Below are 56,074 nucleotides of genomic sequence, written 5' to 3'. Positions count from 1 at the left end.
AGCGGCCGATCGAACACGGCGCCGATGTCTCCGTCTATTCGCTGACCAAATATGTCGGCGGCCATTCCGACCTCATCGCGGGCGCCGCCATGGGCAGCAAGGCGGTGACGAAGCCGATCAAGGCGCTGCGCGGCGCGATCGGCACGCAGCTCGACCCGCATTCCTGCTGGATGCTCGGCCGCTCGCTGGAGACGCTGTCCATCCGCATGGAGCGGGCCAACGACAATGCGCGCCTGGTCGCCGAATTCCTGCGCGACCACGCCAAGGTCGAGAAGGTGCATTATCTGCCGTTCGTGGGCGAGGATACGCCGGCGGGGCGTACCTACAAGGCGCAATGCAGCGGCGCCGGCTCGACCTTCTCTTTCGACATCAAGGGCGGGGAGAAGGCTGCTTTCGCGTTTCTCAACGGGCTGCAGATCTTCAAGCTGGCGGTAAGCCTCGGCGGAACGGAATCCTTGGCCAGTCACCCGGCGGCCATGACCCATTCGGGCATTCCCTTCAACGTGCGCCAGCGCATCGGCGTGCTGGAGACCACGGTCAGGCTGTCGATCGGCGTCGAGCACCCGGACGATCTGATCGCCGATCTGACGCAGGCGCTGGCTGCGGTCTGACGGATCACCTTCCTTCGAATCTGGGAAGGGCGAGCGATCGAATGCTTTGATCAGCCATCACAAAAGCGTGTGGTGGGATACATTTCGGTGCTCAGCCGTTGCATTTCCGCATGCGCGCGCCGGGAGGCGCGACGGATGCGACATCCCAATCGGAGGTGCTTCATGCGCAACCTATCCTTCTTCCCGGCGCTTTCGGCGCTGGCCATTTCGACCGCGTTCCTGTTCGCATCGCCGGCTCTGGCCGCCACGGAAAAGTTCAAGGCGACGCTCGACGGCGGCCAGCAAAACCCGCCAGTCACCACGAAGGGCAAGGGCACGGCCACTCTCACGTTCGACACGGCCAAGAAGAAGCTCAGCTGGAACGTCAAATATTCAGGCCTCAGCGGACCAGCAACGGGCGCGCACATTCACGGCCCGGCGGCGATGGGTGCAAACGCCGACCCGGTCATCCCATTCAAAAAGCTCAAGAGCCCGATCAGGGGATCTGAAACGCTGACGGATGCCCAGGCGGCTGACCTGGAGGCAGGCAAGTATTACGTCAACATCCATACATCAGCCAACCAGGACGGTGAGATCCGCGGCCAGATCGAAAAGGCGAAGTAGGTACAGGCTGTTCCGAAAGAGGGGCGGGCGACCGCCCCTTTTTTGTCACGCCTTGTCGCGGATCTGGCTCATCGTCCGCGTCGGCGTGATCGCCTCCGGGTCGAGCCTGATTTCGACGATCGCCGGCTTGCCGCTGGCGCGGGCACGCTCGAAGGCCGGGGCGAAATCGGTGGTCTTCTCGACCGTTTCGCCATGACCGCCATAGGCACGGGCAAGGGCCGCGAAGTCGGGATTCCTGAGATCCGTGGCCACCACGCGGCCGGGATATTCCCGCTCTTGATGCATGCGGATGGTGCCGTAGATGCCGTTGTTGACGACGACGACGACGATCGGCAGGTTATATTGCACGGCGGTGGCGAATTCCTGCCCGTTCATCAGGAAGCAGCCGTCGCCGGCAAAGGCAACCACGGTGCGGTCCGGAAACAGTTCCTTGGCGGCGACAGCCGCAGGGGTGCCATAGCCCATCGAGCCTGAGGTCGGTGCGCCTTGAGTGGCGAAGCGGCGGAAGCGGTGGAAGCGATGCACCCAGGTGGCGTAATTGCCGGCACCGTTGGTCAGGATGGCGTCGTCGGGCAGCATCTTTTCCAGGTAGTTCATGATCGGCCCCATCTGGACCGGGCCGGGGCCGCTTTCCGGCGGCGTCGACCAGTCGAGATAGGCGGCAGGCAGCGTTGGCGTCTCGGCTGCCCAGAAGGGTGCGGAAGCCGGCTTGCGGTTGGCGAAGGCTTCGACGAAGGCGGCAGGCGAGGCGTTGATCGCCAGTGTCGGCCGGTAGACGCGGCCGAGTTCGCCGGCGTCGGCATGGACATGGACCAGCGCCTGATCGGGGTAGGGGCTTTTCAGCAGCGTGTAGTCGGATGACGGCATTTCGCCCATGCGGCCGCCGATGAGCAGCACGAGATCGGCTTGCTTGATCGCTGTCGCCAGCTTTGGATTGATGCCGATGCCGACATCGCCGGCATAGTTCGGATGCAGATGGTCGAACAGCATCTGGCGGCGGAAGGAGCAGCCGACCGGCAGCGACCACGCCTCGGCGATCGTGCGCATCCGCGCCACCGCCTCGGCATCCCAACGCGTGCCGCCAAGAATGACGAACGGCCGCTTGGCCTTGGCCAGCAGCTTTTCCAGCGCATCGAGCTCGGCTTCGCCCGGCCGGGTTTCGACCGGTGTGTGCGGCAAGGCGACGGGCGCTTCGACGACACTGGTCAGCATGTCTTCCGGCAGCGAGATGACGACTGGGCCGGGACGGCCCGATGTTGCCACCGCGAAGGCGCGGGTGACGAATTCCGGGATGCGCGAGGCATCGTCGATCTCGACCACCCATTTGGCGATGTCACCGAAGAACCTCTTGTAGTCCACTTCCTGAAAAGCCTCGCGTTCCTTGGCGTGGCTGGCGACCTGGCCGATGAACAGGATGACGGGAACCGAATCCTGCATGGCGATGTGGATGCCGGCCGAGGCGTTGGTGGCGCCGGGGCCGCGGGTGACGAAGCAGATGCCGGGCTTGCCGGTCAGGCGGCCGTGGCAATCGGCCATCATGGCGGCACCGCCTTCCTGGCGGCAGACGATGGTGCGGATCGCTGAATCGTGCAGCGCGTCGAGCACCGCCAGATAGGATTCACCGGGCACGCAATAGATGCGGTCGGTGCCGTTGGCTTCGAGCGCGTCGACGATCAGTTGTCCGCCGGTCTTCATTGTCCAGACTTCTCCAATTCGGCAAGGATTTCTTGCGTGTGTTCGCCCAGGCGCGGCGAGGGGCGCTCATAGACGAGCGGCGTGCCTGACATCACCATCGGCGCACGCACCGAAGGCAGAAGATTGCCATGGCCGTCGTCGAGGTCGAGCCGCATGCCGCGCGCGATCGTCTGCGGGTCGGCGAACATCTGGCCGATCGTATTGATCGGGCTCGCCGGCACGCCTGCCGCTTCCAGCTTTGCCAGCAGCGGATCGCGGTCAAAAATCTTCAGCGCCTCGATCATGTGCTCGCGCAGCTTTACCCGGTTGGCGACCCGGGCCGGATTGGTCGCAAAGTCTGGATCGACAGGCAAATCGTCCAGTCCGACGGCAGCGCAGAATTTCGCGAACTGGCCGTCATTGCCGACCGCCAGGATGATGTGGCCATCTCGGACTGGCACCACTTCGTAAGGGGCGATGTTCATATGCGCATTGCCCATCTGCACCGGCGATTTGCCGGAGACGAGATAGTTGAGGTTCTGGTTGCCGAGTGCCGAGATCTGGGTGTCGAACAGCGCCATGTCGATGTGCTGGCCTTCGCCAGTTCGTTCGGCATGGCGCAGTGCGGCCTGGATGGCGATGACCGAATAGAGGCCGGTGAAGATGTCCGAGATGGCAACGCCGGCCTTTTGCGGCTCACGGCCTACCTCGCCGGTGATCGACATCATGCCGGCCATGGCCTGGATGATGAAGTCGTAGCCGGCGCGGGGTGCATACGGGCCATCCTGACCGAAGCCGGTGATCGAGCAATAGACGAGGCGGGGGTTGATCTTGCGCAGGCTGTCATAGTCGAGCCCGTACTTCTTCAGGCCGCCGAGCTTGAAGTTCTCGATCAGCACATCCGACGTCGCGACCAGCCGGCGCACGGTCTCGGCGCCTTCGGGTGTCGAGAAATCGATGGCGATGGAGCGCTTGCCGCGATTGCAGGAATGGTAATAGGCGGCCGACAGGTTCTCGCCGTCCTTGCCCATGACGAAGGGGGGACCCCATTTGCGGGTGTCGTCGCCGCCATCGGGGCTCTCGACCTTGATGACATCGGCGCCGAGATCGGCAAGCAATTGCCCGGCCCATGGCCCGGCAAGGATGCGCGCGAGCTCGACGACGCAGACGCCTTTCAGCGGGGGCTCAGCCATAGATCACCATGGTTGCTGCAATCACCTTGATTGCTGCGAAAGCAGAGCCTCTATCAAGCCCTGCAACGGCTGTCACGGCTCTTGCGATGGGCCAATCCGTCACGCTTTCAGGATACCATCGGCCCAGGCGGCGAAATCGTCCATGATGATGTCGCGATTCACCTCGTTCAGGCTTTCGTGGCGGGTGTCGGCGTAAACCTTTGAAACGAGATTCGAAAAGCCCATCGAACGCATGCGTTTCGCGAGTTGGGTAATCCCTTTGCCGTAGTCGGAAGCGGGATCCTTTTCGCCGCCAACGATGCTGACGGGGAGGTCGCGCCGGATGCCGGCAAAACCGGCATCCTTGCCACCGTTGAGCGCCATGCCGACGACGTCGCGCCACATCGACACCGAGGCATCCCAACCGCACAGCGGGTCGGCGATGTATTTTGCCACCTCAGCCTCGTCGCGCGACAGCCAGTCGAACAATGTGCGGTGATTGGGCACCGCCTTGCCCCAGGCCTGGAAGGTGAGTTTCGGCAGCAGCCGCGACGGCACGTCGGAGCCGAGCCGCATCCGCTCCCAGGCAAGAATGCCGAGCGCTACCTGGCCGAGCAGGCCAGCTGAGAAATTGCCGTTCCAGATCGCGGCGGCATGAACTCGCGGCGAATGGCGCAGCAGGTAGTTCAGCGCCATGGACGCACCCATCGAATGACCAAACAGGATGACCGGCCGGTTCGGGCATTCGCTGGCGATGACATCGTGAATGGCATCGACGTCGGCGATCGCCTTGGCCGGACCGTCCTTGCCGGCGAACCTGCCGAGCGGCGCGTCGGGGGCCTTGGTCGCACCGTGGCCGCGATGATCATGGACATAGACGTGGAAGCCGCGCGCAGAGAGAAAATCGGCGAAGCGGGCATAGCGCGCGGCGTGCTCGGCCAGGCCGTGATTGATCTGGACGACGGCACGTGCCCGGCCATCGGCCTGCTTGACGTAAAGATTGAGATCGGCACCGGTCGGCGAGGCAACCACGCGCTGCTGGCTGAATGACATGCCGCCTGGTCTCCGCCTTTGCTCTATTGTTGTTGGCTTTGTTTGCGCCGGTGCCGGTTTTGCGTCAATCCGCCGTGCCTGCTTTTCCGCGATGATGTTTCTTGCGTTTGGCCAGTAAAATATCGCAATTCTGACATGGAGACAGCTTCAGTCTGTCGTCCACTTCTTCAGCCGGGGATTTTCCATGCGCATTGGTGTCGTTTTCGGATTGGCCGTATTGGCGGCGTCGCTAGCTGGTGCGGCGCGTGCCGACGTCAAGATGAGCGGCAGCTTCGTTGCCGACGCCGCCTGTCCGGCGACGCAAGCCATCAAGAACGGCAAGAACCCCGGCAATGTCTCGACCGACGCCGGGCAGAGCTACCAGCTGCTGGCCGGTAACAAGGATGCGCCGACGCATTACCTCATCCTGGTGCCGGGCGCCGATCCGGAGCGCCGTTGGGTGAAGGTCAGCTGCGGCCATATCTCCGGCAGCAGCGCCGCGACTGTGCCGGCAGCACCTGGCGGGCAAGCCAAGCCGGCGGCGTCGGGAAAACCCGAATACGTCTTCGCGCTGAGCTGGCAGCCGGCCTTCTGCGAGACCAAGTCGAGCAAGACCGAATGCAAAGCGCAGAGTTCCGGTGATTTCGACGCGACGCATTTCACCTTGCACGGGCTGTGGCCGCAGCCGAACGGCAATTTCTATTGCCAGGCGACAGCGAGCGACAAGGCCAACGACAATCCGGCTCACTGGAAGGACCTGCCGCCGGTCAATTTGGACGCCAGCACCCGCACGGAACTCGATCAGGTGATGCCGGGGACAGCTTCGAAGCTCGAACGGCATGAATGGATCAAGCACGGCACCTGCTACGGCAAGAGCCAGCAGGACTACTTTTCCGATGCGCTCAACCTGATGCGCGCGGTGAACAGCTCGCCGGTGCGCGATCTCTTTGCCAAGAACATCGGCGGCAAGCTGACGGCGGACCAGATCCGTGGCGCTTTCGATACTGCCTTCGGGGCGGGAGCAGGGGACCGGGTGCGCGTTTCCTGCGTCATCGATCCGTCGAGCGGCAGGCGGCTGATCGGCGAACTGACGCTCGGTCTCGCCGGCCCGATCGAACCCAACAGCTCGCTCAAGGACCTGTTGCTGGCGTCTGTGCCGACCAACAAGGCCGGCTGCCCGACAGGCACCGTCGATGCGATCGGGTTCCAGTAAGGACGGGGCGGGTCGAGCCCGGCGAGACCATGCCGAACGGCAAGGCGACGTAAAAGACGCTGGCGAGATAGGTCTCAAGAGCGCAGGACCGACGGAAAACGTTCCGGTTCGGCGGACACTTCCGCGTGTGACCGGCCAGATATGGCAAAAGCGATTGCCGTTCGCCGCCGCATCGCCTACATAGCGGCCAACCTCCACCCAATTCGACAAATCCAGTCAGTTTTCTGGGCCAGTCAGTTTTTTCAGGGAAAGCGCGCGTGGCACGCCAGTTCATCTATCACATGGCCGGCCTCAACAAGGCCTATGGCACCAAGAAGGTGCTCGAGAATGTCCATCTCTCCTTCTATCCCGACGCCAAGATCGGCATTCTCGGCCCCAACGGGTCGGGCAAGTCGACGATCCTCAAGATCATGGCCGGGCTCGACAAGGAGTGGAACGGCGAAGCCTGGCTGGCTGAAGGCGCCACCGTCGGCTACCTGGCGCAGGAGCCGGCGCTCGATCCGGACAAGACCGTGTTCGAAAACATCATGGAAGGCGTAGCCGCCAAGACCGCCATCATCGAGCGCTACAACGAATTGATGATGAACTATTCCGACGAGACGGCCGACGAGTCGGCCAAGCTCCAGGACGAGATGGACCGGCTCAACCTGTGGGATCTCGAACAGCAGGTCGAGATGGCAATGGAAGCGCTGGGCTGCCCGCCCAAGGATTCGGAAGTCACCAAGCTTTCGGGTGGCGAGCGCCGCCGCGTAGCACTTTGCCAGCTCTTGCTGCGCCAGCCCGACCTTTTGCTGCTCGACGAACCGACCAACCATCTCGACGCCGAAACCACGGCGTGGCTGGAAAAGCATCTGCGGGCCTATCCGGGCGCCGTGATGATCATCACTCACGATCGCTACTTCCTCGACAATGTCACCGGCTGGATCCTCGAACTCGACCGTGGCCGTGGCATTCCCTATGAGGGCAACTACACCAAATATCTCGAAGCCAAAGCCAAGCGCCTCAAGCAGGAAGGCCGCGAGGACGACGCCCGCCAGCGCGCCATCGGCCGCGAGCGCGAGTGGATCCAGTCGAGTCCCAAGGCCCGCCAGACCAAATCCAAGGCGCGCATCCAGGCGTTCCAGGATCTTCTGGATGCAGCCGACAAGCGGCGTCCGAGCGATACGCAGATCGTCATTCCGCATGGCGAGCGGCTCGGCAATGTGGTGATCGAGGCGGAAGGCCTGTCGAAGGGCTTTGGCGACACGCTGCTAATCGACGGCCTGGAATTCAAGCTGCCGCCCGGCGGCATCGTCGGCGTCATCGGCCCGAACGGCGCCGGCAAGACGACGCTGTTTCGCATGATCACCGGTCAGGAAAAGCCGGATGCGGGCTCCGTGCGCGTCGGCGAAACGGTGAAGCTCGGCTATGTCGACCAGAGCCGTGATGCGCTCGATCCATCGAAGACGGTGTGGGAAGAGATTTCCGGTGGCGCCGAAGTGGTCAAGCTCGGCAAGTTCGAGGCCAACACACGTGCTTATTGCGCCTCGTTCAATTTCCGCGGCGGCGACCAGCAGCAGAAGGTCGGCAATCTCTCCGGCGGCCAGCGCAACCGCGTGCATCTGGCCAAGATGCTGAAGACTGGCGGCAACGTGCTGCTGCTCGACGAACCGACCAACGATCTCGATACGGAAACGTTGGCGGCGCTTGAAGACGCGCTGGAAAATTTCGGCGGCTGCGCCGTCATCATCTCGCACGATCGCATGTTCCTCGATCGCTTGGCGACGCACATCCTGGCCTTCGAGGGCGACAGCCATGTCGAATGGTTCGAGGGCAATTTCGAGGATTACGAGCAGGACAAGATCCGCCGCCTCGGCCCCGATGCCGTCAATCCGCACCGGATGACCTACAAGAGGCTGACGCGGTAGAGGGGTTTTCCGGGCGGCGAATTCTCAAGAAGACATGAGGAGTTCACATGGCTGATTGGTCCGCCGCCCAATATTTGAAATTCGAGGACGAGCGCACGCGACCCGCTCGGGATCTGGTGGCGCAGGTGCCGGTGGACTTCCCGCGCCGGGTCGTCGACATCGGCTGCGGGCCGGGCAACTCGACCGAACTGCTGGTCGGGCGCTGGCCGAATGCTGAGGTGAGCGGCTTCGACACCTCAGCCGATATGATCGAGAAGGCGAGGGCACGCCTGCCCGACGTCGCCTTTGACCTGGCCGATGCATCGAAGTGGCAGCCGGGTGAGCCGGTCGACGTGATCTTCGCCAATGCGGTGTTCCAGTGGCTGCCCGAGCATCCCACAGTGTTCCAGCGGCTGATGGGTTTCCTGGCCCCAGGCGGCGCGCTCGCCGTTCAGATGCCCGACAATATGGGCGAAGACTCCCACCGCCTGATGCGGGAGACCGCCGCCGAAATGCCGTTTGCCGAAAAGATGAAGGGCGCGGCGCGCGCGCCGTTGCCGCCGGTGTCGTCCTATTATGACCTCCTGTCGCCGCTCAGCGATCGGCTGGACATCTGGCACACCATCTACAACCACCCGCTTGCCGATGCTCAGGCGATCGTCGAATGGGTGAAATCGACAGGACTGAAACCGTTCCTCGATCCGCTGGACGCCGACGAGCGGACGATGTTCCTCGACAGCTACACGGCCAAGATCGCCAAGGCCTATCCGAAGACGGCGAGCGGCAAGGTGCTTTTGCGCTTTCCGCGCATTTTCATCGTCGCCAAACGGGCCTGATTATCCACGTTGCACGACGCTCACTGCCGCCGCTTGACCGGGTTTCGTCGCCATGCGCATTTCATCACCTTGGGATCACAATGCCGTGTGGCAGGGATGGGCCCGTGTGGCAGGGGTGGCTCGGTGGCAGGGGGTGAATGATGACACTGAACAAGATGCTTTTCGGCGGCGGCGTGTGCGCGGCGGCACTTCTGGCGTTCTCGATCTCGGCGGAGGCCAAGCGAGCGCGCTGTTTCACCAGCGACGACGGCTATTTTCCGTGCAGCTATCGCGCGATCGATGATACCGGCAGTTTCCGCATCTCGGCGCCGGGCTATCCGACCTATGTCCTGGAGATCGACGGGCCAGGCTTTGCCTATGGCTATGTCAATCTCGGCCGCCGCAATGTGCCGCTGCCGGGGCAGTTCGTGCGCAGCCGCGACGACGGCGCCTGCTGGAACAACCCGCAGACCAACACCAAGCTCTGCGCTTGGTGAAACCAGGTTTAAGTCGGCCTAAACCTTTGGTTTAAGTCGGCCTAAACCTTTGGTTTAAGTCGGCGTAAACCGCCTCGGTGAGAAAACTGTTGCGCCGGAGCATTCCGGCGCCCACATGAAGCCCGCAACGCCTGCGGATGGGACGGACTGGATATATGCATCGCGTCATCATCAGCGGCATCGGCGTAGAAATCCCTGAAGCCAAGATCACCAATGAAGAGCTGGTTGCCAGCTTCAATGCCTGGGTCGACACGGAGAATGCGCGCCGCCTGGGCACCGACGAGCCGCCGCTGTCGAAATCGGACAGCGACTTCATCGTCCACGCCTCAGGCGTGCGCACCCGTCATGTGATCGAGCGCGAAGGCATTCTCGATCCGACCCGCATGGCGCCGCGCATTCCGGCACGGCCCGATGATACGCTGTCGCTCGAAGCCGAGTTCGGCATCGCCTCGGCCAAAAAAGCTCTCGACCATGCCGGGTTGAAGCCATCCGATATCGACTTGGTGATCTGTTCGGCCTCGCATCACCAGCGGCCCTATCCGGCCATCGCCATCGAAATGCAGGAGGCGCTGGGAACCAAGGGCGCCGGCTTCGATATGGGGCTTGGCTGCTCCTCGGCCGCCGCCGCCCTGCACATTGCCGTCAACCTGGTTCGGTCGGGCGCGCACAAGCGCATTCTGGTGACGACGCCGGAGATCATTACCGGTCATCTCAATTTCCGCGACCGGCAGACGCATTTCATCTTCGGCGACGCTTCGGTGTCGATGGTGGTCGAGGGGCTGGCGCAGGGCGACAAGCGGCCGGGACGTTTCGAGGTGCTCGACACGCGTATCTGGACGCAGATGTCGAACAACATCCGCACCAATCTGGGCTACCACACCCGCACCGCCCAGGATGATCCCTACATGATCAATCTGGAAGGCAATCTGATCAAGCAGGTCGGCAACAAGGTGTTCAAGGAAGTCACCGTCGCCGGGCAGAAATTCATTGTCGAATTCCTCGCCGAGCACGGGCTGACGCCGCAGGCGATCCGGCGCTTCTGGCTGCATCAGGCCAATGCGCGCATGAATGCGATGATCCTGAAACTGTCATTCGGGCACGAGGTCGATCATGACCGCGCGCCGATGGTGCTGGAACGGCTGGGCAACACGGCGGGCGCCGGCGCCATCGTTGCACTTTCGGAGAACCACGCCGACATGAAACCCGGCGATTTCGGCCTGATCTGCGCCTTTGGCGCGGGCTATTCGATAGGCGGCGCGCTTCTCAGGATGCTGTAGAGAGCTATTCGTGTCAGACCGGTGCGAACGGCACCAGCATCGGTACCCGCCTGATGTAGTCGTCATAGGCGCTGCCCAGTTCCTCGCGCAGGAAGCGTTCTTCGAGTTTTGCCTTCATGACCATGCCGATGGTCAGCAGCATGGCGCCGGCAACACCCCAGACAGTGCCTTTCGCCGCCATGGTGGCAAGGATTGCCAAAAGCAGTCCTGTGTAGATCGGATGGCGGACAAGGCCGTACGGGCCGGTGTCGACGACACGGTGCCCGGCCTTGGCGGTGACAGTGCCCGACCACAAGCGGCCGAGATGCAGGCGCGCCCACCAGCAGAAGGCGAAGCCGATGGCGATCAGTGCGACGCAAATCCAGGCCTCGGCAACGTTGGGGAACCACAGGCGAAGCCCGCCGACATAGTTGTGCGCCGGAATGAAGAGCAGGATCGTACCGATCATCAGGACCGCGCGGTAGGGCGCCTCGGCCCGGAAGCCGGCGCGCTTCTCGGCTTTGTCGGCCCAGAAGGCGGCAGCGGCCCATGATACCACTCAGATCAGCCAAAGAAGTGTGATTGCCGTCCCGGGACGCATGAAACCCTCCGCGGACTTGGTTCGGAGGCATCATGTGGCCGGCACAGCGCGGCAGCAATGCGGCGCTGTGTGGGAGTGGTTCGATTCAGGTAAGAAGATCGTGACCTGCAGGGGATCTCATTCGTTGCGACAACTGAACATCCACTGCACGCCGAAGAGGTCGACCAGCATGCCGAAGCTGGTTCCCCAATATTGCCGCGCCAGAGGCACGGTGATCCGGCCACCGGTGGCCATACGGACGAAAAGCTCCCGCATCGCAAGCAGGTCGACGAATTCCAGACAAAGGGCGGAGCCCTTCATCGGCTCCGCATCGTCATTGTCCGAAGCGTGGAACAAGACGCCCGGACCTTCGAAGCGTGCATGCAGGATCTTTCCGCGCATGGCTTCGGTTCGCACCGGCATGTCGTTGTCGCCCCAGCGCAGCAGGATCGTCCCCCGGCCAAGGCCGCACTGTTCGTAGAAGGCCAATGCCGGCTCGCAATTGGTGGTGAAGAACAGCGAAGGGGACAGCCGCATCGATTTGCGCCTGTTCATCACAACGGTCAGATTAGTGCGCGACGGCAGTGGCGGCAGCGATAAGCGCCTCGCCGGAATATTGCCTGCTACCGATACCCCAGCCGCCGTCGGGTGCGTTGACGATGTTGATCCAGGTGTTTTCGGGCCGGTGCTCCGGCACGCAGAGATCAGCGACAATCGCGGCGGCAGCGATGATAAAGTCCTTGCGGGCTTCGACCGAGCCGAGGCCGATGTTCGGCAGTTTCAACTCGACCATGACGACAGGTCGATTGGCGCCGCCGGCATAGATGCGATGAAGCGGCAGGATATGGACCGTGCCGCCGACGATCGCGGTGAAGAACGAATTGCCGGTGGCACCCGAGGCTTCGATGAGGGCGGCGCTGAGACGCGGCAGGATCTCGCGCTCTCCCGCGGGGGTCAGTACGCCTTCCGGCGCGGTCACGGTGATTGGCATTTGGCTCTCCTCTTTGCTGGTTTTCCATGGGCCTTCCGGCTGACATGTCTTCCCGCTTGCCATGTTTCGTATCGATTGGTACGTTACATGAGGAAGATGAGTCAACAGGTTTCGTATCGATCACTATGGATAATGTGGAGAAGTCCCGTGGCGGACGGCCGCGCGCTTTCGATCCCGACCGGGCGCTGGATGCGGCGATGCATCTGTTCTGGGAGCATGGCTATGAGGCGACGTCGCTGGCCATGCTGCGCGAAGCTATGGGGCTGACGCCGCCGCAGATCTACAACGCGTTCACCGACAAGGAGACCTTGTTCCGCAAAGCGCTGACGCGCTACCACGAAACCGAGATTGGGTTTGCGCTGGAAGCGCTGAGTGCGCCGATATCGACGCGGGAGGCGATACGGCGGTTGCTGCTCGGCGCGGCGCAGGCGTATTCCAGACCCGGCAAGCCCGGTGGCTGCCTGTTCGTCAGAGGCGCGCTGGCAGCCTCGCCGCAGGCGCAGTCCATTGCTGATGAGCTCAAGACCTATCGCAAGGCGAGTGAAGCGGCGATCGCAGAACGCCTGGCCAGGGGCAAGGCAGTGGGCGACCTCCCGGCGGGCTTGTCGGTCGAAGGGTTCGCCAAATACCTGGCTGGCGTCATGAACGGCATGTCGATCCAGGCGCGGGACGGGGCTTCGGTCGAAGAGTTGTGCGTTTTGGCCCAAACCGCTCTTGCGGCCTTGCCGGCCGAAGGGCAAAACCAGGCGGCATCATCCAAGGAATGAAGCCATGCTGGATCTATTCCCCGCAGCTGAAAAGCCGATTGAAATCGTCCCCGCGCGTAAGCTGGTCGCAAAGGCGGCAGCGCTTTACGTGGCGCCATCGGATCATTTCCAGACCCACCTAGTGGACGAACTGCGGCTGGGTTTCGACGGTATATCAGGCGATTTCCATGCCGGGCCGACACGGCGTTCGGGCGGGCGCGAACCCTGGTATCCGCGCGGCACCGAAATGCGCAACGAACGGCAGATATCGATCGTGGCGGCGGATGAACTCGCCATCGTCGCCCAACGGATGGATCTCACCGAAATCAAGCCGGAGTGGATCGGCGCCAATCTGGTGATCGAAGGCGTGCCGAACCTCTCCATGCTGCCGTCCGGCACGCTGCTGTTCTTCAAGGGCGGCGTGACCATCAAGGTCGACGCGCAGAACGGCCCTTGCCGCATCGCCGGCCGATCCATCGCCGAAAATGCCGGAATGGCCGACGTCGAAGCCGGCGCGTTGTTGTTCCCGAAGATGGCGAAGCGGCTGCGTGGCGTCGTCGCCTGGGTTGAGAAGCCGGGAACGGTCAAGGCCGGCGAAGAGATTTCGGTGCGTGTGCCGGAACAGTGGATTTATTCGGCATAGCTATGCGGCAACCCAAAGGGCAGGGCTACGCCGCCGGGCGGCGTAGCCAAAGCCCACTAGGCGTTAGCTTTGCGGTTCTTTTTGGCGCCTTGCGCCATGATGGAAACGTCATCCCACTTTTCCCAGGTAGCGATGCGGTTGGCGTATTCCTGTTTGATCATCGGCAGGCCGCCGTCGCCGAAGAACACCCTGAGCGGCGGCTCGGCGGCGTCGACAATGGCCAGCATGGCCGGCCCGGTGGCCTCGGGATCGCCGGCGACCGAATTGGCGCGGCGTTCTGCCATCTTGGCGCGGGCGGGCGCATAGGCCTCGATCGGTTGGGAGACCTTTGCCGACGGGCCGGCCCAGTCGGTGGAGAAACCGCCGGGTTCGACCAGCGTCACAAGGATGCCGAATTCCGCGACCTCGATGCTCAGCGACTGGCTGAAGGCTTCCAGCGCCCATTTCGAAGCGTGGTAGAGGCCGAGCGAGGCAAAGGCATTGACGCCGCCGATCGACGAGATCTGGATGATGTGGCCGGACCGCTGCGCCCGCATGATCGGCAGCGCGGCCTGGGTGACCCAGAGGGCGCCGAAGACATTGGCTTCGATCTGGTCGCGGGCTTCCTGTTCGCTGACCTCCTCAATGGCCCCAAAATGGCCGTAGCCGGCATTGTTGATGACGATGTCGAGCCGGCCAAAGCGCTTGTGCGCCTCGGCGACAGCGGCATCGACGGCTTTCTTGTCGGTGACGTCGAGCTTTATCGCGGCAATCCTGTCGCCGTACGTCCCGACGAGATCGGCGAGCGTGCCGGCATCGCGGGCGGTCGCCGCGACGCGGTCGCCACGGGCGAGCGCCGCCTCGGCCCAGACGCGGCCAAAACCTTTCGACGATCCGGTGATGAACCAAACCTTATTTGTCATGATGTGGAGTCCTTGCCCCTGCGGGCGTGATTTCGGGTGAAAACGGAGGCTTCTCCGTTTTATGGCATATACGATCTATCCCGCACTTTTCCAGAGGTGAGGGGAAATCTTTTTGAAGAAGCCGCCCGGTTGATCAGGGATAATGCACCTGAGACGACCATGCCGGGTCGTCGTGCTTCTCCCAATAGAGTGCCATCAGCCGGCTGGTGATCGCGCCGACCTTGCCGTCGGCGATCCCCGCGCCATCGACCTCCGTTACCGGCATGATGCCACCTGCGGTCGAGGTGATGAAAACCTCGTCTGCCTCGCGCAATGCGGCTACGCTGAGATCGATCGCTGTGGCGGCGAGGCCTTCCTCGGCGCAGAGATCGAAGACGGTGCGCCTTGTAATACCGGGCAGCACGCCGATGGAAGGCGTCGATAGGCGCCCATCCTTGACGCAGAAGACGTTGAAGCCCGGGCCTTCGGCGACGTTGCCGTTGAAGTCGAGGATCAGCGCGGTCTCGGCGCCGCGGTCATAGGCGTCGTAGAGACCGCGCACCAGATCGAGCCAATGGTAGTTCTTGATCGCCGGGTCGATCGAGGCCGGCGGAATGCGCACCTTGTCGCTGATGGCGACACGCAGGCCGCGCTGCAGCTGCTCCGCATTGGCGACCGAGCCGAACGGCACCGCGAACGCCATGAAGCGGTTGACCGCCTGGCGCGGATCACGGCTGAAGGTCGGCGAGGCGCCGCGCGTGCACAGCATTTCGACATAGGCGGCGCGATGGCCGGACAGCGCCACGCAATTGTGCAGGATTTCGGTCACCCCGTCGCGGTCGAAGGGGATGGTCATGCGCAGCTTTTCCAGCCCGCCGAAGAAGCGGTCCAGATGCAAATCGAGGCGGAAGAAGCGACCGTTCCAGACATGCACGGTGTCGTAGGTGGCGTCGGAATGCAGAAAGCCCCAGTCCAGCACCGAGACCTTGGCTTGCGACATCGGCAGATATTGGCCGTCGAGGAAAGCGACGCCCTCGGGGTAGGAGTGCGGGTCGACATGGCGATCGCCAACCACGGGCAGTTGCTTCTCGTCCTGTGTTGCCGTCGTCTGGCTCATCGGGGCCTCCTGTCGCGCAAGGCGAGATCGGCAGGCTAGCGGTGCTGGGCAGAAGGCATAGAGCCACCCGCTCGGCGCCGTTCGGCCTCCACGATGGTCTGAACGATACATTGGATTGCAATTGCCCTACCATTCTGGTTCTGAACGGGAGGGGAAGATGGGCAAGCTTGGGGCCGTGATAGCAGCGATGATGATGTTCGCCGCCGCGGGCGAAGCCAGCGCGCGATGTGTGAAAGAAGGCGAGGAACTCTGCCAGAGCGGCCAGAGCTATCGCTGCGAGAAAACCGGCAGCGAATTGACGCCGATCTTCCAGAACGTGCCTTGCGCGGTGCCGTCGCTGAGCGGCACCTGGGTCGGCAGCGGCCACCAGAGCCCTGCCGGCGATGCCGGTGCCGACTGGTCGATCGCCATGACGATCGACGATGGCGGTGCGTCGATCGACTATCCGTCGCTCGGCTGCGGCGGCTCCCTGTCCCAGACGTCCAGGGACGACATATCGGCGGAATACCACGAGAGCATCACCTACGGTCAGGACAAGTGCATCGACGGCGGCAACATCACCATCAGGTTTTTCAAGGGAAATCTGTCCTGGATCTGGGTCGGCCAGGCCGACGGCCAGCCCTATAATGCTGTCGCCGTGCTCGCGCGGAAATAAGAGACTGTTTGGAAATTCTACTCTGTCGGCCATCTGATGGCGTTTTCTGCGCTTCCGTACCGCCTCATTCATCCTCGTCATCGGCGTCGAGCAGGCGTGTCGCGCGCCAGCGGGTGAGCACGATATTGGTGTGCTCGATGACGAAGAAACGCGCCGAGTCGCGATCGTAACCTTCGGCCAGCAGTTTTTCGTAATCGGTGTGCATGTGGCGGATATGGGCAATGGTCGCCAGCCATACGGCGATGCCCGGCGGTAAGGTCTTCATGTGGACCGCGCCGGCATCAGTGCGGATCTTCTCCATGTCGGCATAGGGCGCCAGCGGCAGAAGTGCGGTCAGTGCCTTGGCGATGGCGCGGCGGCGGCCGGTGGGCGCTGTCATGGCCGGCTCCGATTGGGCTCGTCGCGCCCTTCGATGGTCGCTTCTGGTATGGCGTCGGTCGAGGCGAAATAGGGTTTCAGGTCGATGACCGGCGTACCGTCGAGCACGTCGATGGCGTCGAGATCGATGCGGCCGGTGTTTTGGTCGAGCCCCACCAGCCTGGCCACATGCAGCCCGATTGGGTTAGGGCGGGCCGGGGAGCGCAGCGAAAATACGCCTTTCGCTTCAGCCGCATGGCGCGGTTTCTGCACAATCAGGTCCCGCGGCGCGTGATGCAGCCAGGACAGGATGATGACGTGGCTGGCGCGCTCCAGGCCCTGCAGGCCATCGCGATAGGGCGCGTCGATGGTCAGCACCGCAGGCTGTCCGGTTTCGCGCGCGGCACGCATGTTCTTCGGGCAGGTCTCCCGCGTTATCCAAGGCGAGGCGATGCGGCCGATGAAGACGATGCCGCCATCCGGCGGCATCGATGCTGGATCGTTCTCCAGCCTCTGCTCGCCTTCGCGCTCCTCGAACATCTTACGCGTTCCGGTCATCTCGCTCTCATCTCGCATCTTTTTGTTCGTGCATGTCGTTGTCCCAAAATCGCAACGCACTTTTGGGGAACAGGCACCGAGCGGCCACGCAAGCGCCATTTTCTTGTCCGGAAGCGACATAGCGCTTGCAAGGTTTCGAAAATCGACATAAACATATGTTTATATCTTTTCAAAGAGAATACGCTGATGCATGTCTCGCTCGACACCATGGTGGATACATTGAAGGCGGCGGCCGAATCCAGCCGGCTTCGCATACTGGCACTGTTGTCGCGCGGCGACCTCACCGTTTCCGATCTTACCGAAATTCTCGGCCAGTCGCAGCCGCGCGTTTCACGGCACCTGAAGCTCTTGCTGGAGGCCGGGCTGATCGGCCGCTACCAGGAAGGGTCTTGGGCCTTCTTCCGCCTGTCGGACGCGGATTCCGCGCGGGACTTCGTCATGGGGCTGGTTTCCGGCATTCGCGGTGCCGATCCGCAGGTCGAGCGCGATCTCGAGCGGCTGGCCTCGGTCAAGCGCAAGCGGCAGGATCGCGCGGTCGAGTATTTTTCCGTGAATGCGGCGAGCTGGGACCATATACGTTCGTTGCATGTGCCGGACCGCGCCGTTGAAGCCGCAATGTTGAAGCTAGTCGGCAAACGGCCGTTCCAGTCGATGCTGGATCTCGGCACCGGCACCGGTCGGCTGCTTGAAATCTTCTCGCCGCTCTACCGGCGCGGTGTCGGCATCGACATGTCGCGCGAAATGCTGACCGTGGCGCGCGCCAATCTCGACAAGGCCGGCGTTTCGAACGCGCAGGTGCGGCAGGGCGACATCTTCGCGCCGCCGGTCGAGCGCGATGCCTTCGATCTCGTCACCATCCATCAGGTGCTGCACTATCTCGACGATCCCGCCCGCGCCATCCACGAGGCGGCGCGGCTTTTGCGTCCGGCCGGGCGCCTGGTCATCGTCGACTTCGCGCCGCACACGCTGGAATTCCTGCGCGACGAGCATGCGCATATGCGGCTCGGCTTTTCCGACCGGCAAATCGTCGACTGGTTTGCGGAAGCCGGGCTCGATCTCGAAGAAGCCCAAGAGTTCGAGCCGCGCGGCGGCAACGAGGCCAGGCTCACTGTAAAGCTCTGGCTTGGCCGCGACCGGCGCCTGCTGATCGCCGATCCTCCCAACGATGCCCGGCAAGCCAAAATGAACTCGATAGGGGAAATCGCCTGATGAACCAGTTCCGTTTTTCCCGCCGCCCCGACATTGGCGAGAAGGTCAGGGTTTCCTTTGAATTCTTCCCGCCGAAGACCGACGAGATGGAGGCCAAGCTGTGGGACACGGTCACAAGGCTGGAGCCGCTGAAGCCGAAATTCGTCTCGGTAACCTACGGCGCCGGCGGCTCGACACGCGAGCGCACCGCGCGCACTGTAAAGCGCATCCTGACGGAAACCGATATTCCTGCCGCGGCGCATCTGACCTGCGTCGGTGCAACGCGCGACGAGGTCAACGCGGTCATCCAGGATTACAAGTCGATCGGCATCAACCGATTCGTGGCGCTGCGCGGCGACCCGGCCTCCGGCGTCGGCGAACCCTATCGCCCGCATCCCGGTGGCTACGAGAATGGCGCGGAGCTGGTCGCCGGGCTTAAGACGATCGCGGATTTCGACATCTCCGTCGCGGCTTATCCGGAAAAGCATCCGCAAAGCCCCGATTTCGCTACCGACATCGAGATGCTGAAACGCAAGGTCGACAATGGCGCGACGCGCGCCATCACCCAGTTCTTTTTCGACAATGATCTCTACGAGCGCTATGTCGAGCGCGTCCGCCGCGCCGGCATCTACATACCCATCGTGCCGGGCATCCAGCCGGTTCACAGTTTCAAGCAGGTCGCGAACTTTTCCGCGAGGGCGGGCGCGCATGTGCCCGGCTGGCTGGCGGAACGGTTCGAGGGCCTTGACCGGGACCCGCAGACGCATGCGCTGGTGGCGTCGGCGGTGGCGGCCGAACAGGTCATGGACCTGGTCGAGCGTGGGGTCGGCGACTTCCACTTCTACACCATGAACCGCGCCGACCTCGTCTTCGCCGTCTGCCACATGATCGGCATCCGCTCGCATGAGGCGGAGGTCGCCGGATCAGCCGCTGCATGAGGTCGACCCGACAACAAAAGGCCGGGAAAAACCCGGCCTTTTGAATTGGTTGGACCTATTTGGGTGCTGGTCTTCCCCGCTTTGGCGGTTCAGGGAAGGAAGCCCATAATGAGGGCTCCGATAAAGGCGAACGCAGCACAGATCATCAATGCGTTGATAGGCCTCGTAAGTCCCATGACATAGCCTCCTCTTAAAGAGCTATGCCTAGGAGTCTAGGTTCATTTATGCCACAGGCAAGCAGAAAATGTGCTGCATTGCGACGTGATTGTGGAATTCGCGACCCGCTTTTTGCCGTTAGACGTTGAAACTCCTAGGCAAAAGCCGGCTTCAGGCCTGTGAATAAATTATGGCGGTGATGTGTCTCTGTCGTGTCATGGCAGCGCTACCGCGAAAGTCGAATTCGACTTTCGCGGTACGGCGCGTCCAGTTGGACACACGGCTAACGTCTTGCGAACAGTCGCCCGTCGATGGTGACGAGGCCGAGCGCGATCAGCACCACACCGCCGATTTCGAACAGTTCGAGCCGCTCGCCAAGGAACAGGAAACCGAGCAGCATGGCGCTGGCCGGCACGATGAGCGTGACCAGCGAAGCGTTGGTGGCGCCGGCCGAGGCAACGAGATTGAAATAGAGGATGTAGGCGAAGGCGGTGGACAAAAGCGCCAGCGCCAGCACCGCAGCCCAGACCGGCGGCGAGGCCAGGAACAGGCCTGATGGGCCATAGGTGAAGAGCACGATCGGGATCATGATGATGGTCGAGGCGGTCAATTGTCCGGTGGCGATGACCGGCGACGGCACGCCCTTGAAGCGGCGGGCGACCATCAGGGCGATGCCATAGGACAGTGAAGCGCCGATCAGCGCGAATTTGGCCCAGACCGGGCCGCCGAGCCCGGCAAGCAGGCTGGGGCCGATCATGACGGCCGTGCCGGCGATGCCGAGCGCAATGCCGGCGAGCTTGTTCCAGGAGAGCTTCTCGTCCGATGTCAGCGCGTTGGCGAGGATCAGCGTCCAGAACGGCGTCGTCGCGTTGAGCACCGAGGCGACACCGGCGCCAAGCTCCGTCTGGCCGGCAAAGATCAGCGAGAAGGGCACGACGTTGTTCGTGAATGCCAGCAGGAAGAACAGGCCGGCATGTGGTAGCGCGAGGCGGAAGGAAGGGCCACGCAGGCCGAGATAGATATGCAGTGCGACTGCCGCGATGGCGACGCGAAACAGCACCAGCACCAGCGGATGAAGTTCCGCCACCGCGATGCGGGCAAAGAAGAACGAGCCGCCCCAGATCGCACCGAGCAGCAGGAGTTGCCCCCAGTCCTTGAGCACCATCGGCCCGCGTAATGTTGATGTCGTTGCTATCGCCATGTGAAACGTCCCCCAGACGGCCTGAATGCCAACCGGTCAGGCACAACGCATATCGGGTTCCGCCACAAGGGCCACCCGAAACCTGATGATGGCAAACCTTCACGCCAAGACCTAACGCCGTAGCGTCAGCGCCGCGAGACACAGAATTGTTTTCATTAGCCGCTAGCTTGGATTAATTGTGCGCAGGCTAGGTCAAGGATTCGTCGATGCAGCGATTCGAAAATGCCCGCGAGGCGGCACTGGCGCTTCGTCCGGACGATCCGGTCTATTGTTTTCGCCCGCAGGTGCTGATGGCCGACGCCAGGCAGTTCATGGGCATGTTCCCCGGCAAGACCGCCTATGCGGTCAAGACCAATGGCGAGCAGATCGTGCTGCAGACCCTGGTCGAAGCTGGCGTTGCTGCTTTCGACGTTGCTTCGCCGGGCGAGTTCGCCGCCGTGCGCGCGGTCTCTCCCGATGCCGAGATGCTCTACATGCATCCGGTCAAGGCGCAGTCGGACATCAAGCTGGCGCTGGAGAAATACGCCATCCGTGTCATTTCACTCGACCATGAGGACGAGATCACAAAGCTGACACGGGTGGTGCGGGCACTCGACATCGATCCGGGCTCGATCAGCGTGTTCGTGCGGGTGCAGACCAAGGGGCATGCCGCCTACGAGCTGTCGAAGAAGTTCGGTGCAGGTCCGGCCTATGCGGTGGAACTGGCCGAGCGTCTGAACCGCACCGGCTACAAGGTTGGCCTGTGCTTCCATGTCGGCAGTCAGATCGAGGATCCCGACACGTACGAGCGGGCGCTTGCCTCGGCCGACTGGGTGCGCAACCGGCTGACCTTCGACATTGCCGGGCTCGACGTCGGCGGCGGCTTTCCCGCCGAATACGGCCATGATCCCAACCGTAAGCAGATCGAAATGCCGTCGCTCGGCCAGATCATGTCGCGGCTGTCGGGCGATCTGAAGGAGTATCAGTTCGACCAGATGCCGCTGGTGGCGGAGCCCGGCCGGGTGATCGTGGCGCGCTGCCTGTCGCTGATCGTGCGGGTGCTGCTGCGCAAGGGCAAGCGGCTCTACATCAACGACGGCATCTGGGCGTCGCTGTCGGATTCATGGACCGGCAAGATCACCCTGCCAGCCCGTTTCATTCCCGATCCGGCGATCCGCTCGCGCAATGGCGAGGAAAAGAACATCGTGCCGTTCAAGGTCTGCGGCGCAACCTGCGATTCCGTCGACATCCTGTCGCGGCCGTTCTGGCTGCCGGAAACGGTCGACACTGGTGACTGGATCGAGATCGGCCATATCGGCGCCTATTCGCTGTCGCTGAGGACCCGCTTCAACGGCTTTTATCCCGACACCTTCGTCGAGGTGACGACGCCCTTCGACGAGGGCGACGCACCGCAGGGGTTTGCGAGTTTGGAGACGATGGCGGATTAGCGAATAGGGAATAGCTAGTAGCGAATAGGGAAGATTTGCTGAGACAGCAGCAAGGAAGGATTACCTTCTATTCGCTATTCGCTATTCGCTATTCGCTATTCGCTATTCGCTATTCGCCAAGCTTTGCCAACAGCTCCGGCGTCGGCCAGCCATCCACGGGCAACCCAAGCCGCATCTGTTCCTTGCGGATCGCTTCGCGGGTGTTGGTGCCCAAAATGCCGTCGACGGTGCCGACATCGTAGCCCCTGGCTTCAAGCTTGGTCTGCAGCGCCTTCATCTGCTCGCTGTCGAGACCGGTCTCGGGATTGCGCGGGTCGAACTGCTTTGCCCCGCCCAGCCGTGCGGCGAGGTTTGCCGCGGTCAGCGCGTAGGTGAAGGACTGGTTCCATTCGAGATAGACGTCGAAATTGTCATAGGCGAGGAAGGCGGGGCCCTTGCGGCCCATGGGCAGCGCCAGGCCGGCCTTGAGGCCGTTGTCGATGAGCGGCGTGCCGTCGGGGTTGGTGACGCCCCATTGGGCCCATTGCGACAGCGGCAGCTTGTTGGTGCGGCCGGTCTGGTCCCACGGCATGTCTTCGGGCACGCGGACTTCCTGGATCCAGGGCTCGTCGCGTTTCCAGCCGCGCGACAGCACCTTGTTGGCGGTGGTCATGATCACGTCCGGCACGCTGCCGCGCAGGTCGACCTTGCCATCGCCATCGCCATCGACGCCGCGCGCCAGATAGTCGGAAGGCAGGACCTGCGTTTGGCCGATCTCGCCGGCCCAGGCGCCCCTGACATCGGCCGGCACCACGCCGCGATCGATCAGTTCCAGAAGCGGCACCAGCTGTGGCCGGAACAGTTGCGGGCGGCGGCAATCATGGGAAAGCGTCACCAAAGCGCTCAGCGTGTGGAAATCGCCCTGCACGGCGCCGAAATCGGTCTCCAGCGCCCAGAAGGCGGCGATGATCGGCGCCTGGACGCCGAACTGCTGGTCGGCGTGGGCGAAGACATCGGCGTATTTCGTCAGGTTCGCCGCACCTTGCTTCAGCCGATAGGCCGAGATCATGCGGTTGGAGAATTCGATGAAGGTCTGGGTGAAGACGCCCTGGGCGCGGTCACGTGCCAGAACCTTCTCGTCGATTGTGGCGTCCTCCAGCGCGTCGAGACCGACGGGGCCAACGCCAGCCGCCTTGGCTTCCACCGCCACGCCCTGCTTCCAGGCTTCGAAGTCACCGCCGCATTCCTGCGCCATCGCCGGCAAGGCCGTGGCGCACAGGGTGAGCGCAGCCGCGAGGACTTTGGAACGCAGTCGCATCAGCTTCCTTTCGACATTCAGAATTCCGGGGCGTCCTTGCGCGTCCATCTGGGCGCGGAGCTCTGGAGTACCGGCGGTTGCAGACTTTACCGCTGGCTGTGTCGAAAAGCAGGCGGCAGGCCCGGTGTCAACGGGTGTTGTGCGGCAGTCCCTTGTTGCGGGCGGCTTCGCTGCCGTTTCCCGGTGTCAGCGGGTGTTCTGCCGCAGCCACTTATTCCAGGCGGTTTCGCTGCCGTTGAAGACGTTGATGTCGGACTTGCCGGTCATACCCGGAACGATGCCCGTTCCAGTGTACTGCCAGAAGGTGAAAGGGTGGCTGCCATACTTCTCGCGCGGATGGCCGGCGACGGAGCGCAGCCAGTAGGGGTAGCCACGGAAGTTCGACAACTCGTTATCGTCGAAGAAGTCGACCGAGGTATAGATGATCGGCTTCTTGCCGTAGTGCCGTTCGACGATTTCGAGGAAGGTGGTCATCTCCGCGCGCACCGTGGCCGCGTCGGGACGCAGCCTGCAGGTCGGCGATTGCGGGTTCCATTCCATGTCGAGGACCGGTGGCATCGCAGAGCGATCGACAGGGACGTTGCGGATGAACCAGCGCGCCTGCACGGCAGCCGGCGTGCAGAAATAGTAGAAATGATAGGCGGCTCGCGGAATCCCGTTAGCCTTCGTGCGCGCCCAATGCTCGTTGAAATACTCGTCGAAACGGTCGCCGCCCTCGGTCGCCTTGATGAAGGCGAAGGAGATGCCGCCGGCCCTGGCTGCCGGCCAATCGACCGAGGTCTGGTATTTGGAGACATCGGTTCCGTGGACGGCGTAGCTCCACGGCGCGCCGCTTTCCCATTCATGCGGCTTGGAATCGGCAAAGCGCGGCGCATGCACGGCGACCGTCGGGCTGCTCGACGCGGACGGCGACAGCGGCGAGAGATCGTCCATAGTCGAGCAGGCGCCAAGCAGCGTCAGCATGATGAGGCCCGCAAGACGGCGCATCGCAATTCCCGAGCCGGATTCAGCCGGTCGCTGATGGGTTTTGTTGCGGGTGGCCCCTCGACTGGCCTCTTCGAGCGATCGCCCCACAGCATCGCCCAACCTATCCATTTTTTGTGCATGTCGTTGTCCCAAAACCGCTGCGCACTTTTGGGCGACATGCATCTCTGTGATCGCCGATCATGGTTGATAAACCGTTGACGGCGCTCGACAAGCACCATGATTTGCGGAAGCAATGGCGGCAAATCGATGACATAAGGTCGGGCGGGCCCCGGAGTAAAGAAATGCGGATCGTCGTCAAGATCGTCAAATGGCTGCTTGGCCTGTTCGTGCTGGCGATCGCGGCACTTTTTGCATGGCTTTATATCGCGCCGCCCGAATTGATCCGCGTCGGCTCGGGTTACTCGGCCAAGATCGTCTGTTCGAACGTCTTCATCGCCGGTCGTGACGCCAATGAGGTGCTCGCCGTCGACGTGCAGGCGCCTGGGCACCCGTTGCTGCGGTTGATGCGGGTCTCGGTGGACAAGAACCGGGGAACGGTGTCTGCCGGCCTGTTCGGCTTCCTCGGCAAGAGCGTCGCCGTAGCCCGCGACGGGCTGGGCTGCGCTTCGGTTCCCGACGGCGATGTCGGCAAGGCGCGGCACACGGCAATCCATGCCGAGCCGTCGGCGATCAGTCAGGATGCGCTGTGGCCGGAAGGCGAGCGGGTCGAGGCATCACAGCATCCGGTGATTGCCAAGCTGCTTGACGATGCGGCGCTGAACGGCAGCGGCATGCGCGCCGTGGTGGTGGTCAAGAATGGCCGCGTCGTCGCCGAGCGCTATGGCGACGGCTTTTCCGCCAAGACGCCGCTGCTCGGCTGGTCGATGACCAAGACGGTGAACGCAGCCATCGTCGGCACGCTGGTCAAGGACGGCAAGATGGCCTTTACCGACAAGGGACTGTTCGGGCCGTGGAAGGCGGACGGCCGCACTGCCATCAGCCTTGCCGACATGATGGCGATGTCGAGCGGGCTGGAGTTCAACGAGGATTATGGCGACGTCGCCGACGTCACGCGCATGCTCTATCTCGAACCCGACATGGCGGGCTTCGCCGAGGCCAAGCCGCTGGCGGCCGAGGTCGGCAAGATGTTTTCCTATTCGAGCGGCACGGCGGTGATGCTGTCGCGCCTCTGGCAGGACGCGATCGGCGACAAGGCCAAGGCGCTGATGTGGCCGCGCACGGCGCTGTTCGAGCCGCTCGGCATGCACAGCGCGGTGCTGGAGACCGACGAGCAGGGCACTTTCGTCGGCTCGTCCTATCTCTACGCCACGGCGCATGACTGGGCGCGCTTCGGTCAGTTCCTGCTGCAAAGCGGGGTGTGGAACGGCAACCAAATCCTGCCGGCCGGCTTCGTCGACTGGATGCGAGAGCCGGCATCGGCGTCGAAAGTCTACGGCAAGGGCCAGCTGTGGATCGAGGCCCCGGGCGATGAGGAAAACCCCGGCGCCGGCGTTGCCGCCGGACTGCCCAAGGACACCTATTGGATGGAAGGCCATGACGGGCAGACGGTCGCCATCATTCCTTCGGAGCAGTTGGTGGTGGTGCGGCTGGGCCTGACGCCGGCCAAGCTCGGCTACCGGCCGCAGACGATGGTCGGAGCGCTGGTGAAGGCGCTGCATTAGATTAGCGCGCCGCAACTCTTGCTATGCTGCTGTCGCCAAAGGCTTGGCGCGATCAATCCGCGCCCGCTCGTCGGGCGAGTTCATGACCTGCCAGAGGTCGCCGCGGCGCTGGACGTTCAACCAGAAATCCGGGCTGTTGCCGAACACTCGTGCCAGAATAAGCGCGGTCGCCGCCGTCACGTTGCGGCGGTCGTTGCACAATTCGTTGACATGTTTGCGCTGGACCCCCATCGCCTCGGCCAAAGCTGCCTGCGTAAGGCCAAGCGGTTGCATGAATTCTTCTGTGAGAATTTCGCCAACCGTTGCTGGCTTTCGTGCGGTCATCAACATCTTCCTCACAACTGCTCCGCCTCATTGAGGAATTGGAGCACCGTGCCTTCCCAATTGCAATATTCAGGAAGCGATCTTGATTACCGCCCGCCAGGCATAGCCCCGATAAAGCGTGCGGAAACGGAAGCTTGCACCGGTTCGCCGAGATTCCGATTCCAGGACCTCGCGTAGCGAATCACGTGGCGCGACGTGGAATTTTTTCAGCCAGCCGCGCAGCAATGCGCGGAACCAGCGCGGCAGGCCCTCCTGCTGGCCGAAATCGACAATGTGCAGCGAGCCGTTCGGTGACAGCGCGGCAAGTGCCGCCGATACTGTTTTTTCCCAGCCGGGGATCATCGACAGCGAATAGGACACGAAGATGCGGTCGAACCGTTCTATGCCGAAGAGTGCCTTTGCATCGAAGTCGGTGGCGTCGCCCCTTGCCAGCATGACACGGCCCGACAGGTTTTCGCGGGCAATCGCGGCGCCGGCTGTCTCCAGCATTTCGGCCGAAATGTCGAGGCCGAAGAAGTGCGCGTCGGGATAGCGGCGCGCGGCCAGGATGACGTTGCGGCCGGTGCCGCAGCCGAGTTCCAGCACGGTGCCGCCGGCCCGGACGTCGAGCCCTGATATCAGACGGTCGCGGCCGAGCAGGTAGTATTTGCGGGTCAGGTCATAGATGTGGCGCTGCCAGCGGTAGACGCCGTCCATCAGCTCGGCATGGCTGGTCGGCAGCTCGCTCGTGCTCATGCCGCACGCTTCACATAGAGGTGGAAGCCGCCATAGATGGCCGAGCGGTCGCGGGCCGAGAATTCGCGCGACGCCTCGTCCTGATAGGCCCACTGGTCGAGCAGCGAGCTGGAGACCCGGCCCGGCAACAGGCTGGGCTCAGCGGCGGTGCGGAAGATGACGCGGGCGCCGGCCGACGCGGTGCGGGTGATTTCCGCCCACAGTGCGTTGAGCTGGTCATCGGTCATCCAGTCCTGTGCGTCGAGCAGGACGAAGCGGTCGACCGCGCCGGCATCCTTGCCGGCGAGGAATTCGATCAAATTGGCATGGTGGATGGCGACGCGGTCGACATTGCCGCGAATGGTCTCGTAGTTCTGCTTTTCCAGATAGGCGGGCAGGGCGGCCTCGCCGGGGTTCGGATAGCGCCGGGCGAAGGCCTGCCAGGCGAAGTAGTTATTCTGCAACGGAAAATCGCAAGCGAGCTTTTCCAGCCGGGCCTTCAGCACGCTGGCCATGGTGCCGTCGCCCGAGGTGATCAGCGAATCGTACTGCGCCGGCGGAATGCCAAGGCCAAACAGCGAGGCCTTGCGCGACGTCGCCCATTTCAAAAGCTTCTTGTCGAAGACCGGCGCCAGCTCCTCATGGAAGAAACGGCGCTGCTCGCCTAGGCTGCGAGCCTGCATGATACCGGCTGGGTCGACGCCGAAGAACTTTGCCGTGCGATGGCCCATGGCGATGAACAGGCCAAGCAGGCCGGTCTGGTAAAAATTGCGGTCGAAGACGGCGATGCGCCTGATACCGCGCCAGTTGCGGCGCTCCCAGTAGTGACGGCTGACCGGGTCGAGATGCGGCGCGATGAAACGGTCGTAGGCTTCCGAATTGTGGCTGGTGTCGGCCGCGCCGAAGAAGCGGAACAGATCGCCCTGCGAAGGCAGGTGGCGCACCGCCTCCAGCTTCATGCGGTTCAGCGCGATGTGCGCGGCGTTGAGGTCGACGGCGTCGACCCGTGCCGGCGAGCGGGTGAGGTAGGCCAGGATGTTGCAGCCGCCCGAGGCGATGGTGACGACGCGGTGACCCTGGCCAAGCTGCATCGCCTCCATGTCGACATCGGGGTCTTCCCAGATCTGCGGATAGACGAGGCCGGAAAACAGGAAGGCGAACAACCGCTCCGAAATGCCGGCCTTCGACAGCGGACGGTTCTGGTAGACAGCCTTCCCAACTTCCTTGCCGCGGCGAAAAACCAGATCTGCGGAGACGTCCGTCATGGCAAGATGATTCCCCATTTGCTTTGCCGCAAGCGGGTAGCCCAGGGTCATGACAAGCCGGTGACAGCCTGTTGACGCCTCCTTACAGCTTGCCGAATCCGCCCGGCGTCGGCGTCGTCAGGATGACGGCGTCGCCGCTCTGAAGCACGGTCTGATCGCAGGCTTTCAGCACCTCGATAGTGCCGTCCTTGCGGCGGATCTTGGTCGAGCCGACCTCGCCATCGCCGCCGCCATCCAGCCCTCGCGGCGGGCGGTTGCGGTGCGAGGACAGGATCGCGCATTCCATCTTTTCGAGGAAGCGGATGGTGCGCTTGGTGCCGTCGCCGGCGCTCCATTTGCCCTTGCCACCGGAACCTTCCCGAATGTGGAAATCCTCGAGCAGCACAGGAAAGCGCAACTCCAGCACTTCCGGATCGGTGAGGCGCGAATTGGTCATGTGGGTGTGGACCCCGGAGGTGCCGGCAAAGCCGCGGCCGGAGTTCATCTGGCCGGCGGGCGAGCCGGAACAGATCGTCTCGTAATATTGATATTGCTTGTTGCCGAAGGTGAGGTTGTTCATCGTGCCTTGCGCGTTGGCCATGGCGCCCATGGCGCCGAACAGCGCGTTGGTGACGTGCTGCGAGGTCTCGACATTGCCAGCGACGACGGCTGCGGGGTAGGCGGGTTTCAGCATGCAGCCGTCGGGAATGATGATGTTGATGGGCCGCAGGCAACCGGCATTCATCGGGATCATGTCCTCGACCATGACGCGGAAGGCATAGAGCACGGCCGCGCGGGCGACCGGTTCGGGCGCGTTGAAATTGTTGTTCATGACCGGTGACGTCCCGGTGAAGTCGACGGTCGCCTCGCGTTTCTGCCGGTCGACCGTGATCTTCACCTTGATGACCTGGCCGGTGTCGGTCGGATATTCATACTGCGAACTGTCGGGCAACCGCTCCAGCACACGGCGCACGCTTTCGGCGGCATTGTCCTGGACATGGCCCATATAAGCCTCGACGACATCGAGGCCGAAATGCGCCACCATCTTGCGCAGTTCGGCGACGCCCTTCTCGTTGGCGGCGATCTGCGCCTTGAGGTCGGCGATGTTCTGGTGCGGGTTGCGGGCCGGGTAGCGGTGGTCAGTGAGCAGCGTTTCCAGCTCCTTCTCGCGGAAGCGGCCACGATCGACGATGCGGAAATTATCGAACAGCACGCCTTCTTCGTCGACGGTGGTGGCAAGCGGCGTCATCGAACCGGGTGCCGTGCCGCCAATATCCGCATGATGGCCGCGCGAGGCGGCCCAGAAGAGGATTTCGTGTTGGGCGTCGTCGAACACCGGCGTCACCACCGTGATGTCGGGCAAATGCGTGCCGCCATTGTAGGGGGCGTTCAGGGCAAAGACGTCGCCGGGGTGGATGTCGCCGGAATTCAACCGGATGATGGTTTCGACCGAACGGTCCATCGAGCCCAGATGCACCGGCATGTGCGGCGCATTGGCAACCAGTGCGCCGGTGCGGTCGAAGACGGCACAGGAGAAATCCAGCCTTTCCTTGATGTTGACCGAATAGGCGGTGTTCTGCAGTGTCACGCCCATCTGTTCGGCAATCGACATGAACAGGTTGTTGAAGACCTCCAGCATGACCGGATCGGCCTCGGTGCCGAGCGCTGCCTGCCGGCGCTTTTTCTCGACGCGGCGCAGGAGCACATGGTTCCTGGCGGTGATTTCGGCCTGCCAGCCCGGCTCGACGACAATCGTCTGGTTCGGCTCGATGATCAAGGCTGGACCTGCAACCCTGTTTCCCGGCTTCAGCGCCTCGCGCCGGAAGATGCCTGAAGCACGCCACTCGCCCTCGGTGAAGATTTCGCGGGTTTGCGAAGGGCTTACGGCAAGGTCTTCGATTTGCGATTCACTTTCGTCGCGGCCGGTGCCGCCGGTGTCGGTGCCTTCGACGCCGACGGTCTCGACGATCATCGGCTTGTCGTCGTAGACGAAACCGAACTGTGCTTTGTGGGCGATTTCGAAATCGCGCCTGGCCTGGAAAATCGAGTCTTCCTCGAAATTCACCGGCAGTGTCGTGTCGGTGCCGTCATAACGAATGTGCAGCACCGGCTTCGCGGCAACCGCATCCTCGGCGATGCCTTGTACTGCGAGTTCGGCGATGACGGCTTTTTTCAAGGTGGCAATGAGGTTGCCGATCTCCGTCCTGGACTCTTCGGCAAGCGGTTTCAGAAGCGCCTGCTGGCGCGAGGCAAAGACCGAGGACAGGCCGATGCCATAGGCCGAGAGCAGGCCGGAGAAGGGATGGATCAGCACGGCCTCCATGCCGAGCGCGTCGGCAACCAGGCACGCGTGCTGGCCGCCGGCGCCACCGAAGCAGTTCAAGAGATATTCGGTGACGTCATAGCCACGCTGGACGGAGATCTTCTTGATGGCGTTGGCCATGTTCTCAACGGCGATGGTGACGAACCCTTCGGCAACAGCCTCGGGCGTGCGGCCATCGCCGATTTCAGCCGCCAGTTCGGCGAATTTTGCCCGCACCGTCCCGACATCGAGCGGCTGGTCCTGGCCGGGTCCGAAAATGGCCGGGAAGAAATCGGGCTGCAGCTTGCCCAGCATGACATTGGCGTCGGTGACGGCGAGCGGGCCGCCGCGCCGGTAGGCGGCCGGGCCGGGATTGGCGCCAGCCGAGTCGGGTCCGGCCCGGAAGCGGCCGGCCTCGTAATGCAGGATCGAGCCGCCGCCAGCGGCGACGGTGTGGATGCGCATCATCGGCGCGCGGATGCGCACGCCGGCGACCTCGGTGTCGAAGGCGCGCTCATACTCGCCGTCATAATGGGCGACGTCGGTGGATGTGCCGCCCATGTCGAAGCCGATGACCTTGTCGAAGCCGGCGAGGCTGGCCGTCTCGACCATGCCGACGACGCCGCCGGCCGGACCGGAGAGCAGCGCGTCCTTGCCCTGGAACATGTCGGCGGCGGTCAGTCCGCCGGACGACATCATGAACATGAGATGAGGAGATTGGCTGATCTCCCCCCTTGTGGGGGAGATGCCCGGCAGGGCAGAGGGGGGCGTGGCAGAATGAGGCGTCGGCGGGACAGCGCCCCCCTCTGTCGGCTTCGCCGACATCTCCCCCACAAGGGGGGAGATTGGCGCCGCGCCCAACTCTCCCGCCACCCTTTGCACATATCTCGACAAGATCGGCGACAGATAAGCGTCGACCACCGTGGTGTCGCCGCGGCCGACCAGCTTGATCAGCGGCGAGACCTCATGGCTGACCGAGACTTGGGCGAAACCAAGTTTGCGGCAGACTTTTGCCACCGCCTTCTCATGATCGGGATATTTCCAGGCATGCATGAAGACGATGGCCACGGCATCGATGCCATCGGCTTTCGCCTGTTCGATCGCCGGCCAGCAGGCGGCGATGTCGAGCAATTGTTCGACGCGGCCATCGGCGCGCACACGCTCGTTGACCTCGATGACGCGCTCGTAAAGCTGTTCGGGAAGGATGATCTCCTTGGCGAAGATGTCCGGGCGCGCCTGATAGGCGATCTTCAGCGCATCGCGAAAGCCCTTGGTGATGAGCAAAAGCACGCGGTCGCCCTTGCGCTCCAGCAGCGCATTGGTGGCGACCGTGGTGCCCATCTTGATGTCGCCGATCAGGCCGGGCGGGATCGCGTCGCCGGAGGACAGGCCGAGAAGATCGCGAATGCCCTGGATAGCGGCATCGGTATAGGCTCCGGGATTTTCGGAAAGTAGCTTGCGGGGATGCAGCCCGCCTTCCGGATCTTTGCCGATAACGTCGGTGAATGTACCGCCGCGGTCGATCCAGAAATCCCACTTCGCGGTCATGCGGCATGCTCCCGGCAATTTTGTCGATGCAATCTGTTAATTCGCAATGGCTTGGCCGGCAACGGCCATGCGCATGATGTTACATGCGGACATGCAACGTTACGAAACTGATGGCTGTCTGATGCATTTTCCCTTCGACCGTTCACCGCAACGTGAACGTGTGTTGAAGGAGAGAAACTATGAAAAAGCTCATTCTCGCGTCCGTTTCCGCGTTGGCTTTGCTTGGCGTTGCCGCCTGCAGCGACAGTGGTACGGATAACACCACCACCCAGAGCACCAACCCGCCGGCCGCCGAACAGCCGATGAAGCCGGCTACGCCGGAAGCAACACCACCGGCGGCAACGCCTCCGGCTACCGATAATTCGACCACGAAGAGCATCACACCCGAGAAGCCTGCCGAGCCGGCTCCGGCAACACCAGCTCCTGCGCCCGCGCAGTAGTCAGTAACGCAGTACTTCGTGTGATGAATGAGAAAGGCCGGCTCACGTCGGCCTTTCTCATTCTGTCCGAGCGCCGCGGGCACATCCCGCGTCAACGTCGGACCAGTTTGTCGTGCTGAAGCCTGCGGCACTGTCCCGGCTTGATAGCAGGGGACGGTGGCTCTAAGAAGCAGGCCATGTCGATTTGGGATCGCCTCGGCGAGTTCATCAACCGCGTTTCATCTTCAGCCTCGTCGGGTGTCGCCGACGTCGTCGAGGCCGTGCGCACGGTTTTCTCCGGCGATGCGGATCTGCGCCGGCGTGTCGCCTTTTCGGTGGCGATGATCGCGCTGTCGGCCAAGATGGCCAAGGCCGATGGCATCGTCACCCAAGACGAGGTGCGCGCCTTCCAGGAAATCTTCGATGTGCCGCCGAAGGAGACGCGCAATGTGGCGCGGCTGTTCGATCTCGCCCAGCGCGACGTGGCCGGTTTCGAGACCTATGCCGAGCGGATGGCGCAGCTATGCGGCTCGGGGCATTCCAACTGCGTGATGCTGGAAGACATACTCGACGGCCTGTTCCATATCGCCAAGGCCGATGGTCTGGTGCATGAGCGCGAAGGCCACTTTCTGCACCGCATCGCCGAGATTTTCCGCATCGACGAGGCACATTACGAAAGCATCATGGCGCGGCACGTCAATCTGGGCGCCGGGGATCCCTATGTCGTGCTCGGCATTGAGCGCGGCAAGCCGTTCGAAGAGGTCAGGAAGCGCTATCGAAAGCTGGTTTCCGACAATCATCCGGACAGGCTGATCGCGCGCGGCCTGCCGCAGGAATTCATCGAGATCGCAACCACCAGGGTGGCGGCGATCAATGCCGCCTATGAGATGATCGAGCGGGGTCTGCGCCACGCATGAGCGGTTTCCTGCCCGACGAGCCACGTGCCGAGGTCAGGGTATCGCCGAATTTCGGCCCGCGGCGCGAGACACTCAAGCCTGACATGATCGTGCTGCACTACACCGGCATGGCGACCGGCACCGGGGCCGAGGCGTGGCTGTGCGATCCGGCCAGCGAGGTCTCGTCGCATTATCTCGTCCACGAAAACGGCCACATCGTGCAGATGGTCAGGGAAAGCGACCGCGCCTGGCACGCCGGCAAGAGTTCGTGGTTCGGGCGCGCCGACATCAATTCCTGTTCGGTCGGCATCGAGATCGTCAATCCGGGACATTCGCTGGGCTATCCCGGTTTCCCAAGGCGGCAGATCGATGCGGTGATTGGGCTGTGCAGGGGGATCGCCGGGCGGCATTCGATTGCCGCCGAGCGGGTGCTCGCGCATTCCGACGTAGCGCCGGGGCGCAAGATCGATCCGGGCGAGAAGTTTCCGTGGCGGACGCTTTTCGAGGCCGGTGTCGGGCATCTCGTGACGGCCGCCCCCGTCAGACAAGGGGCCAAGCTCAAGGTTGGCGACACCGGCGGCGATGTCGAGGCGTTGCAATCGATGCTGGCTCTCTACGGCTATGGCGTCGAGATTTCGGGCATTTTCGACCGGCAGACGGAAATCGTCGTCGAAGCCTTCCAGCGGCATTTCCGGCCGCGCAAGGTGGATGGCGTTGCCGATGGCTCGACGCTGCGGACGCTGCAAAGGCTGCTTGCTTCCGTAAGGCCCTGATCCCAGGAAAGACCTCTCTTCGCAGTCCTCTTCAAATCCTTAAATTACAAGCTGTCACTTAAAGTGACTTGCCTGGCCTTGTTTGACACCAATTCGAGCGTCAAACGGCTGACGTGCAAGTTGTCGGACCCACAGCCCCCGGATGTTCCGATATTGATTAAGCGTTGCTGCGTGAACTTCTTCACGCGGTTCAGACAGAACAGGATCACATGCAGAAATTGACCGTTTTAACGGCAGCTCTTGCTGCCGGCGTAATGACTTTTGCCTTCAGCGCGGCGCATGCCGCACCACTCAGCCCACGGGCCGATCAAGGGCTTGTCGTGGTATCCGCGAAAGGCGGCAAGGCCACGTTGGCCAGAAGCGGTAAGGCAAGCCACGACGCCAAGGCGACGAAGCGGGCTTCCGCCAAAGTGGAAAAGGCAAGCTGGTCCAAGCCGAAGAAGTCTACCGCCAAAAGGCAGACGAAGCGCGGCCGCAAGACCGTCGACATGACGACAACGGCGTCGGTTGGTCTGAGGAACGTGGCGGCATCGACGGCCGCGGTGGCCAGCAGCGGCCAGTATTCCGCAATCGTTGCCCGCTATGCGGCGATCGAAGGCGTTCCGGTGTCGCTAGCCACCGCGGTCATCAAGATCGAGAGCAACTACCGGCCCAACATCGTCGGCAGCGCCGGCGAGATCGGCCTGATGCAGATCAAGCCGGCAACAGCGCGGATGATGGGCTATAGCGGTTCCGCCAAGGGCCTGTTCGATCCCGACACCAACATCAAATACGGCATGAAATACCTTGCCATGGCGCGGAATCTCGGCGGCGGCACGACCTGCGGCACGATTCTGAAATACAATGCCGGGCACGCCGCAACCCGAATGAACCCGGTGTCGGCTGCGTATTGCGGCAAGGTCAAGGTGCAGATGGCCGCGCTTGGATCGCCGGCATAAGTCTGCTTTTTCGTTTGCGTTTTCGAGCGTGAACCCCTTTATACGCCTTGCCAGCTGGCCGGGCGGCCGCACCAGCAAACGCCGAAAGGCCGCGGGTGAGGAAAGTCCGGGCTCCATGGAAATACGGTGCCGGTTAATGGCCGGCGGGGGCGACCCCAGGGAAAGTGCCACAGAAAGCAAACCGCCACGGTTCGGCTTTGCCGGATTCGGGGCAAGGGTGAAAGGGTGGGGTAAGAGCCCACCGCGCGACTGGCAACAGGAGCGGCACGGTAAACCCCACCGGGAGCAAGACCGAATAGGGGCGGTGCGAGGGGAAACCCTCGAGGGCTGTTTCCGGCCCACCGTCCGGGTAGGTTGCGTGAGGCGCATGGCAACATACGCCCAAGATGAATGGCCGCCACGTTCTCGCACCGCAAGGGGCGAGGGCCATACAAAACCCGGCTTATAGGCCAGCTGGCAATTTTTTCTCCCGCGATATCAAAGAGAAGTCTCTTGAGATCAGCAGGTTGCGCCCTCGGGCGCGCCTGTTGATTCAAGCTTGTTCAGCTGCAGGCGGTGGATGATGTGGTCGCCGCCGGCGAATATGCGTCGGCGAGCGAGGTGATCCGCGACGCGCTGAGGCAATGGAAAGACCGGCGCGATCTGCACGGCTATACGGTCGAGGAATTGCGCAGACTGGTGCAGGAGGGGATCGACAGCGGGCCCGCTCTTGAGGGGCCGCCGATTATCGAACGAGCGCGCGCCAGATATCTCAAAATGGCAGAGGCAAAAAGCTCTTAGCCGATTTGTCAGCTGATCTTGTCTAGCGACGTCTCGATCGCCTTCCAGAGCTCTTCCACCGGCTCGCAGCCGACCGAGAGGCGCACGAAACCGGCGGAAACCGCATCGCCTCGCTTCAAGCGCCGTTCGGCGGAGGTGTGGACGCCGCCGAAGGATGTCGCGGCCTGCATCAGTTCGCAGTTGTTGATGAAATTCTCGGCCTTGTCCTCCGAGGCAAGTTCGAAAGAAATGAGAAAGCCGAAGCGCTCCATCTGGGCGCGGGCAAGGTTGTGCGACGGATCGCTCTCCAGCCCGGGGAAACGCAGGCCGCTGATTGCCCTGTGGCCTTTCAGCCGCCGCGCGATGACTTCCGCCGAGGAGCACATGCGATCGAAGCGCACGTCCAGTGTCTCCAGGCCGCGATGCACCAGCCAGGCTTCGAACGGACCGGGAATGCTGCCGGAAACCTCGCGCCAGCCGGTCACGGCGGCGATGATATCGGCATTGCGGCTGCCGACATGGCCGAACAGCACATCGGAATGGCCATTGGGCGCCTTGGTGTCGGCGGCAATGACGATATCGGCGCCATGGTCGAGCGGCCGCTGGCCGAAGGGCGTCATGGTCGTGTTGTCGACCACAAGGATCGCGCCGGCTTTGTGAACGGCGTCGGCGACCGCCGCGATATCGCAGATATCCAGCCCCGGATTGGCAGGGGTTTCGACAAAGGCAAGGCGATACCCTTCGAAGCCGCCATCGAGGAAGGTCGAGGTCGGCCTGACATCGTAGGTGATGCCGAGCGGCTTGAGGAAGCGATCGGCCAAAGCCCTTGTCGTGTGGTAGCCGTCCGAAGGCAGCAGGACACGGTCGCCGGCCTTGAGCACGGCAAAAAATGCTGCCGAGATCGCCGCCATTCCCGAAGGAAAGGCGACGCAGGGCGCGTCCTCCAGATGGGCCAGCATATGTTCGACCGCATCCCAGGTCGGGTTGCTGAAGCGGCCGTACTGGTTGAAACCGGTGGCGTCGCCGGGCGCGTGAAAAATGGCGGCCATGGTCAGGGGCAGAGGGATGGAATCGCCCGTGGCAAGCCCGCTGCTGCGCAGATGGGACAGTGCTGCAGCGCGACTGTTCGCTGTTTCAGACATCGATTTTCAAACCCTTTGGTGACCGACCGGATGCGGCGAGACGCTATGCCGGGTAGCGCCTCGCGGCAAGGCGCGTCCGTTTGGGCCAGACGGCTCTAAACGCTTCGTTAGGCTTAATAGACCATAAAGACGAGACGTGCCGTCAAGGCTGCTCTCAATGGTTGCGGCGCGCGTGTTTGTGAAGCCTATTCCCGTTGACGCCCATAGTGCCCCATGATATCCCATTTGACATCAAAGCCTTCGTTCCGCGTCAGGGTAAAGCGTACGCCAATCGGGCAGCCGCGGCGGCTGCGCGTTTGCCGATTTTTGCCCGAGCGAACGGGGTTGATACGGGGCAGGGAACGCGCCGCGGCGGCGCGTGCGACACGATGAAGAGGGGTGCGGCGGCGCAAGCGGCTGTAGCGTTTAATGGACCGGTTTCTCTCGAACACGGTGAGCAGGATCGATGCGAAGGGACGGGTATCCGTTCCGGCGCATTTCCGTGCCGTTGTGCAGAAGCGCGGCTATTCGGAACTCTATGCACTGCGCTGCCTCGATCTGCCGGCGATGGATGTCGGCGGGCTCGACCTGCTCGACCGCTACGAGCAGCGCATCGCACTCGAAGATCCCTTCCTGCAGACGGCGGACGATATGTCGTTCTTCTGCCATGGCGACGGAACATTCTTGAAGCTCGACCAGGACGGCCGCATCACGATGAGCGACTTCATTCGCGAACATACTGGCATTTCGTCGGACGCGGCCTTTGTCGGACGCGGCAATTTCTTTCAGATCTGGGAGCCGGGACGGCTTGCTGCTTATGGGGCGCAGGCGCGAGCCCGGCTTTTGCAGCTTCGGCAGGGGACGAAGCCTGGGGAGCGACCGGAATGACGGTGGGTCACGGCGATGATCTTCACGCCGTTGGCGGATCGGCCCGCCACATTCCGGTCCTCCTCGCCGAAGTGCTGGAAGCACTGACGCCGGCGGAGGGCGACACCATCATCGACGGCACGTTCGGCGCCGGCGGCTACACCAGGGCCATTCTGGCGACAGGCGCTTCCGTGGTGGCGATCGACCGCGATCCAGATGCGATCGCTGCCGGGCGCGATCTGGAAGTGCAGTCGCACGGCAGGCTGAGGCTGGTGCAGGCGCCGTTCTCCACGCTGGACGAACATGTCGAGAGTGCCGACGGCGTCGTGCTCGACATCGGTGTGTCCTCGATGCAGCTCGACCAGGCCGAGCGCGGGTTTTCGTTCCGCGCCGACGGGCCGCTCGACATGCGCATGGCGCAGGCGGGTTTGAGCGCTGCCGACGTCGTCAACAGCTTCAAGCCGGGCGACCTTGCCCGCATCTTCGGCTTCCTCGGCGAGGAGCGTCATGCCGGGCGCATCGCCCGCATGATCGAGGCTCGCCGCGAAAAGCGTCCGTTCGAGCGCACGCTGGAACTGGCCGATGCGATCGAGACGCATATCGGCCGCGCGCCGAAGGACAAGATCCATCCGGCGACGCGCGTCTTCCAGGCGCTGCGCATCTTCGTCAATGATGAGCTTGGCGAACTGGCCAAGGCGCTGTTCGCGGCCGAACGCGCGCTGAAGCCGGGCGGACGGCTCGCCGTGGTGACGTTCCATTCGCTGGAAGACCGTATCGTGAAGCGTTTCATCGCCGACCGCTCCGACGTCGCCACCGGATCGCGTCACTTGCCCGAGGCACAGGCGCGCACCGCGACCTTCCGCAAGGCGGGCGGCGGCGTGACTGCCGGCGATGCCGAGGTGGCGGCCAATCCGCGCGCCCGTTCGGCCAGGCTGCGCGCGGCAGTCCGCACCGAGGCGCCGGCGCGCAGCAGCGACTTTTCGATTTTCGGCCTTCCAAAACTTCCCGGCCCAAAGCTTCCCGGCACAGACCGGCCGGGGGAGAGGTAAGCACGTGTTTCGTACCAGCGACATTGTCCTGATTGCCGTCATGGTTGCAGCGGCGGCCCTTACCTACAAGGCCAAGCGCGAGGCCGAGGAACAATTGGCTTCGGTGCAGAAGATCCATGCACAGATCCGCTATGAGGAGGACACGATCGACCTGCTCAAGGCGGACTGGAGCCTGCTCACCCAGCCGTCGCGGCTGCAGAAGCTGGCCGAGCTCTACAAGTCGCAGCTCGAGCTCCAGCCGGTCAGCGCTCGCCAGATCGTCGGCATCGGTGATCTGCCTGCCAAAGCTCTGGACATTCAGGACATCCTGAACGGGCGCCAGGGTGGTATGGCCGACAATTCCGACCAAGCGCCGCCGGGCAGCAGGGATCCCGTGGTGACCGGAGGCATCGCCCAATGATCGGCAAACTGCTGAAGCGTCGCGTCAAGACTGGTGGAGACGGATCGATCGTGGTCGAGGGCGCCCGCAAGGCGACCGGCGGCAAGGGCAGGACGCGCATCGTGATGACGATGGCGGTGTTCTTCGGTATTTTCTCGACCATTTCCGGGCGCCTGGTCTATCTCGGCTTCCAGACCCCCGACATGTCGGGCGGTCCGCAAAGCCGGGTAACGGCATCGCGGCCCGACATTGTCGATCGCAACGGCGAAGTGCTGGCGACGGATATCAAGACGGCGTCGTTGTTTGCCGAGCCGCGCCGCATCGTCGACGCCGACGAGGCGATCGAGAGGCTGTCGACGGTGCTTCCGGACATCGACTATGAGCAGACCTACCATAAGCTGAAGAGCGGCGCCGGTTTCGTCTGGCTGCAGCGGCAGCTGACCCCCAAGCAGCAGTCCGACATCATGCAGCTCGGCATCCCCGGCTTTGGCTTCCGCACCGAGAAGCGCCGCTTCTATCCGAGCGGTGAGACCTCGTCCTATATTGTCGGGCTTACCAACATCGACAACCAGGGCATCTCCGGCATGGAGAAATATGTCGATGAGCAGGGTTTGAGCGACCTGCAGGCATCGGGCCTCGCGATGGCCAAGGATCTCAAGCCGGTGAAGCTTTCGATCGATCTGCGTGTTCAGCACATCGTCCGTGACGAGATCGCCGCCGGCCTGGAGCGCTATCGCGCCGTGGGCGCTGGCGCCGTTGTGCTCAACGTCAAGACCGGCGAAGTGGTGGCCATGGCCTCGGTGCCGGATTTCGACCCGAACAACCCTTACAATGCACAGGACAAGGATCGGTTGAACCGCATGTCGGCGGGCCTCTACGAAATGGGTTCGACCTTCAAGAGCTTTACCACCGCCATGGCGCTCGATTCCGGCAAGATCACGCTGGAGAGCCGCTTCGACGCCTCACGTCCGATCCGGATCGGCCGCCAGACCATTCACGACTTCCACGGCAAGGGCCGCGTTCTGTCGGTGCCGGAAGTGTTCATCTACTCCTCCAACATCGGTTCGGCCAAGGAAGCTGAAGCGGTCGGCATCGAGGGGCATCGCGAATTCCTGCACCGCCTCGGCGTGCTGGAGAAGATGCAGACCGAACTGCCGGAGGTTGCCCGCCCGACCGAACCCAAGGTCTGGAAACAGGTCAATTCGATCACCATCGCCTTCGGCCATGGCGTTTCGACGACGCCGTTGCAGACGGCGGTCGGCTGCGCCGCTCTGATGAATGGTGGCTTCCTGATGAACCCTACCTTCCTGATGCGTACGCAGGCAGAAGCGATGGCTGTGGCCAAGAGGGTGGTCAGCGAAAAGACCGTCGAGGGCATGCGCTATCTCTATTCGCTCAACGCCGAGAAGGGCTCGGGCAAGAGCGCCAGGGTTCCCGGCTACCGCGTCGGCGGCAAGACCGGAACGGCGGAGAAGGTCGTCAACGGCCGTTACTCCAAGGAAAAGAATTTTAATGCCTTCGTCGCCGCCTTTCCGATGGACGATCCGCAGTACATCGTGCTGACGATTGCCGATGAACCGAAGCCGGAAAAGCCCGGTATGGGTAACACCGCAGCCTCGAATGCGGGGGTTATGGCGGGAAACATCATCAGGCGTTCAGCTGCCATGCTTGGCGTGAAGCCAGATTTCAGCCATGAAAATGGTGCAACGCTGGTTTCCTATCAGTGATTCTTAGGGCGCGCCGGTAACTGCGCGCTATTTTGTTGCGGTGAACGGGACTCGATGAAGCTCAGAGATCTAGCCGGTATCCTGCCCGTCGAGGGAATAGCTTCCGTCGATCTGGAGGTTACAGGGATTTCTTCGGATTCCCGCCAGGTAAAACCGGGCGTTGTCTTTTTTGCGCTCGCCGGAACCAAGGCCGATGGTGCCGTTTATGCCGCCGACGCCGCCGCGCGCGGTGCAGCCGCAATCGTGGCGGGCAAGGGCAGCGCCATTGCCGGGCTGTCGGTTCCGGTATTGGCGGTCGGTGATCCGCGTCTGGCGCTGGCGCTGAGTGCGGCCCGCTATTTCGGCAAGCAGCCGCAAACGATGGTCGCGGTGACCGGCACCAGCGGCAAGACATCGGTCGCCGCCTTCACCAGGCAGGTCTGGGAGCAGGCGGGTTATGCCTCCGCTTCGATAGGCACCACCGGCGTGGTGGCGCCTGGGCGCAACGACTATGGCTCGCTGACGACGCCCGATCCGATCGCCCTGCACCAGTTGCTGCGGGAATTGGCGGATGCCGGCGTGACCCACGCCTCGATGGAAGCCTCCAGTCATGGGCTCGATCAGCGCCGTCTCGATGGTGTGAAGCTGGCGGCCGGCGGCTTCACCAATCTCGGCCGCGACCATATGGACTATCATCCGACCATCGAGGACTATCACCGCGCCAAATTGCGTTTGTTCGACACGTTGTTGCCGAAAGGCGCGCCGGCCGTTGTCTTCGCCGACGATCCGTGGTCGGCGCCGACGATCGAGGCGGCGCGGGCTGCCGGGCTCAACGTGCTGACGGTCGGCCGTCATGGCGATTTCCTCAGGCTGAAGCGGGTCGAGCACGAACGCCACCGCCAGCGCGCCGAGGTCGAGGCCGACGGCGTGCTCTATGAGGTCGACCTGCCGCTGGCCGGCGATTTCCAGATATCGAACGCGCTGGTTTCGGCGGGGCTTGCCATTTCCACGGGAACGCCTGTCGCCAAGGCCTTGATGGCGTTGGAGAAACTGAAGGGCGCGCCGGGCCGGCTCGACCTCGTCGGCACCACCGCCAATGGCGCACCCGTCTATGTCGATTATGCCCACAAGCCCGATGCGCTGGAAAACGTGCTGGCTTCGGTGCGCCCGTTCACCACCGGGCGCGTCATCGTCGTGTTCGGCTGCGGCGGCGACCGCGACCGGGGAAAAAGGCCGATCATGGGCGAGATCGCGACGCGGCTTTCGGACGTCGTCATCGTCACCGACGACAATCCGCGTTCGGAAGTGCCGGAAACGATCCGCGCGGCCATTCTTGCCGCCGCACCCGGCGCCATAGAAATCGGCGACCGGCGCCAGGCGATCCACGAGGCGGTCGCCATGCTGCATGCCGGCGACACGCTGATCGTGGCCGGCAAGGGCCACGAGGAAGGCCAGACGGTCGGCTCCGAGACCCTGCATTTTTCCGATCACGAGGAAGTTCGCGCGGCACTCGTGGAGCGTGCGGCATGAGTTTGCTGTGGACCTCCGAGATGCTGGTTGCCGCCATGGACGGGCGGCCGCTCGGGCCAATGCCGGACGGCATATCGGGCATTTCGATCGACAGCCGCAGCCTGCAGCCGGGCGACGCCTTCTTCGCCATCAAGGGCGAGGCGATGGATGGCCATGACTTCGCCACGGCAGCCATCAAGGCCGGCGCCGGGGTGCTGGTGGTGGCCGAAGGCAAGCTGCCGTCGCTTGGCCGGCTGACGGCGCCGATCATCGTCGTCGAGGATGTGCTGGTCGCGCTGGAAAAGCTCGGGGTCGCGTCGCGCGCCCGCTCGAGCGCGAAAATCATCGCGGTGACCGGTTCTGCCGGCAAGACCACCACCAAGGAAGCGTTGCGCCATGTGCTGCAAGCCGTCGGCAAGGTGCATGCCTCGGCGCAATCGTTCAACAATCACTGGGGCGTGCCGCTTACATTGGCGCGGATGCCCGCCGATTGCGATTACGCCGTGTTCGAGATCGGCATGAACCATCCTGACGAGATACGGCCGCTGGTGAAGATGGTGAGGCCGCATGTCGCCATCGTCACCATGATCGCGGCCGCGCACCTTGGCTTTTTCCGCAATCTCGACGAGATCGCCAAGGCCAAGGCCGAGATTTTCGAAGGGCTGGAGCCTGAGGGCGCCGCTATCCTCAACCGCGACGATGCGCGCTTCAAGCTTCTCGACAAGATGGCGCATGCCGCCGGTGTCGAGCACGTCTACGGCTTCGGCGAGAATGCGCGCTCGACCTTCAAGCTAGTCCAATGCGAGCTGCATGCGGATCATTCCGACATCACCGCCAGAATCAGCGGCCATGAGGTGACCGCGCGGATCGGTGCGCCGGGCCGCCACATGGTGCAGAACGTGCTGGCGGTGCTGGGGGCGGCGCATCTGGTCGGCGCCGATCTCGATAGAGTGGCACTCGCACTGGCCGATCTCTCGGCCGAGCGCGGGCGCGGGAAGCGCCATGTGCTGCGCCATCCCGGTGGCCCGACTTCGGGCCACCCGGGAGGACCGATCACGCTGATCGACGAGAGTTACAACGCCAATCCTGCGTCGATGGCTGCTGCGATGGCATTGCTCAACGCGCCGCCGGTGACCGGCGACGGCCGCCGCATCGCCGTGCTCGGCGACATGCTCGAACTCGGCGACCACTCGGCCAAGCTGCATGCCGCACTTGCCGATCTCATCGTCGGCACGGGGACGCAGACCGTCTTTCTCGGTGGCCCGGAAATGCGGGCGCTGGCCGAGATATTGCCCGGCGAGGTCAAGACGGAATACCGCGCCGGCGTCGAGGAGCTGAAGCCGGTGCTGCTTGCCGCACTGAAACCGGGCGATGTAGTGATGATCAAATCGTCGAAAGGCATCGGTTTTGCAAAACTGGTCGATGCGCTGCTGGGCAAATTCCCGGCTGAATCGACAACCAGAAAACAGACCTAGGTCGGGGACGAAAAGCGCATGTTTACACTGCTCGTCGATTTTGCGGACAAGGTCTCGGTCTTCAATGTCTTCCGCTATATCACCTTCCGCACCGGCGGAGCGCTGATCACGTCGGCGCTGATCGTCTTCATCTTCGGGCCGGCCATCATCAATTCACTGCGGCTGCGGCAAGGCAAAGGCCAGCCGATCCGCGCCGACGGGCCGCAGACGCATTTCAAGAAGGCCGGTACGCCGACCATGGGCGGTCTGATGATTCTATCGGGCATCATCGGCTCTTCGCTTTTGTGGGCGAACCTGTCGAGCATCTATGTCTGGGTGGTGCTGTTGGTGACGCTGGGCTTCGGCTCGATCGGCTTTTACGACGACTATCTCAAGGTGACCAAGCAGTCGCATCTCGGCTTTTCCGGCAAGGCACGGCTGGCGCTTGAATTCGTCATCGCCGGCATCGCCGCATGGGTGATCATGCATAACGGCCAGGCGCCGTTCTCGTCGTCGCTGACATTTCCCTTCGCCAAGGAATTCATCGTCAATCTCGGCTGGTTCTTCATTCCGTTCTCCTGCTTCGTCATCGTTGGTGCCGGCAATGCGGTGAACCTGACCGACGGCCTGGACGGGCTGGCGATAGTGCCGATCATGATCGCGGCGGCCTCCTTCGGCGTCATCGCCTATCTCTCCGGCAACGCGGTGTTCGCCGAATATCTGCAGATCCATTTCGTGCCAGGCACCGGCGAACTGGCTGTCGTGCTCGGCGCGGTCATCGGTGCCGGCCTCGGCTTTCTCTGGTTCAACGCGCCGCCGGCGGCGATCTTCATGGGCGACACCGGCTCGCTGGCCATGGGCGGCCTGATCGGCACCGTCGCGGTCGCCACCAAGCATGAGATCGTGCTAGTCATCGTCGGTGGATTGTTCGTGGTCGAAATCCTGTCCGTCATCATCCAGGTCGGCTATTTCAAGATGACCGGCAAGCGGGTGTTCCTGATGGCGCCGATCCACCATCATTTCGAAAAGCTCGGCTGGACCGAAAGCCAGGTGGTGATCCGCTTCTGGATCATCGCCGTCATCCTGGCGCTGGTCGGCCTGTCGACCCTGAAGCTGAGATAGGAGGTCGTTTGATCCCCGCCGCATCCTTTTCAGGCAAGCGCGTTTCGCTCTTCGGGCTCGGTGGCTCGGGGATCGCGACCGCGCGCGCGCTGATCGCCGGCGGGGCAGACGTGCTGGCCTGGGACGACAATCCTGACAGCGTCGCCAAGGCGGCCGCCGCCGGTATCGCAACCGGCGATTTGCGCCGCGCCGACTGGGCGAAATTCTCGGCTTTCGTGCTGTCGCCCGGCGTGCCGCTGACGCATCCCAAACCGCATTGGACGGTGGAGCTGGCGCGCGGCTCCGGCGTCGAGATCATCGGCGACATCGAGCTTTTCTGCCGGGAGCGAATGCTGAGCGCGCCAACGGCGCCTTTCATTGCCATCACCGGCACCAACGGCAAGTCGACGACGACCGCGCTGACCGCGCACATCCTGAAAGCTGCAGGCCGCGACACGCAGATGGGCGGCAACATCGGCCGCGCGGTGATGACGCTCGATCCGCCGCAGCCCGATCGGCATTATGTCGTCGAGTGCTCATCCTACCAGATCGACCTCGCGCCCTCGATCGACCCGACGGCCGGCATCCTGCTCAATCTGACGCCAGACCATCTCGACCGTCACGGCACCATGCAGCACTACGCCGCGATCAAGGAGCGGCTGGTGGCCGGCAGTGAGACCGCGATCGTCGGCATCGATGATTCCTGGTGCGCGCAGATCGCCGAGCGGCTGGAGCGGGCGGGGCGGCATGTCATCCGCATTTCCAAGCGGCTGCCGCTGACCGACGGCTATTTCGCCGACGGCAGCGATCTGATGGAAGCGGTGCACGGCCGCTACAGCCGTGTCGCCTTCCTCGAGGGCATCGGCTCGCTTCGTGGCCAGCACAATGCGCAAAATGCGCTGGCAGCGGTCGCCGCCTGCCTCAAGGTCGGATTGGAGCTTGGCGAGGTCCAGTCCGGGCTGGAAAGTTTTCCCGGCCTCGCGCACCGCATGGAGCAGGTCGGCCGCAAGCACCATGTGCTGTTCATCAACGATTCCAAGGCGACCAATGCCGATGCGGCGGCACCGGCGCTGTCGAGCTTTGCGCGCATCTACTGGATTGCCGGCGGCCTGCCCAAGGAAGGCGGCATCGAGCCTTTGCGCGGTTTCTTCCCGCGCATCGCCAAGGCCTATCTGATTGGCGAGGCCGCGCCTGCCTTTTCCGCGACGCTGGGTGAGGCCGTGCCCTACGAGATTTCAGGGACGCTGGCCGCGGCGGTCGCGCACGCCGCGCATGATGCGGCCGAGGACGACAGCGGCGAGGCGGTGGTGCTGTTGTCGCCGGCCTGCGCCAGTTTCGACCAGTTCAAGAATTTCGAAGTCCGCGGCGAAGCCTTCAGGCAAGCTGCGAATGCTATCGAGGGCGTGAAACCCATCGGAGGGGCACGATAATGCAAAGCCGTCTCGACAAAAGCCCGGTTGCGACCTGGTGGTGGACGATCGATCGCTGGTTCCTGGCGGCGTTCCTGTCGCTGATGGGGCTTGGCATCGTGCTATCCTTCGCCGCCAGCCCGGCGGTGGCCGAACGCATCGGTCTCGACAGTTTCCACTTCGCCACAAGGCAGATCATCTTCACCGTGCCGGCGCTAGGCGTCATGCTGGCCGTTTCCTTCCTCGATTCCAGGGAAATCCGGCGCATGGCATTGATCATGCTGTGCCTGATGCTGGTGCTGATGGTGGCGGTGCTCTACATCGGCGTCGAGGTGAAGGGCGCGCGCCGCTGGGTGTCGCTTGCCGGCCTGTCGATCCAGCCTTCGGAATTTCTGAAACCCGCCTTCGTCATCATGTGCGCCTGGCTGTTTGCCGAGCACAAGCGCCAGCCCGACATTCCCGGCAATCTGTTCGCCATGCTGTTGCTAGTGCTGGTCGTGTCGTTGCTGGTGGCGCAACCGGACCTCGGCCAGACCATGCTGACGACCGGCACCTGGGGTATCATGTTCTTCATGGCTGGGCTGCCATGGCTGTGGATCGTGGCGCTGGGTGCCGCCGGTGTCGGCGGCGTCTTTGCCGCCTATACGGTGTTTCCGCACGTTGCCTTGCGCATCGACAAGTTCCTTACCGGCGAAGGCGACACGTTCCAGGTCGACATGGGACGCGAGGCGCTGATCAATGGCGGCTGGTTCGGCGTCGGGCCGGGCGAGGGCACCGTCAAGCGGGTCATTCCCGACAGCCATGCCGACTTCGTCTTCTCGGTCGCCGGCGAAGAGTTCGGGCTGATCATGTGCTTCTTCATCATGTCGATCTTTGCCTTCATCGTGCTGCGCGGCCTCAACACGGCGCTGAAGGAGCATGACGATTTCACCCGCTATGCGGTCGGCGGTCTCGTCACCGTCTTCGGCCTGCAGGCCGTCATCAACATGTGCGTCAACCTGCAACTTGTGCCGGCCAAAGGCATGACGCTGCCGTTCATCTCCTATGGCGGCTCCTCGCAGATCGCCATCGCCATCTCGATGGGAATGGTGCTGGCGCTGACACGCAAGCGGCCGGAAAAGCGCAAGCAGATGGGCTTTGGCCTGTCGCAGCGCGCCGTCCCGGCGGAGTGATATGGCCAGAGGCGTCATCCTTCTCGCGGCGGGCGGAACCGGTGGGCATCTTTTCCCTGCCGAGGCGCTGGCGCATGAGCTGAACGAGCGCGGCTGGTCGGTGCATCTGGCGACCGACGACCGTGCCGAGCGGTTCGCCGGCCATTTTCCGGCCGCCGCCATCCATCCGATCCAGTCGGCGACGATGGGTTCGAAAAATCCTTTTGCCGTGCTTGGCGCCTTCTGGAAAATCTGGCGCGGCGTGCGCCAGGCTTCCGCCATCATCGCCAGGATCAAGCCGGATGCCGTCGTTGGCTTCGGCGGTTATCCGACCTTGCCGCCGCTCTACGCGGCGACACGGCGCAAGGTGCCGACGCTGATCCACGAGCAGAACGCGGTGATGGGGCGCGCCAACCGGGCGCTGGCCGGTCGTGTCGATGCGATCGCCGGCGGCTTCCTGCCGCAGGACACCAGTGCCGCCGGCACCAAGACGGTGACGACGGGCAATCCGGTCAGGCCTGCCGTGCTGGAAGCGGCCAAGACGGCTTATGCGGCGTCGGCCGGGGAACAGCCGTTCCGACTGCTGGTGTTCGGCGGTAGCCAGGGCGCCCAATTCTTTTCCGACGCCGTGCCGGGGGCGATCGCGCTGCTTTCCGATACCCAGCGCAAGCGGCTGGTAATCACGCAGCAGGCGCGCGCGGACGACGTGGCGCGGGTCAAGGCGGCCTATGCGGCACTCGGCGTCGCCGCCGAGGTCTCGCCCTTCTTCACCGATATGGCGCAGCGCATGGCGGCCGCGCATCTGGTGATCTCGCGCTCCGGCGCTTCGACCGTCTCGGAGATCGCCGTCATCGGCCGGCCGGCGCTGCTGGTGCCTTACCCCTACGCGCTCGATCACGACCAGGCGGCGAACGCGGCGGCCCTTGCCGCCGGCGGCGGCGGCGAAGTGCACCCGCAATCCTCGCTTTCACCCGAACGCATCGCAGCGCTCCTCGGCGGGCTGATGGACCAGCCTGAGCGGCTTGTGGCGATGGCGGCGGGCGCGAAATCGGCCGGCCGGCCGAACGCGGCACGGTTGCTCGCCGATCTCACAGAGGCTATTGCGTCCAAAAAAACCGTTTCGGATTTCAGGAAGGGGACGCACGCATGAAGATGCCGCAGACCATCGGCCTTGTACATTTCATCGGCATTGGCGGCATCGGCATGAGCGGCATTGCCGAAGTGCTGCACAATCTCGGCTACAAGGTGCAAGGGTCCGACCAGGCCGAAAGCGCCAATGTGCAGCGGCTTCGCGACAAGGGCATCGAATGCTTCGTCGGCCACAAGGCCGAAAATCTCGGCGATGCCGAGGTGGTGGTCGTCTCGACGGCGATCAAGAAATCGAATCCGGAACTCAAGGCCGCGCGAGAAAAGCTGCTGCCGATCGTGCGCCGGGCAGAGATGCTGGCCGAACTGATGCGCTTCCGCCAGGCGGTGGCGATCGGCGGCACGCATGGCAAGACGACGACGACTTCGATGGTGGCGACCTTGCTCGATGCCGGTGGGCTCGATCCGACCGTCATCAATGGCGGCATCATCAATGCCTATGGCACCAATGCGCGCATGGGCGACGGCGAGTGGATGGTGGTCGAAGCCGACGAGAGCGACGGCACGTTCCTCAAGCTGCCGGCCGAGATCGCCGTCGTCACCAACATCGATCCCGAGCATCTCGATCACTATGGCAGCTTCGACAAGGTGCGCGAAGCGTTCCGCCAGTTCGTCGAGAACGTGCCGTTCTACGGTTTTGGCGTGATGTGCACCGATCATCCGGAAGTGCAGGCGCTGGTCAGCCGTATCGAGGACCGCCGCATCGTCACCTACGGCGAGAACGCGCAGGCCGATGTGCGCTTCACCAACCACCGCATGGCGGGCGCCATTTCGGAATTCGACGTGGTAATCCGCGATCGCAAAACCGGCGGCCAGACGACCATATCAGGCCTGCGCCTGCCGATGCCCGGCCGTCACAACGTGTCCAACGCGACGGCCGCGATCGCCGTCGCGCATGAGCTTGGCCTGTCGGCCGAGGCGATCAAGAAGGGCCTGTCGTCTTTCGCCGGCGTCAAGCGCCGCTTCACCCATACCGGCTCGTGGAACGGCGTCGACGTGTTCGACGATTACGGCCACCACCCGGTCGAGATCTCGGCGGTGCTGAAAGCGGCGCGCAGCGCCACCAAGGGTCGCGTCATCGCCATTGCGCAGCCGCATCGCTTCACCCGGCTGCATGATCTGTTCAACGAGTTTTCCGCCTGCTTCAACGACGCCGACACGGTGATGGTGGCGCCGGTCTACGCAGCCGGCGAGGAGCCGATCGACGGCGTCAGCTCGGACGCATTGGTGTCGCGCATCCGCGCCGGCGGCCATCGCGACGCGCGCTACATCGAAGGACCGGCAGCGATTGCGCCCATCATCCGCGATCTGGCCAAGTCAGGCGACTTCGTCGTCTTCCTGGGCGCCGGCAACATCACCCAATGGGCCTATGCATTGCCCAAGGAGCTTGGCGGGACCGTCTCATGATGCACGGCCAGGCCCTGATCGACAGACTTGGCGACCGGCTTGCCGGCCTGCGCGGCCGCATCACGCCGAATGCCGAGATGGACAAGATCACCTGGTTCCGTGCGGGTGGCCTGGCGGAAGCTCTGTTCCAGCCGGCGGACGAGGAGGACCTCGCCGCGTTCCTCAAAGCCGTTCCGGAGGAAATACCGCTGACCATCGTCGGCGTCGGCTCGAACCTTCTGGTCCGTGACGGCGGCATTTCGGGCTTTGTCATCAGGCTTTCGGCCAAGGGGTTTGGCGAAGCGGAAGTCATTTCGCCAATCAGGATCAAGGCTGGCACGGCCACGCCCGACAAGCGCGTCGCTGCGGTGGCGCTCGATGCCGGCATTGGCGGCTTTCATTTCTATCACGGCATTCCCGGCGCCATCGGCGGCGCACTGCGGATGAATGCCGGTGCCAATGGCGTCGAGACGCGCGAGCGCGTCGTCGAGGTGCGCGCGCTCGACCGCAAGGGCAATGTGCGGACGCTGAGCAATGCCGATATGGGTTATGCCTATCGTCATTCAGCAGCACCTGCCGGGCTTATCTTCACCTCGGCCGTGTTCGAAGGCTTTGCCGAGGACAAGGCCGCGATCAAGGCGGCGATGGATGCCGTGCAGAACCATCGCGAGACCGTGCAGCCGATCCGCGAGAAGACAGGTGGCTCGACCTTCAAGAATCCCGAAGGCACGTCAGCCTGGAAGGAGATCGACAAGGCAGGCTGCCGCGGCCTGATGATCGGCGGCGCGCAGATGTCGCCGATGCATTGCAACTTCATGATCAACACGGGAACCGCGACCGGCTACGACCTTGAATATCTCGGCGAGACGGTGCGCACGCGGGTGCTGGAGAATTCCGGTATCCGGCTGCAATGGGAAATCAAGCGCATCGGCAATTTCCGGCCGGGACATGCCGTGCAGGAGTTTCTCGGGCAGCTTCTTTAGCCCGCTTCGAACTTCATGTGACACATGAAGTTCGACGGTGCCAAAACGGCCCCAACCGTTGCCCCGAAGACTCAACGACACGCTTTTCGCATCCATTTTCTCAGAAAGTGAATCTCTCGGAATCGTAAGCACTTGCCAGTGAATCAACTCTCTGATTCTCTGTTCGAAAGCGTTTTCTGATTTGAGTCGTTCGACGCGTTACCCGCGTTTTCCGTCTGGGGGGCAACCTGCTGGGAGACTCGGACTCAATGTTGCGGAAAATCTTGGTTTTTGGTCCGCCGTGAGAGGGGATACCGGGGAATGAAGAGCAAGCATGTGGCCGTCCTGCTGGGTGGGTTTTCGTCCGAGCGGCCCGTGTCTCTGTCTTCGGGAAAGGCTTGTTCCGATGAGCTCGAGAAGGAAGGCTATCATGTCACGCGCGTCGATGTCGGGCGCGATGTCGGCTCCGTGCTTGCCGAACTCAAGCCCGATGTCGTCTTCAACGCGCTGCATGGCCCTTTTGGTGAGGATGGTACCGTCCAGGGCATTCTCGAGTATCTCGGCATTCCCTACACCCATTCCGGCGTGCTCGCCTCGGCTCTGGCCATGAACAAGGAGCAGGCCAAGCGGGTTGCCAAATCGGTCGGCGTCCCGGTCGCCGAATCGAAGGTCGCCAGCCGCTTCGCCATTCAGAGCAAGCATCCGATGAAGCCGCCCTATGTGGTCAAGCCGGTCAATGAGGGTTCGAGCTTCGGCGTCGTCATCGTGCATGAAGGCCAGTCGCATCCGCCGCAGGTGATCGGTTCGTCCGAATGGAAATATGGCGATACCGTCATGGTCGAGCGCTATATCCACGGTCGTGAGCTGACCTGCGCGGTAATGGGCGATGTGGCGCTGGGGGTCTGCGAGATCATCCCGACCGGCCATTCCTTCTACGACTATGATTCAAAATATGTCGCCGGGGGATCAAAGCACGAATGCCCCGCAAAAGTTTCACCGAATATTTACCAAAAAATACAAACACTGGCGCTCAAGGCTCACCAAGCGATCGGCTGTCGGGGCGTTTCCCGATCGGACTTCCGTTATGACGATCGGCATTCCGAAAACGGCGAGATTGTCTGGCTCGAGGTCAACACCCAGCCGGGTATGACGCCGACGTCTTTGGTGCCTGAAATCGCCGCCCAGGCCGGGCACTCGTTTGGCGATCTGTTGAGTTGGATGGTGGAGGACGCTTCGTGTCTGCGTTGAAATGGGGACAAGGTAGGGAGAGCGGCGCGGCCGAACCGACGCTGTTCGGCCTGCCGTTGTCGTCAGGCCATTTCGTGCTGCCGCGTATGCTTCGCCGCCCGGTGCGCATTCTGGCGCGCCTCGGTGTCGGTGAATTCCAGGCGCCACGCTTTTCCGCAGCCATGATGTCGGCCGTGCTGATCGCCTCGAGCAGCGCCTATGGCGCTTATCTCGGCGGCCATGTCGACGGCATCGTACAGAGCATCACCGCCCGCACCGGCTTTGCCGTCGATCAGGTCAAGGTGGTCGGCAATCGCCAGACCTCGGAGATCGATATCCTCGACAGGCTCGAACTCGACGGCTGGACATCGCTGATCGGCTTCGACGCCGAGGCCGCGCGGGAGCGTATCGACACCTTGCCGTGGATCGAGGTCGCGGCGGTGCGCAAGGTTTATCCGCACACTCTGGAAGTGCGTGTCGAGGAGCGCGCGCCCTTCGCGCTCTGGCAGCAGGGCGACGAGCTGTCTGTCATCGAGAAGGATGGCGCCGTGATCGCGCCGTTCTCAGGCGGCAAGCAGGTGCTTTTGCCGCTGCTGATCGGTACCGGCGCGCCGGCGAGCGCGCCCGACTTCCTGGCCAAGATCGAAAAATATCCCGAGCTGGCGAACCGGATCAAAGGCTACATCCGTGTCGGTGAGCGGCGCTGGGACCTGAAGCTGGACAATGGCATCACGGTCAAGCTCCCCGAGGACGATGAGGATCAGGCGCTCGCCGAACTCGTCAAGATGGACCACGAAAAGGGCCTGTTGTCGCGCGATATCGCCGCCGTCGACATGCGCCTGACCGACCGGCTGGTCGTGCAGTTGACGCCCGAGGCCGTGACGCAGCGCGAAGCCGCACTCAACGAAAAACCCAAGAGCCTGAAGCGCAAGCCGGAGACGAAGATATGAGCTGGCTTGGCGGTCATGGCGATGCCTCGTCGCGCCGGTCCGGCACCCTGACGGTGCTGGATGTCGGTTCGAGCAAGGTCTGCTGCATGGTGGCCAGGCTGAAGCCGAGCGATGACGGCAAGCTGCTGCGTGGCCGCTCGCACCGGATCCAGGTGATCGGCATCGGCCATCAGAAATCGCAAGGCGTGAAGTCGGGCGTCGTCGTCGATCTGGACCGCGCCGAGCATGCCATCCGCCTTTCCGTCGATGCGGCCGAGCGTATGGCTGGGCTGACGGTTGATTCGCTGATCGTCAACATGACCGCCGGCCGGCTGAAGAGCGAAGCCTTCTCGGCGACTATCAACCTTGGCGGCCACGAGGCAGACGAGGCCGACATCAAGCGCGTTCTCGGCGCTGGCGCCAAGCAGGCGCTGAAGGCCGAGCGCGAGGTGATCCATTCGCTACCCGTCGGCTTCTCGCTGGATGCGGAACGCGGCGTGCGCGATCCGCGCGGCATGGTCGGCGACGCACTCGGCGTCGACATGCATGTGCTGACCGGCGACGCCGCTCCGATGCGCAACCTGGAGCTTTCCATCAACCGTTCGCATCTGTCGGTCGAGCGCATGGTGGCGACGCCCTATGCCAGCGGGTTGGCGGCGCTGGTCGACGACGAACTGGAAATGGGCGCGGCCTGCATCGACATGGGTGGCGGCACGACCACGATCTCGGTGTTTTCGGAAGGCAAGTTCGTCCATGGCGATGCCATCGCCATCGGCGGCAACCATGTCACGCTGGATATGGCCAAGGGACTTTCGACCTCGCTCGATGCCGCCGAACGGCTGAAGGTGATGCATGGCTCGGCACTGCCGGGCAGCGCCGACGACCGCGACCTGGTCTCGATCCAGCCGATCGGCGACGATGGCGACGTGCCTTTGCAGATTCCGCGCTCGGTGATGACGCGCATCGTGCGCGCCCGCATCGATGAGACGCTGGAACTGCTGCGCGACCGGCTGAACAAGTCCGGCTACGGCAATGCGGTGGGCAAGCGTGTGGTGCTCACTGGTGGCGCCAGCCAGCTTGCCGGCCTGCCGGAGGCAGCGCGACGCATCCTGGGACGTAATGTGCGTATCGGCCGTCCGCTCGGCGTGGCCGGCCTGCCGGAAGCGGCGAAGGGGCCGGCCTTCTCGGCCGCGGTGGGGCTTCTGATCTATCCGCAGATGGCGAGTTTCGAGAGCCATCCGGCGAAAGGAATTTCCGGACTCAGAATGACCGGAACGGGCGGAAAACTGCATCGCATGAGTCAGTGGTTGAGAGACAGTTTCTAATTGACGGGGACAGCCCCATAGGCGGCCGCGGCGGCGAAGCGGCGTGAAAGGCAAAGGACGGAGACAATGACCATCAATCTGCAAAAGCCGGACATCACCGAGCTTAAGCCGCGCATCACCGTGTTCGGTGTCGGCGGCGGCGGCGGCAATGCCGTCAACAACATGATTACCGCCGGTTTGCGCGGTGTCGAGTTCGTGGTGGCCAACACCGACGCGCAGGCGCTGACCATGTCGAAGGCAGGCCGCCTGATCCAACTCGGCGCGCATGTCACCGAGGGCCTAGGCGCCGGCTCGCAGCCGGAAGTCGGCCGTGCGGCGGCGGAAGAGTGCATCGATGAGATCCTCGATCACCTGACCAACACCCATATGTGCTTCGTCACCGCCGGCATGGGCGGCGGCACCGGCACCGGTGCTGCTCCGGTCGTTGCCCGCGCAGCGCGCGAAAAGGGCATCCTCACCGTCGGCGTCGTCACCAAGCCGTTCCATTTCGAAGGCCAGCGCCGCATGAAGACAGCGGACTTCGGCATCGAGGAACTGCAGAAGTGCGTCGATACGCTGATCGTCATCCCCAACCAGAACCTGTTCCGGCTGGCCAATGACAAGACCACCTTCGCCGACGCCTTCGCCATGGCCGACCAGGTGCTCTATTCCGGTGTTGCCTGCATCACCGACCTGATGGTCAAGGAAGGCCTGATCAATCTCGACTTCGCCGACGTGCGCTCCGTCATGCGCGAGATGGGCAAGGCGATGATGGGCACCGGCGAAGCTTCTGGAGAGGGCCGTGCGATGGCCGCCGCCGAAGCGGCGATTGCCAACCCGCTGCTCGACGAGACCTCGATGAAGGGCGCCAAGGGCCTGCTGATCTCGATCACGGGCGGCCGCGACCTGACGCTGTTCGAAGTCGACGAAGCGGCGACCCGTATCCGCGAGGAAGTCGACCAGGACGCCAACATCATCCTGGGCGCTACCTTCGACGAGGAACTCGAAGGTGTCATCCGCGTCTCGGTGGTTGCCACCGGCATCGACAAGTCGGCGGCTGAAATCGCTGCTGCGCCGATCTCGATCCGCACGGCACCGCAGAAGCCGGTCAGCCGCCCGGCCGTTGCCGCGGTGGAAAGCCGCCCAGTGCCGGTCCAGCAGACCATGTACGAACCGCGCGCCGCTGACCCGGTTGCCGAAGCCATCCAACTGGCCGAAGCCAATGCCGCAGCCATGGCTCAGGCGCGCCCGGCGCCGGTTGCTCCCGCTGAAGATTTCCGCCCGCAGCGCAAGATCTTCCAGGCGCCGCCAGCCC

General features: G+C 63.2%; 53 protein-coding genes and 1 other RNA gene (1 of these 54 cut by a window edge). 36 read left to right on the top strand and 18 right to left on the bottom strand.

Translation table 11 applies throughout. From position 1 onward, the window contains the following. Together NKJ06_RS01330 and NKJ06_RS01325 are read left to right on the top strand one after the other, a co-directional pair. Positions 1-611: the end of a cystathionine gamma-synthase family protein gene (locus tag NKJ06_RS01330; RefSeq protein ID WP_352631599.1), read on the top strand. The gene continues 673 nt to the left of window position 1, outside the view; the window shows 611 of its 1,284 coding nt (coding positions 674-1,284); its start codon lies beyond the left edge, outside the window; it ends in the stop codon at positions 609-611. Between the two features lie 162 nt (positions 612-773). After that, a complete protein-coding gene (locus tag NKJ06_RS01325; RefSeq protein WP_352631600.1) occupies positions 774-1,214 on the top strand; it encodes a CHRD domain-containing protein in 441 nt (146 codons plus the stop codon). 45 nt (positions 1,215-1,259) lie between these two features. On the opposite strand, the gene NKJ06_RS01320 is transcribed toward NKJ06_RS01325, so the two are convergent. The 3 genes from NKJ06_RS01320 to NKJ06_RS01310 all read right to left on the bottom strand — a co-directional run bounded on the left by NKJ06_RS01320 (position 1,260) and on the right by NKJ06_RS01310 (position 5,113). Continuing rightward, positions 1,260-2,909 (bottom strand): thiamine pyrophosphate-binding protein, encoded by a 1,650-nt coding sequence (locus NKJ06_RS01320; protein WP_352808656.1) that lies wholly within the window; start codon positions 2,907-2,909, stop codon positions 1,260-1,262. Continuing rightward, positions 2,906-4,081, bottom strand: coding sequence for a CaiB/BaiF CoA transferase family protein (locus NKJ06_RS01315; RefSeq protein ID WP_352631604.1), 1,176 nt, complete (start codon positions 4,079-4,081; stop codon positions 2,906-2,908). Before NKJ06_RS01315 ends, NKJ06_RS01320 begins: the two co-directional genes overlap by 4 nt. 99 nt (positions 4,082-4,180) lie before the next feature. After that, the gene (locus NKJ06_RS01310) at positions 4,181-5,113 is read right to left on the bottom strand and encodes an alpha/beta fold hydrolase (protein WP_352631605.1); all 933 of its coding nucleotides are present in this window, start codon (positions 5,111-5,113) and stop codon (positions 4,181-4,183) included. 184 nt (positions 5,114-5,297) lie between these two features. Between NKJ06_RS01310 and NKJ06_RS01305 the strand changes: the two genes are divergently transcribed. The 5 genes from NKJ06_RS01305 to NKJ06_RS01285 all read left to right on the top strand — a co-directional run bounded on the left by NKJ06_RS01305 (position 5,298) and on the right by NKJ06_RS01285 (position 10,780). Further along, on the top strand, positions 5,298-6,305 hold the full coding sequence (locus tag NKJ06_RS01305; RefSeq protein ID WP_352631607.1) for a ribonuclease T2 family protein: 1,008 nt from the start codon (positions 5,298-5,300) through the stop codon (positions 6,303-6,305). Between the two features lie 257 nt (positions 6,306-6,562). Then, complete coding sequence (gene ettA, locus NKJ06_RS01300) at positions 6,563-8,212, top strand: energy-dependent translational throttle protein EttA (RefSeq protein WP_013530923.1); 1,650 nt, start codon at positions 6,563-6,565, stop codon at positions 8,210-8,212. Positions 8,213-8,259: 47 nt separating this feature from the next. Next, complete coding sequence (gene tam / locus NKJ06_RS01295; RefSeq protein WP_352631609.1) at positions 8,260-9,027, top strand: trans-aconitate 2-methyltransferase; 768 nt, start codon at positions 8,260-8,262, stop codon at positions 9,025-9,027. 137 nt (positions 9,028-9,164) lie between these two features. After that, on the top strand, positions 9,165-9,503 hold the full coding sequence (locus tag NKJ06_RS01290) for a hypothetical protein (RefSeq protein ID WP_352631611.1): 339 nt from the start codon (positions 9,165-9,167) through the stop codon (positions 9,501-9,503). 155 nt (positions 9,504-9,658) lie between these two features. Further along, on the top strand, positions 9,659-10,780 hold the full coding sequence (locus NKJ06_RS01285) for a beta-ketoacyl-ACP synthase III (protein WP_352631613.1): 1,122 nt from the start codon (positions 9,659-9,661) through the stop codon (positions 10,778-10,780). Between the two features lie 13 nt (positions 10,781-10,793). Here the strand turns inward: NKJ06_RS01285 and NKJ06_RS01280 are convergent, their stop codons facing one another. From NKJ06_RS01280 to NKJ06_RS01270, 3 genes are all read right to left on the bottom strand, one after another. Continuing rightward, positions 10,794-11,318, bottom strand: a complete 525-nt coding sequence (locus tag NKJ06_RS01280) for a methyltransferase family protein (protein ID WP_352631615.1) — start codon at positions 11,316-11,318, stop codon at positions 10,794-10,796. 159 nt (positions 11,319-11,477) lie between these two features. Further along, positions 11,478-11,876, bottom strand: a complete 399-nt coding sequence (locus tag NKJ06_RS01275) for a VOC family protein (protein ID WP_352631689.1) — start codon at positions 11,874-11,876, stop codon at positions 11,478-11,480. Positions 11,877-11,907: 31 nt separating this feature from the next. Next, positions 11,908-12,330 (bottom strand): hypothetical protein, encoded by a 423-nt coding sequence (locus tag NKJ06_RS01270; protein ID WP_352631617.1) that lies wholly within the window; start codon positions 12,328-12,330, stop codon positions 11,908-11,910. 44 nt (positions 12,331-12,374) lie between these two features. On the opposite strand from NKJ06_RS01270, the gene NKJ06_RS01265 reads away from it, so the two are divergent. Together NKJ06_RS01265 and NKJ06_RS01260 are read left to right on the top strand one after the other, a co-directional pair. Continuing rightward, entirely contained in the window at positions 12,375-13,097 is a 723-nt protein-coding gene (locus NKJ06_RS01265; RefSeq protein WP_352808652.1) for a TetR/AcrR family transcriptional regulator, read from the top strand. Positions 13,098-13,101: 4 nt separating this feature from the next. Continuing rightward, entirely contained in the window at positions 13,102-13,719 is a 618-nt protein-coding gene (locus tag NKJ06_RS01260; protein WP_352631621.1) for an MOSC domain-containing protein, read from the top strand. Between the two features lie 56 nt (positions 13,720-13,775). Here NKJ06_RS01260 and NKJ06_RS01255 read toward each other — a convergent pair whose 3' ends face one another. Together NKJ06_RS01255 and NKJ06_RS01250 are read right to left on the bottom strand one after the other, a co-directional pair. Next, positions 13,776-14,621: an SDR family oxidoreductase gene (locus tag NKJ06_RS01255; RefSeq protein ID WP_352631623.1), complete on the bottom strand. Its 846-nt coding sequence runs from the start codon at positions 14,619-14,621 to the stop codon at positions 13,776-13,778. 133 nt (positions 14,622-14,754) lie between these two features. Next, positions 14,755-15,717 carry a D-amino acid aminotransferase gene (locus tag NKJ06_RS01250; protein ID WP_352631624.1) on the bottom strand — a complete coding sequence of 321 codons (963 nt, stop codon included), beginning with the start codon at positions 15,715-15,717 and terminating at the stop codon, positions 14,755-14,757. Between the two features lie 157 nt (positions 15,718-15,874). On the opposite strand from NKJ06_RS01250, the gene NKJ06_RS01245 reads away from it, so the two are divergent. Next, on the top strand, positions 15,875-16,372 hold the full coding sequence (locus tag NKJ06_RS01245) for a hypothetical protein (RefSeq protein WP_352631626.1): 498 nt from the start codon (positions 15,875-15,877) through the stop codon (positions 16,370-16,372). Positions 16,373-16,436: 64 nt separating this feature from the next. Here the strand turns inward: NKJ06_RS01245 and NKJ06_RS01240 are convergent, their stop codons facing one another. Beyond that, positions 16,437-16,751, bottom strand: a complete 315-nt coding sequence (locus tag NKJ06_RS01240; protein WP_352631627.1) for a DUF2293 domain-containing protein — start codon at positions 16,749-16,751, stop codon at positions 16,437-16,439. Continuing rightward, positions 16,748-17,287, bottom strand: a complete 540-nt coding sequence (gene tsaA, locus NKJ06_RS01235) for a tRNA (N6-threonylcarbamoyladenosine(37)-N6)-methyltransferase TrmO (protein ID WP_352631629.1) — start codon at positions 17,285-17,287, stop codon at positions 16,748-16,750. Before tsaA ends, NKJ06_RS01240 begins: the two co-directional genes overlap by 4 nt. Positions 17,288-17,473: 186 nt before the next feature. Here tsaA and NKJ06_RS01230 point away from each other — a divergent pair, with 186 nt between their 5' ends. Both NKJ06_RS01230 and metF read left to right on the top strand, forming a co-directional pair. Beyond that, positions 17,474-18,496 carry an ArsR/SmtB family transcription factor gene (locus tag NKJ06_RS01230; protein ID WP_352631631.1) on the top strand — a complete coding sequence of 341 codons (1,023 nt, stop codon included), beginning with the start codon at positions 17,474-17,476 and terminating at the stop codon, positions 18,494-18,496. Further along, complete coding sequence (gene metF / locus NKJ06_RS01225; protein ID WP_352631633.1) at positions 18,496-19,413, top strand: methylenetetrahydrofolate reductase [NAD(P)H]; 918 nt, start codon at positions 18,496-18,498, stop codon at positions 19,411-19,413. Before NKJ06_RS01230 ends, metF begins: the two co-directional genes overlap by 1 nt. 439 nt (positions 19,414-19,852) lie before the next feature. Here the strand turns inward: metF and NKJ06_RS01220 are convergent, their stop codons facing one another. Further along, positions 19,853-20,770 (bottom strand): DMT family transporter, encoded by a 918-nt coding sequence (locus tag NKJ06_RS01220; RefSeq protein WP_352631635.1) that lies wholly within the window; start codon positions 20,768-20,770, stop codon positions 19,853-19,855. 206 nt (positions 20,771-20,976) lie between these two features. Between NKJ06_RS01220 and NKJ06_RS01215 the strand changes: the two genes are divergently transcribed. Beyond that, complete coding sequence (locus NKJ06_RS01215; RefSeq protein WP_352631637.1) at positions 20,977-22,197, top strand: alanine racemase; 1,221 nt, start codon at positions 20,977-20,979, stop codon at positions 22,195-22,197. A gap of 109 nt (positions 22,198-22,306) precedes the next feature. Here NKJ06_RS01215 and NKJ06_RS01210 read toward each other — a convergent pair whose 3' ends face one another. Together NKJ06_RS01210 and NKJ06_RS01205 are read right to left on the bottom strand one after the other, a co-directional pair. After that, entirely contained in the window at positions 22,307-23,494 is a 1,188-nt protein-coding gene (locus NKJ06_RS01210) for a lytic murein transglycosylase (RefSeq protein ID WP_352631639.1), read from the bottom strand. A 186-nt stretch (positions 23,495-23,680) separates the two neighbouring features. Beyond that, positions 23,681-24,481 (bottom strand): glycoside hydrolase family 25 protein, encoded by an 801-nt coding sequence (locus NKJ06_RS01205; protein ID WP_352631640.1) that lies wholly within the window; start codon positions 24,479-24,481, stop codon positions 23,681-23,683. A 281-nt stretch (positions 24,482-24,762) separates the two neighbouring features. On the opposite strand from NKJ06_RS01205, the gene NKJ06_RS01200 reads away from it, so the two are divergent. Continuing rightward, positions 24,763-26,142, top strand: coding sequence for a serine hydrolase domain-containing protein (locus NKJ06_RS01200; RefSeq protein WP_352631642.1), 1,380 nt, complete (start codon positions 24,763-24,765; stop codon positions 26,140-26,142). A 21-nt stretch (positions 26,143-26,163) separates the two neighbouring features. Here NKJ06_RS01200 and NKJ06_RS01195 read toward each other — a convergent pair whose 3' ends face one another. The 4 genes from NKJ06_RS01195 to NKJ06_RS01180 form a co-directional block, all read right to left on the bottom strand. Continuing rightward, complete coding sequence (locus tag NKJ06_RS01195) at positions 26,164-26,472, bottom strand: HigA family addiction module antitoxin (protein ID WP_352631691.1); 309 nt, start codon at positions 26,470-26,472, stop codon at positions 26,164-26,166. Positions 26,473-26,535: 63 nt separating this feature from the next. Beyond that, complete coding sequence (locus NKJ06_RS01190; protein WP_352631644.1) at positions 26,536-27,201, bottom strand: class I SAM-dependent methyltransferase; 666 nt, start codon at positions 27,199-27,201, stop codon at positions 26,536-26,538. After that, positions 27,198-28,496 carry a BtaA family protein gene (locus NKJ06_RS01185; protein ID WP_352631645.1) on the bottom strand — a complete coding sequence of 433 codons (1,299 nt, stop codon included), beginning with the start codon at positions 28,494-28,496 and terminating at the stop codon, positions 27,198-27,200. Before NKJ06_RS01185 ends, NKJ06_RS01190 begins: the two co-directional genes overlap by 4 nt. A 31-nt stretch (positions 28,497-28,527) precedes the next feature. After that, a complete protein-coding gene (locus NKJ06_RS01180) occupies positions 28,528-32,274 on the bottom strand; it encodes a hydantoinase B/oxoprolinase family protein (RefSeq protein WP_352631647.1) in 3,747 nt (1,248 codons plus the stop codon). 179 nt (positions 32,275-32,453) lie between these two features. On the opposite strand from NKJ06_RS01180, the gene NKJ06_RS01175 reads away from it, so the two are divergent. From NKJ06_RS01175 to NKJ06_RS01150, 6 genes are all read left to right on the top strand, one after another. Next, a complete protein-coding gene (locus tag NKJ06_RS01175) occupies positions 32,454-32,714 on the top strand; it encodes a hypothetical protein (protein WP_109668284.1) in 261 nt (86 codons plus the stop codon). A gap of 176 nt (positions 32,715-32,890) precedes the next feature. Continuing rightward, on the top strand, positions 32,891-33,610 hold the full coding sequence (locus NKJ06_RS01170; RefSeq protein ID WP_352631649.1) for a TerB family tellurite resistance protein: 720 nt from the start codon (positions 32,891-32,893) through the stop codon (positions 33,608-33,610). Beyond that, on the top strand, positions 33,607-34,362 hold the full coding sequence (locus tag NKJ06_RS01165) for an N-acetylmuramoyl-L-alanine amidase (protein WP_352631651.1): 756 nt from the start codon (positions 33,607-33,609) through the stop codon (positions 34,360-34,362). The genes NKJ06_RS01170 and NKJ06_RS01165 overlap by 4 nt, the downstream gene beginning before the upstream one ends. Positions 34,363-34,571: 209 nt before the next feature. Beyond that, positions 34,572-35,300, top strand: coding sequence for a lytic transglycosylase domain-containing protein (locus NKJ06_RS01160; protein ID WP_352631653.1), 729 nt, complete (start codon positions 34,572-34,574; stop codon positions 35,298-35,300). 50 nt (positions 35,301-35,350) lie between these two features. Continuing rightward, positions 35,351-35,761, top strand: an RNA gene (gene rnpB / locus NKJ06_RS01155) — RNase P RNA component class A. A gap of 85 nt (positions 35,762-35,846) precedes the next feature. Next, positions 35,847-36,080: a type II toxin-antitoxin system ParD family antitoxin gene (locus NKJ06_RS01150; RefSeq protein WP_352631693.1), complete on the top strand. Its 234-nt coding sequence runs from the start codon at positions 35,847-35,849 to the stop codon at positions 36,078-36,080. 8 nt (positions 36,081-36,088) lie between these two features. On the opposite strand, the gene NKJ06_RS01145 is transcribed toward NKJ06_RS01150, so the two are convergent. After that, positions 36,089-37,201 (bottom strand): cystathionine gamma-lyase, encoded by a 1,113-nt coding sequence (locus NKJ06_RS01145; RefSeq protein ID WP_352631655.1) that lies wholly within the window; start codon positions 37,199-37,201, stop codon positions 36,089-36,091. 408 nt (positions 37,202-37,609) lie between these two features. Here NKJ06_RS01145 and mraZ point away from each other — a divergent pair, with 408 nt between their 5' ends. The 16 genes from mraZ to ftsZ all read left to right on the top strand — a co-directional run. Then, complete coding sequence (mraZ, locus tag NKJ06_RS01140) at positions 37,610-38,068, top strand: division/cell wall cluster transcriptional repressor MraZ (RefSeq protein ID WP_352631657.1); 459 nt, start codon at positions 37,610-37,612, stop codon at positions 38,066-38,068. Further along, positions 38,065-39,096 carry a 16S rRNA (cytosine(1402)-N(4))-methyltransferase RsmH gene (gene rsmH, locus NKJ06_RS01135; protein WP_352631659.1) on the top strand — a complete coding sequence of 344 codons (1,032 nt, stop codon included), beginning with the start codon at positions 38,065-38,067 and terminating at the stop codon, positions 39,094-39,096. The genes mraZ and rsmH overlap by 4 nt, the downstream gene beginning before the upstream one ends. Before the next feature lie 4 nt (positions 39,097-39,100). Next, positions 39,101-39,496, top strand: coding sequence for a cell division protein FtsL (gene ftsL, locus NKJ06_RS01130; RefSeq protein ID WP_352631661.1), 396 nt, complete (start codon positions 39,101-39,103; stop codon positions 39,494-39,496). After that, positions 39,493-41,202, top strand: a complete 1,710-nt coding sequence (locus NKJ06_RS01125) for a peptidoglycan D,D-transpeptidase FtsI family protein (RefSeq protein ID WP_352631663.1) — start codon at positions 39,493-39,495, stop codon at positions 41,200-41,202. Before ftsL ends, NKJ06_RS01125 begins: the two co-directional genes overlap by 4 nt. Positions 41,203-41,256: 54 nt before the next feature. Continuing rightward, positions 41,257-42,711 carry a UDP-N-acetylmuramoyl-L-alanyl-D-glutamate--2,6-diaminopimelate ligase gene (locus NKJ06_RS01120; RefSeq protein ID WP_352631665.1) on the top strand — a complete coding sequence of 485 codons (1,455 nt, stop codon included), beginning with the start codon at positions 41,257-41,259 and terminating at the stop codon, positions 42,709-42,711. Beyond that, positions 42,708-44,165, top strand: coding sequence for a UDP-N-acetylmuramoylalanyl-D-glutamyl-2,6-diaminopimelate--D-alanyl-D-alanine ligase (locus tag NKJ06_RS01115; protein ID WP_352808639.1), 1,458 nt, complete (start codon positions 42,708-42,710; stop codon positions 44,163-44,165). The genes NKJ06_RS01120 and NKJ06_RS01115 overlap by 4 nt, the downstream gene beginning before the upstream one ends. An 18-nt stretch (positions 44,166-44,183) precedes the next feature. After that, positions 44,184-45,266, top strand: coding sequence for a phospho-N-acetylmuramoyl-pentapeptide-transferase (gene mraY, locus NKJ06_RS01110; protein WP_352631668.1), 1,083 nt, complete (start codon positions 44,184-44,186; stop codon positions 45,264-45,266). A gap of 8 nt (positions 45,267-45,274) precedes the next feature. Continuing rightward, positions 45,275-46,675, top strand: coding sequence for a UDP-N-acetylmuramoyl-L-alanine--D-glutamate ligase (gene murD / locus NKJ06_RS01105; protein ID WP_352631670.1), 1,401 nt, complete (start codon positions 45,275-45,277; stop codon positions 46,673-46,675). Then, positions 46,675-47,826 (top strand): putative lipid II flippase FtsW, encoded by a 1,152-nt coding sequence (gene ftsW, locus NKJ06_RS01100; protein ID WP_292189153.1) that lies wholly within the window; start codon positions 46,675-46,677, stop codon positions 47,824-47,826. Before murD ends, ftsW begins: the two co-directional genes overlap by 1 nt. 1 nt (position 47,827) lies before the next feature. After that, complete coding sequence (murG, locus tag NKJ06_RS01095; RefSeq protein ID WP_352631672.1) at positions 47,828-48,955, top strand: undecaprenyldiphospho-muramoylpentapeptide beta-N-acetylglucosaminyltransferase; 1,128 nt, start codon at positions 47,828-47,830, stop codon at positions 48,953-48,955. Then, positions 48,952-50,358, top strand: coding sequence for a UDP-N-acetylmuramate--L-alanine ligase (murC, locus tag NKJ06_RS01090; protein WP_352631674.1), 1,407 nt, complete (start codon positions 48,952-48,954; stop codon positions 50,356-50,358). The genes murG and murC overlap by 4 nt, the downstream gene beginning before the upstream one ends. Further along, positions 50,355-51,320 carry a UDP-N-acetylmuramate dehydrogenase gene (murB, locus tag NKJ06_RS01085; RefSeq protein ID WP_352631676.1) on the top strand — a complete coding sequence of 322 codons (966 nt, stop codon included), beginning with the start codon at positions 50,355-50,357 and terminating at the stop codon, positions 51,318-51,320. Before murC ends, murB begins: the two co-directional genes overlap by 4 nt. Positions 51,321-51,620: 300 nt before the next feature. After that, positions 51,621-52,547 (top strand): D-alanine--D-alanine ligase, encoded by a 927-nt coding sequence (locus tag NKJ06_RS01080; protein WP_352631677.1) that lies wholly within the window; start codon positions 51,621-51,623, stop codon positions 52,545-52,547. Continuing rightward, positions 52,535-53,476 (top strand): cell division protein FtsQ/DivIB, encoded by a 942-nt coding sequence (locus NKJ06_RS01075; RefSeq protein WP_352631678.1) that lies wholly within the window; start codon positions 52,535-52,537, stop codon positions 53,474-53,476. Before NKJ06_RS01080 ends, NKJ06_RS01075 begins: the two co-directional genes overlap by 13 nt. Continuing rightward, positions 53,473-54,780, top strand: coding sequence for a cell division protein FtsA (gene ftsA, locus NKJ06_RS01070; protein WP_352631679.1), 1,308 nt, complete (start codon positions 53,473-53,475; stop codon positions 54,778-54,780). Before NKJ06_RS01075 ends, ftsA begins: the two co-directional genes overlap by 4 nt. A 66-nt stretch (positions 54,781-54,846) precedes the next feature. After that, a partial coding sequence (gene ftsZ / locus NKJ06_RS01065; RefSeq protein WP_352808632.1) for a cell division protein FtsZ occupies positions 54,847-56,074 on the top strand: 1,228 nt, incomplete at its 3' end.

It is taken from the genome of Mesorhizobium sp. M0293 (genome assembly GCF_040321735.1).
Lineage (GTDB): Bacteria > Pseudomonadota > Alphaproteobacteria > Rhizobiales > Rhizobiaceae > Mesorhizobium.
Note: the sequence above shows the minus strand (reverse complement) of the source record. Positions and strands in the feature narration are given on the sequence as shown.

Coding starts and splice junctions, on each gene's coding strand:
- NKJ06_RS01170 (WP_352631649.1), top strand. CDS start 32,891: ATGTCGATTTGGGATCGCCTCGGCGAGTTCATCAACCGCGTTTCATCT.
- NKJ06_RS01320 (WP_352808656.1), bottom strand. CDS start 2,909: ATGAAGACCGGCGGACAACTGATCGTCGACGCGCTCGAAGCCAACGGC.
- mraY (WP_352631668.1), top strand. CDS start 44,184: ATGTTTACACTGCTCGTCGATTTTGCGGACAAGGTCTCGGTCTTCAAT.
- NKJ06_RS01175 (WP_109668284.1), top strand. CDS start 32,454: ATGAAAAAGCTCATTCTCGCGTCCGTTTCCGCGTTGGCTTTGCTTGGC.
- NKJ06_RS01275 (WP_352631689.1), bottom strand. CDS start 11,876: ATGCGGCTGTCCCCTTCGCTGTTCTTCACCACCAATTGCGAGCCGGCA.
- NKJ06_RS01120 (WP_352631665.1), top strand. CDS start 41,257: ATGAAGCTCAGAGATCTAGCCGGTATCCTGCCCGTCGAGGGAATAGCT.
- murC (WP_352631674.1), top strand. CDS start 48,952: ATGAAGATGCCGCAGACCATCGGCCTTGTACATTTCATCGGCATTGGC.
- NKJ06_RS01205 (WP_352631640.1), bottom strand. CDS start 24,481: ATGCGCCGTCTTGCGGGCCTCATCATGCTGACGCTGCTTGGCGCCTGC.
- NKJ06_RS01195 (WP_352631691.1), bottom strand. CDS start 26,472: ATGTTGATGACCGCACGAAAGCCAGCAACGGTTGGCGAAATTCTCACA.
- rsmH (WP_352631659.1), top strand. CDS start 38,065: ATGACGGTGGGTCACGGCGATGATCTTCACGCCGTTGGCGGATCGGCC.
- NKJ06_RS01185 (WP_352631645.1), bottom strand. CDS start 28,496: ATGACCCTGGGCTACCCGCTTGCGGCAAAGCAAATGGGGAATCATCTT.
- NKJ06_RS01210 (WP_352631639.1), bottom strand. CDS start 23,494: ATGCGACTGCGTTCCAAAGTCCTCGCGGCTGCGCTCACCCTGTGCGCC.
- NKJ06_RS01125 (WP_352631663.1), top strand. CDS start 39,493: ATGATCGGCAAACTGCTGAAGCGTCGCGTCAAGACTGGTGGAGACGGA.
- NKJ06_RS01255 (WP_352631623.1), bottom strand. CDS start 14,621: ATGACAAATAAGGTTTGGTTCATCACCGGATCGTCGAAAGGTTTTGGC.
- NKJ06_RS01290 (WP_352631611.1), top strand. CDS start 9,165: ATGATGACACTGAACAAGATGCTTTTCGGCGGCGGCGTGTGCGCGGCG.
- NKJ06_RS01160 (WP_352631653.1), top strand. CDS start 34,572: ATGCAGAAATTGACCGTTTTAACGGCAGCTCTTGCTGCCGGCGTAATG.
- NKJ06_RS01285 (WP_352631613.1), top strand. CDS start 9,659: ATGCATCGCGTCATCATCAGCGGCATCGGCGTAGAAATCCCTGAAGCC.
- NKJ06_RS01265 (WP_352808652.1), top strand. CDS start 12,375: ATGTCTTCCCGCTTGCCATGTTTCGTATCGATTGGTACGTTACATGAG.
- NKJ06_RS01230 (WP_352631631.1), top strand. CDS start 17,474: ATGCATGTCTCGCTCGACACCATGGTGGATACATTGAAGGCGGCGGCC.
- NKJ06_RS01250 (WP_352631624.1), bottom strand. CDS start 15,717: ATGAGCCAGACGACGGCAACACAGGACGAGAAGCAACTGCCCGTGGTT.
- murG (WP_352631672.1), top strand. CDS start 47,828: ATGGCCAGAGGCGTCATCCTTCTCGCGGCGGGCGGAACCGGTGGGCAT.
- NKJ06_RS01245 (WP_352631626.1), top strand. CDS start 15,875: ATGGGCAAGCTTGGGGCCGTGATAGCAGCGATGATGATGTTCGCCGCC.
- metF (WP_352631633.1), top strand. CDS start 18,496: ATGAACCAGTTCCGTTTTTCCCGCCGCCCCGACATTGGCGAGAAGGTC.
- NKJ06_RS01200 (WP_352631642.1), top strand. CDS start 24,763: ATGCGGATCGTCGTCAAGATCGTCAAATGGCTGCTTGGCCTGTTCGTG.
- tam (WP_352631609.1), top strand. CDS start 8,260: ATGGCTGATTGGTCCGCCGCCCAATATTTGAAATTCGAGGACGAGCGC.
- NKJ06_RS01270 (WP_352631617.1), bottom strand. CDS start 12,330: ATGCCAATCACCGTGACCGCGCCGGAAGGCGTACTGACCCCCGCGGGA.
- mraZ (WP_352631657.1), top strand. CDS start 37,610: ATGGACCGGTTTCTCTCGAACACGGTGAGCAGGATCGATGCGAAGGGA.
- NKJ06_RS01115 (WP_352808639.1), top strand. CDS start 42,708: ATGAGTTTGCTGTGGACCTCCGAGATGCTGGTTGCCGCCATGGACGGG.
- tsaA (WP_352631629.1), bottom strand. CDS start 17,287: ATGACCGGAACGCGTAAGATGTTCGAGGAGCGCGAAGGCGAGCAGAGG.
- NKJ06_RS01305 (WP_352631607.1), top strand. CDS start 5,298: ATGCGCATTGGTGTCGTTTTCGGATTGGCCGTATTGGCGGCGTCGCTA.
- NKJ06_RS01180 (WP_352631647.1), bottom strand. CDS start 32,274: ATGACCGCGAAGTGGGATTTCTGGATCGACCGCGGCGGTACATTCACC.
- ftsW (WP_292189153.1), top strand. CDS start 46,675: ATGCAAAGCCGTCTCGACAAAAGCCCGGTTGCGACCTGGTGGTGGACG.
- NKJ06_RS01145 (WP_352631655.1), bottom strand. CDS start 37,201: ATGTCTGAAACAGCGAACAGTCGCGCTGCAGCACTGTCCCATCTGCGC.
- NKJ06_RS01165 (WP_352631651.1), top strand. CDS start 33,607: ATGAGCGGTTTCCTGCCCGACGAGCCACGTGCCGAGGTCAGGGTATCG.
- NKJ06_RS01080 (WP_352631677.1), top strand. CDS start 51,621: ATGAAGAGCAAGCATGTGGCCGTCCTGCTGGGTGGGTTTTCGTCCGAG.
- murB (WP_352631676.1), top strand. CDS start 50,355: ATGATGCACGGCCAGGCCCTGATCGACAGACTTGGCGACCGGCTTGCC.
- NKJ06_RS01260 (WP_352631621.1), top strand. CDS start 13,102: ATGCTGGATCTATTCCCCGCAGCTGAAAAGCCGATTGAAATCGTCCCC.
- NKJ06_RS01220 (WP_352631635.1), bottom strand. CDS start 20,770: ATGGCGATAGCAACGACATCAACATTACGCGGGCCGATGGTGCTCAAG.
- ftsA (WP_352631679.1), top strand. CDS start 53,473: ATGAGCTGGCTTGGCGGTCATGGCGATGCCTCGTCGCGCCGGTCCGGC.
- NKJ06_RS01215 (WP_352631637.1), top strand. CDS start 20,977: ATGCAGCGATTCGAAAATGCCCGCGAGGCGGCACTGGCGCTTCGTCCG.
- NKJ06_RS01310 (WP_352631605.1), bottom strand. CDS start 5,113: ATGTCATTCAGCCAGCAGCGCGTGGTTGCCTCGCCGACCGGTGCCGAT.
- NKJ06_RS01240 (WP_352631627.1), bottom strand. CDS start 16,751: ATGACAGCGCCCACCGGCCGCCGCCGCGCCATCGCCAAGGCACTGACC.
- NKJ06_RS01190 (WP_352631644.1), bottom strand. CDS start 27,201: ATGAGCACGAGCGAGCTGCCGACCAGCCATGCCGAGCTGATGGACGGC.
- NKJ06_RS01315 (WP_352631604.1), bottom strand. CDS start 4,081: ATGGCTGAGCCCCCGCTGAAAGGCGTCTGCGTCGTCGAGCTCGCGCGC.
- NKJ06_RS01325 (WP_352631600.1), top strand. CDS start 774: ATGCGCAACCTATCCTTCTTCCCGGCGCTTTCGGCGCTGGCCATTTCG.